The sequence below is a fragment of the Gemmata algarum genome (assembly GCF_034097035.1).
Classification (GTDB): Bacteria; Planctomycetota; Planctomycetia; order Gemmatales; family Gemmataceae; genus Gemmata; species Gemmata algarum.
On record NZ_JAXBLV010000217.1, the window covers coordinates 1 to 42340 of the forward strand.

Genomic DNA, 42340 nt, shown 5'->3' on the forward strand with positions numbered 1-42340 from the left:
TCAGCCTACTCGTATTGCATGGCGTCCGGGATGCGCGTCTGAATCGCACGCCACGCCGGGAGCAGTCCCGCGAGCGTCGCGAGCGTAATTGATGCGCTCGCGATGCCCAAGGTCGCCTTCCACGGGATCAGCATGTCGAGGTTGAAGCCGGACTCGTCCACGAACATCACTTTTAGAACGTACCATTCCATCGGCAGCCCGATGAGGACGCCGAGGACCGTGCCGAACGCGCCCATCAGGAACGCTTCGGCCAGCACGGACAGCAGCACTTGGCCCGGAGTGGCACCCACCGCGAGCAGCAGCCCGAGTTCGCGCTTGCGTTGGAGCACCGAGATGAGCAGCGCGGTAACCACGCCCAGCGCCGCCACGACGCCCACCAGAAGCTGCTGCATGTACGCCAGGACGTACACACGGTTCAGCAGCTCGGAGAGGAACTTGCGGAGCGAGAACCGGTCGGTCACGAACAGCCCCTTGTCCGCGGCGTACCGATCCAGGGCGGGCTCCGCGCCCCCGGTCTCACCGGGCTTCACGAACACGTGACAGATGTCGATCAGGTTGTCCCCGAACAGCTTCGCGTACCGGGCGCGGTCGAGGAAAATGGTGCCGCGGCTCCACGAGTAGTCCCGTACCGCCCCGACGATGACGAGCGGCACCGGCCCCCGCGGACCGGGGACAAGAACGGTGTCGCCCACCTTGACCTTGTGCCGCTCCACGAAGTTGTGGCTCACCAGCACCTTGTTCGCGCCGCTGTGGTCGGGGTGGGTGTCGTCCAGTTCGGGGAACACCTCCAGGTCCGACGCCAGTTCCGGGGCGCGGTGCCGCATCGTGCCCGCGTAGGTCTTCACGTCGAGCGCCACGAGGTACACGACGGTCCCGTTGTACTCGGGCCGGTAGTACCGGATGCTCATCACGTCCTCGACCCCGGGCAGCCCTTTCAGGTCGCGGGCGACGTTCGCCGACATCGGGCTGTTCGAGCTGTTCGCGGAGGTCATGTTCCCGTTGAACACGAAGTGGTCCGCCTGAACCACCTGCTCGATCCACGACAGAATCGGCTCCTCGTTGCTGCGGCCCACGCCGGCGGTCTGGAACATCAGCGCGACCCCGGCCCCCAGCGCGCCGATCACCACGCCCGTGCGGCCCGGCGCCCGCGACAGGTTGTCAAACGCGAGCCGCAGGGTGAACGGGGCCGTCGCGCGCACGACCGGCCGCGCCAGCCGCACCATCACCGCGACCAGAATCGGCGACGCCAGCAGCAGCCCGACCAGAACGAGGGTGAGCCCACCGACCGACCCCACGCGAGAGGGGAGGTTGAACCGGAGGAGAATCATGGCCGCCCCGGTCACGATCAGCGCGAGGCACGCGGAGCGGTGGAGCACGTTCCAGATGCCCTTTGCGCGCCCCGCGGAGCGGCGGACGACGTGCGCCGGGTCGTCGCCGGCGGCCTGAAGGGCCGGCACCAGTGCGGCGAACACGGCGGTCCCGGTCCCGACCGCCACGGCCGCAACCGCGGTCGTCCACGAGAGGTGCGTGAGCCGCACCTCGGGGTTCAGGAACATCGACTCCAGTTCGCTGCGGAACTGCCGGACGGTGAGTTCCGCGAGGAGCATACCGAGCGGCACCCCGAGCACCGCGCCGACGAACCCCAGGGCCGCGGACGCGGCCGAGAACAGCACCACGATTTGCGTGCGCGTGGCCCCGATGGAGCGGAGGACGCCGATGTCCGCCCGGCGCTCCGCGACGGTGACCGACATCGCGTTGTACACGAGGAACAGCCCGATAATCATCGCCCCCAGCGAGCACATCAGCACGCCCACCTGAATCCCGGTGACGATCTCCTGCGTGCTGCGGCGCTGGGCGTCGGGGGTGCGGACCTCCGCGCGGCGGCCGACCACCTGCGACGCGGCGGCGAGGACCGTTTCCGGGTCCGCGCCCGGCTCCAAAAAGAGGTCGATGCGGTTCACCTTCGGGGGGTACGGCGATTCCGCCGCGCCCGCGCCCGCGCCGCCGCCGACCGCGGCGTAGGGCGGCGCGGGGCGCACCACGCCGAGCGCCTGGCCGACGCTCATGCCGATGAAGCTCTTGCCCATTGGGGCGAGCGGGGAGTCCGCTTCGAAGTCCACGACGCCGATCGGCAGGCACACGGCGTCGCGGTTGGCGTGGCGCACCACGAACGGCGGCGCCGGCTGGCCCGCGGCGAGCGCGGCCTGGCACCGCCCGTTCCAGTCCTCGTAGATCGACCGGCTGACCATCGCCAGTCGCGCCGGGATGCGGTCCCACAAATCGCCGGCCTTGGTGAGGTCGCCGTCCTTTACCGCGGCGAGCACCGGCAGGAGCTGCCACTTCGGGATGTCGCCGACCGGGGTCACCTTCACCTTGAGGGAGTTGTTGTCGGTGAGGAGTTGGGACGACACTTCCGCGCCCACCAGAACCGCGACCCGCCCGTCGAGGTCGGGGAGCGAGACCCGTTCGACCACCAGCGGCTGAACGGACTTCACCCCCGGCACCTTGGCCGCGCGGAGTTCGTCCGCGAGCGCGCGGGCGACGCCGGCCTCGCCGTTGGTGACGTACAGCTCGGCGCTGCCGGCGGGCGTGGTGGTGCCCTGGGCCGCGATCTCGAAGCACTGGTTGAGGATGCGCGCGGACACGAGCGTGGCGACGCCCAGGGCGATGCTCGAAATGATGAGCACGGCCCGGTCCCACCGCTGGAACAGGTAGCGCACGGCCAGCAGACGGTACACCGACATGCGGCGGCCCTTGAATGGATGTCACGGGCACCGGCGCGCGGCGGCCCAGTGTGGACCAGTGTTGCTGTCTTCACAGGCGCCGGCCGCACGGCCGGCGGGCCGGGTCACTTACGGACGGTCTCGTCCGACTCGAGCAGCCCGTCCCGGATGCGCACGAGGCGGGTGCCGTAAGACGCCCCGTTGGGGTCGTGGGTGACCATGATGACCGCCCGCTTGCCCGGCTCCGGGAGCTTCGAGAGCAGCGTCAGAATTTCGCGGCTCGCGGCGGTGTCGAGGTTACCGGTGGGTTCGTCGCACAGCACCGCTTCGGGGTCGGCCACGAGCGCGCGAGCCACGGCGACGCGCTGCATCTCTCCGCCGGACATCTCGTCGGGGAAGTGCTCGGCCCGGTGCGCGAGCAGCACGCGCTCCAGGCACTCGGCCGCACGGTGGAGCGCCTGCCGGCGGTTCGTTCCGGCGAGCAGCAGGGGTAGCGCGACGTTCTCGGCGGCGGTGAGCGTGGGCAGCAGGTTGAACGCCTGGAACACGAACCCGATGCGGTCGCGGCGCAGGAGCGACCGCTGCCGGTCGGACATGGTTTGCAGGTCCTGCCCGTGGAACACGGCCCGGCCGCCGGAGGGCGTGTCGAGCGCGCCCATGAGGTGCATGAGGGTCGATTTGCCGGACCCGGACGGTCCCATGATGGTCACGAACTCGCCGCTGTTGACGCGGAGCGTGACCCCGCGGACGGCGTTCACCGTGCGCCGCCCCTGCGTGTAGGTCTTCACGGCGTCGAGAAGTTCGATCATTTCGGCTCGTGTGACTGAGGTGTTTCGCCTGCCGCGTCCGCTTCCCACCGGTCGATCATGGCCCAGGCTTCGTCGCGCAGGCCTTCCCAAGCTTCAAACTCGGCGCGTTCTTCGGGCGTAAAAACGTGCCGGGTGACGACGAACTCGACCTCAGTTCCGTCCGGCAACGGCCACGGCGCCTCGAATACGATGACGCCGTTGCGGACAACGCCTTTCAGGACCGGCGCTTTGTCCGACATACCGTTCCTCCGCCGAACAGTCAGTCCAAGAATCTGGTGGTAACCCCACCCCACACCGTAAGGCTGCACCAGATCGCAAACAATCCGAGGTCCGCCGCCGAGTGGGCCGGTCGGTTGTTCTGCCGCAACACCCACGCCACAGTTCCGCTAGACAGAAGGAACAGCGTGGCGCAGAACAGTGAAGTTACCGCGACGAAGGTCAGCAACTCTGCTCGCCCGGGTCCGGTCTCTTTGACTCCCCAAAGCAGATGAGCCGGAATCCCGGCCGCGCAGATGACCGCGGCGAGAATCGCTTCGCGAATAATCGATTCGCGCACCATTGGCAAGGCAATGCTCCGCGGGCTGAAGGCAGTACCCGCAACTCAGTTCGTGAGTTTCCGGTATTTGATCCGGGTCGGCAGTTCGGCGGCAGCGCCGAGCCGGGCCTTGCGCTGCTCCTCGTACACCTGGAAGTTCCCGTCGCACCAGACCACCTTGCTGTCGCCCTCGAACGCCAGGATGTGGGTCGCGATGCGGTCCAGGAACCAGCGGTCGTGCGAGATCACCACCGCGCACCCGCCGAAGTTCAGGAGCGCCTCCTCCAGCGCGCGGAGCGTGTCCACGTCGAGGTCGTTGGTCGGCTCGTCTAATAACAGCAGGTTGCCGTTGCTGCGCAACAGCTTCGCGAGGTGAATCCGGTTCCGCTCGCCGCCCGAGCAGTTGCCCACCAGCTTCTGCTGGTCCGGCCCCTTGAAGTTGAACCGGGCGCAGTACCCGCGGGACGCGACCCGCTGCTTGCCCAGCATGATGTAGTCGGTGCCGCCGGTGATCTCCTCGAAGATCGTATTGGTCGCCACCAGCGCGTCGCGGTTCTGGTCCACGTAGGCCGTCTTCACCGTCGTGCCGACGGTCAGCTTGCCGCCGTCCGGCTGCTCCTGGCCGACGATCATCTTGAACAGCGTGGTCTTACCGGCGCCGTTCGGGCCGATCACGCCCACGATGCCGCCCTTCGGAAGGTCGAACGTGAGGTCGTCGTACAGGAGCACGTCGCCGAAGCCCTTCTTCAGCCCCTCGGCGCGCACGACGAGGTCGCCGAGCGGCGGGCCGCTCGGGATCTGGATCAGCAGCTCCTTGTCGTCCTCCTCGATGATCGAGTCCTGCAGCTTGTCAATGGCCGCGAGGCGGGCCTTGCTCTTGCTCATGCGCGCCTTGGGCGAGCTGCGCGCCCACTCCAGCTCGCGCTCGAGCTGCTTCTTCTTGGCAGACTCCTGCTTCTCCTCGACCGCCATCCGCTTCTGCTTCATCTCCATCCAGCCCGAGTAGTTGCCCGAGAACGGGTACCCGCGGCCGGCGTGCAGTTCCAGAATCCACTTGGCGACGTTGTCCAGGAAGTACCGGTCGTGGGTGACTGCCACGACGGCCCCGGGGAACGCCGCGAGGTGGTGCTCAAGCCACTCCACGCTCTCGGCGTCGAGGTGGTTGGTCGGCTCGTCCAGGATCAGCAGGTCGTTCTGCTGGAGCAGCGTCTTACAGAGCGCGACGCGGCGGCGCTCGCCGCCCGAGAGGCGCTCGACCGCCGCGTCGGGCGGGGGGAGCCGCATGGCGTCCATCGCCATCTCGAGGGTGCGGTCCAGTTCGTAGGCGTTGGTCGCGTCGATCCGGGCCTGCAGCCGCTCCATTTCGTTGGAGAGCTTCTCGAACTTCTTCTCGTCCGCGGTCCCCATCTCGTCGCCGATCTCTTCCTGGCGGCGCAGCAGGGCGCGGATCGGCGCGACGGCCTCTTCGACGTTCTCGATGACCGTCTTGCCGGGCGTGAGGTGCGGCTCCTGCGGGACGTAGCCGATGGTCGCGCCCTGGTGCGGCCACGCCTCGCCCATGAACTCCTTGTCCACGCCGGCCATGATGCGGAGCAGCGTGGTCTTGCCGGACCCGTTGGACCCGATCACCCCGATCTTGGCGCCGGGGTAGAAGTTCAGGTTGATGTCCTTGAGGATTTCCCGCTTCCCGTAATGCTTGGTCAGGTTGCGGATGTTGTAGATGTAATGGTCGCTCATGCAGTCCTCGCGCGGTTCCGGCCCGTTTGGGTGGTGGAATCTTATCAGGCGGGCGCGATATGGGGTAACGCGAGTTCGCGTCACTCGGGCGGCCCGCCCGTCGGTTCCGTCAATTCTTTGGCGTCAAACAGACGAACGCGGGGAAAACGAAATGCTCTGGAGCCGCAGCGACGCGGCGTCGGTGAGGTTGACGCTGGGCATCCCGGCGGCAACGGGCGCGGCGTCCGACGCCACAAGCGCCAAGCCTCCGAGAAACCCCGCTCGCGTTCGGCGCATCGAATCGCTCGTAATGAAAGGGCCGGGCCACCGAATCGACGCGAGCCGCGGCACCGCGTTTCACACCTACCCGCTGGCGTCTGTCGTGACCGTCACTTCTTGAGCAGCGCGTTGCTCTCGGTCGTCGGGCACCAGTGCTGCTCGATGAACGCGATGATGAGTTGGGTACCCCGGTCGTGGTCCACGAACGGCTTCATCTTCGGGTTGTACATCGCGTCCGTCAGGTCGCGCACCAGAACCGTTCGCACGTCCCACTTCACCAGTTGCTTGATGGCAAACGTGCGGTTCAGCACGCACATGTTGGTGTGAACGCCGAGCACAAGGACGGTGTCGAGGCCCTTCTCTTTGAGAACGTTGTACACCTCGGCGCCGCTGTCGGTGATGTAGTCCTTCGCCTCGTGGATGGTGATGGCGGCGTGCTGCCGGCTCCAGGCCTTGAACGACTTCGCGGGCCTCTCGTCGTCGCACCCGCCGTCGGAGTCGTCCACCGGCAGCGGCGGGTTCGGCAGCTCCTTCGCCTTCGGCGGGGTAGCCTTCTTGGCCTCCAGGGCGCGCGTGCGCGCCGGGTGGTCCTTGTAAAAGCTCATCGTGTCCGACGGGCAGTGAATGATCGTCATCCCCCGATCGCGGTACGCCTTCAGGACCGGTTCGGTTCGCTTGGCGAGTTCGCCGCACCGTTTCGAGGCGCTTTTACACCAGTGGTCGTCCCACATGTCGCAGACCACGACCGCGCACTTCTTCGGATCGACCTCGTAAGTCGTGAACACCGGTGCCACCCGCGAGGCACCTCCTTGCTTCTCCTTGGCACCCGGGTCGGGCCGTGTTGTGATTCCGCCGGTAAGCATTCGGACCGGAAGTTTCAGCACCTCCGGCTCGGCCGCGGGCGCACCCGCAACGGTCAAGACAAGAGCGGCGAGGACGGGAACGGCCAAGCGGCGGGTCATTGCGGTACTCCGTCGGGTGTTCGCCCCGATGATACCCGGCTCGTGGGCGGAGAAAAACGAAAAGGCCCCCGGCACACGCCGAGGGGCTTGGGGACTTCAAACGCGGGTCACTTGCAACCGCACAGCTTGCCCTTGAACAGCCCGCCCTTGGCCGGAGCCGCGCTGCCGCAGCCGACGGTCATGGCCGGGGCGCACGGGGTTTCGCACGGCGAAGCGCACGGGGCCGGAGCCGGGGCCGGGACGAAGGTGCTGACCGCGACCTTCACCACCTTCTCCGTCGGAACGCACTTCTTCACGTCGCGGGTGCCGGTCTTCTCGACCTGCTTGTAGGTGGTGACGTCCACTTCCTTGGTCACGTCCACCCAGTGGCACACCTTGCGGGTACCGGTCTTCTCGACCGGCACGCACTTGGTCACGTTCACTTCCTTGGCCACGTCGACCCAGTGGCACACCTTGCGGGTACCGGTCTTCTCAACCGGCACGCACTTGGTCACGTTCACTTCCTTGGCCACGTCGACCCAGTGGCACACCTTGCGGGTACCGGTCTTCTCGACCGGCACGCACTTCTTGACGTCCACTTCCTTCTCGGTCCAGACGGTCTCGTAGGTGGTGACCGGCTTCTTTTCCTTCTTCTCGACCTTGGTGTACGTGGTCACGTCCACCTCGACCTCGCGGGTCACCGGCTGGCGCTGCATGACCGTCTTGGTGACCACCTGCGGGCACGGAGCGTCGCACGGGGCCGGGCACGGCGGGGCGCAGTCGCTCTTCTTCTTGCCGCACAGGCGGCCGAAGAGCCCGACCTTGCCGGTGTCGCACGGGGCGGGGGTCGGGACCGGGGCGGCGCAGGTCACGGTGACCGGCACGCACACCCACTCGCACACCGTCTTCTTTTGCTTCGTCACGACCGGCGTGTAGCTGTAGCTCGTGTACTCGACATCCTTGGTCACGGCCTTGCACTCGGCGACCTTCACCTTTTCCTTGCTCGTCACCCACTCGTTGGCGGTGTACTTGAAGCTCTCGTCCTTCCAGGCCGCTTCCTTAACCGTCACCTTCTCCTTGCTGGTGACCAGCTCGTTGACGGTGTACTTGAAGCTCTCGTCCTTCCAGGCCGCTTCCTTAACCGTCACCTTCTCCTTGCTGGTGACCAACTCGTTGACGGTGTACTTGAAGCTCTCGTCCTTCCAGGCCGCTTCCTTAACCGTCACCTTCTCCTTCTTGGTGACCGGCTCGTTAACCCAGTACTTGTACTCTTCCTTAACGGTGACCCACTCGTTGACCGTCACCTTCTGGTCAACGTAGTTGGTGACGTAGCTGCCGCAGCCGGCGCCGCAGCCGGCGGTCGGGGCCGGGGCGCACGGGGCCTCGCAGTCGCTCTTCTTCTTGCGACCGCCGAAGCCCTGAGCTTCTCCGGCCACGAACAGCACCGCGGCCCCCAGCAGGGCGACACCCAACAAACGCCTTTTCATTGCGAAGCCTCCACTAACGGGATGGGGAGTGGGGCGACCGCTACGTCCCTGCTGCGACCCTGCCCGGTGAATCGTCGGCGCGAACCAGAGGCAATCAGATTGCCCAAACTACCCAATCCGGCCCGACGACAAACAACGTACTGGCGATCCAAATGGTAGGCAACGAAATCTGCACACTCTGGGTGATTTTTTCGGGGTGTGATGGTGGCGTCGTAGCGATTGATTGCTCCGAACGCTGGAACCACACCGCGCCTACCGGTAGGATTGGCTCCGGAATCGCGCGCGTCGCGATTTAGCCAACTTTCACTGGAGCCCGCATATGCAATCTCGATGCCTCTCCCGCCCGGCCGCGCTGGTTGCGCTGGTCGCGGCGGTTGCCCTGGCTTCCGCCGCCCCCCGGTCCGCTCGCGCCGCGGACGACGAATGGGTCCAACTGTTCAACGGCAAGGACCTCACCGGCTGGAAGATCCCGAACCCGCCGACCGGGCAGTTCAAGGGCGTGAAGGAAGTGAAGAACGACGCCGGGAAGGTGACCGCCTTCGTCGGCATCCAGAAGGACGGTAAGGAAGTGACCCTGTGGCAGGTGAAGGACGGTATGATCGTCGGCGGCGGCCCGGCGAGCCACATCTTCACCGAGATCGAGGCCGACAACTTCCACTACAAAGTGGAGGCGAAGATCAACGACAAGGGCAACAGCGGTCAGTACTTCCGCACGAAGTTCGAGGGCGGGTTCCCGGCCGGCTACGAGGCGCAGATCAACGCCACCCACACCGACCAGATCCGCACCGGGAGCCTGTACCCGGACGGGCGCACCAAGCTCGGCATGTTCCGGAAGGACATCTGCGTGATGAAGGACGCGCCGCACAAGGCCGACGAGTTCTTCACCCAAGAGGTGATCGCCGAGGGGAACCACATCCAGATCATCGTGAACGGCAAGAAGACGGTGGACTTCAAGGACCCGAACGAGACCTACAAGAAGGGCCACTTCGCGCTCCAGGGGCACGACCCGGGCAGCGTGATGACCTTCAAGAAGGTCGAATACAAGCCGATCAAAAAGTGATGTGAGTCACGAAAGCACACGCGCCCGGGGTAAACCCGGGCGCGTGCTGTTTAGCGCCCGGGCAGTGCGAACGTGAGCGCGGCGGCGGCCCAACCGCTCGCGGCGATCGAGATGAACTGATCCTTCTCGTGCGGGAAGCCGCTCTCGTAATACGGCTGGAACGGCTTGCTCCGGGACTTCACGAACCACGTCCCGTCCGCCCGCTGCGTTTTCAACAGGTAGGCGATCCCTGCACGATACGCGGGCGCGTCCACCTTCAGTTCGCCGCCAATGTGCAGGGCTACCAGCGCCAGCCCCGTCGCGTAAGCGTCCCCGCGCCCGCCGTCGAGTTGTGCCCAGCTACCGTCCGGGCGCTGCCCGCGGAGCAGTTCCCACGCGGCGGTTGCCAGTTCCTTCCGGTCGGCCCCGGTCTCTTTCAGCCCCAGCAGCCGGAACGCCCGGTCCTCGGTGTCCTTCGCGTCCGCTTTTGCGAGCCACCCCCGGGCACTCGCGGTGCGCGCCTTGACCTTCTCCGCGTCAAGTTTCGCGGCCGGCCCCCACACCCGCAGCGCCCGCATAGCGAAATAGGTCGTTGTGAAATCGCTCGCCTCTGTGGGCGGCCGGTTCGAGGTGGTGCGCCAGTGGTCGCGCTCGGCCTGGGTGTTCAGGAGATAGCCCGCGACGGCGGCGGTGTCCTCGTCCGGTTTGTGACCGGCCAGTTCGAGGGTGAACAGGGCGTAGCCCGCGGTGGCCGCCGCGCCGCCGGTGCCGGTGCCGTTCTTGAACCGCGTGCGGTTCGTTTCGAGGAACCCGAGCACGTGCGTGGCCTGAGAGGTGAACAGCGACGCGGGCAACTCAAACCCGCGCCCTTTCGCGGTCGCGAATGCGAACATCGGCGGAGCCTGGTTGTGACACGCGAAGCACGTTTTCTGCTCGGCGTGACCAACGGCTCCGAGGCGCAGCGGCCCTAGAGCCGCGGTCACCGCGTCGCGAAGGGCTTTCGTGCCCGGCCCGGACGGCACCGGCGCGGGAACCGCCAGAGCGGCGGCGAGAAGGGCGGAGAACATTTGGGGTACTCCGGAAGGTGCCGTTCGTTATACTCGATCCAGCGACACCCTCTCCACCTGAGCCGGCCATGTCGAAGCAGCCCACGTTCGCCTGTCAGTTCGAATTCACCCCGGACAACCGCGCGGTCGTGATTGCGCTACTGGGGAAGTTGGACCCGGAGGCGGTTGAAGAGTTGCACCCGCAGGTTCAGGAAGTGTACCGCGCCGGGGTGCGGCGATTCGTGTTCGATCTGACCCACCTCGAGTACGCCGGGAGTCTCGGCCTCCGGCTCCTGGTGGGGCTGGCGAATCAGGTGCGGGGCGAAGGCGCGATTGCGGTGTACCGCCCGACCGAGGCCGTACTCTCGATGCTGACAATGACCAAGCTCACCCAACTGCTGCCGGTTTATCTCACGCGGGAAGAGGCGCTGGCGGCCGTCTGAAGGTGAACGTGCCGCGGGATCTCGGTAACGGGTGCGAGCGTGCGTACATACCGGCATTCGTCGCGCGTGCAGTCCGTCGCCTACGGGCCGGACGGGACGCTGTTCGCGCTGACCGGCGGTGAACTATGGGCGTACCCGGCCGGCGGTACCGGCCGCGTGCTTGTCGCCCGTGAGACCGCGGAGGATCGGTTCGACGGCTGGCTCGATGTTTCGCCCGACGGTCACTGGCTCGCGGTCACCGGTTTTGAAGCCCCAACTCTTTTTAAGGTCGGCTCGTTCGCACCGCCGGACGCGCCGAATGCCGAGAGCCGTTGCCTGCTCCGCGGCTGGAACGAATACCGCTTCCCCGACCGCGTCTTTTATTCTCGGATGTGCTTCACAGGCGATTCGACCTTCTGGTTCGGCCGGACGGAGCGCCGCGTCACCCGTTACGATTTCCGCTACTGGCGCTTGCCTGACCTCACGGAGTTCGAGTACAGCGGCTTCTCGGATACCGATTGTCAGCACGTGACCACCGTTCCTGGAACGAGCCAAATCGTGATTGATTGCTGGTCACGCGAGCGCGGCGGGGTTACTTACTGGAGTGGCGACCTCGCGCAGCCGGAAGCGAAGGTAACGAAACCGGTGGGTACGACAGAACATTGTAACGGGTTCCTGATCGCCTCCGACGGCCGCTACTACGTCTCGGACCACCAGCGCGTGCTGATCTACTCGGTCGGGCAGAACGGCTTCCACCTCGATTTGACGGTGGAGCTGCCGCACTGCGAGTCCACGCCCAAACTCTCGCTTTGCGCAGACGCCCGACGGTTCATCGCTCACTGTTTCGAGAGTAAATTGGTGTGTGCCATCGAGAGCGGCACCGGGCAGATGCGCGGACCGTGGGACTGGGGAGTTGGGAAGGTGAACGACGCGGCTATCGCACCAGATGGCCTAACCGCGACCGTCGGCGGCTCGTCGAAGAAGCTCGCCGTCTGGGATTTGGATGACTGATATCAAGTCCGATTGAAAGGCGCTGGTGACGGTGAGCGTTACCTGCCGGCGTTGATCGGTGGGGCAGCATTTTTGACGGGATCGACAGGATGAACAGGATTTGAAAGGCAGAAGCCACTTTCTGCTGCCTTTCAAATCCTGTTCATCTTGTCAAAAGCTATCTCCTCAAACTCACTTCCCGACCTGTTCCTTCGCGGCCTTCACGACGGCTTCGACCGTGAACCCGAAGTGCTTGAGCAGGTCCTTCAGCGGGGCCGACGCGCCGAACGACTGCATCGCGATGATGGCGCCCGTGGTCCCCGCGTACCGCTCCCACCCGAACGCCGCGCCCATCTCCACACACACGCGGGCCTTCACGTCCGGCGGGATGATGCTGTCGCGGTAGGACTTGTCCTGCTTCTCGAACAGCTCCCAGCTCGGCAGGCTCACCACGCGGGCCTTGATGCCCTCGGCCGCGAGCTTGTCCGACGCGTCCAGCGCCAGCGACAGCTCGCTGCCGGTGGCGATGAGGACCACGTCCGGGCTCGGCACGTTGTTGACCGCGTACCCGCCCTTCGCCAGCCCGGACGCGGCGTTGTACTTCGAGCGGTCCAGCGTCGGCAGCGCCTGCCGGGTCATCGCCAGCACGACCGGGTGGTGCTTCTCCTGCACCGCCACCTTGTACGCCTCGGCCACCTCGTTCGCGTCGCCCGGGCGGATGACGATCAGGTTCGGCATCGCCCGCAGCGACATCAGTTGTTCGATGGGCTGGTGCGTCGGGCCGTCCTCGCCGACCCCGATCGAGTCGTGGGTGAACACGTACAGCACCGGCAGGCCCATGATCGCGGCCAGGCGGATCGGCGGGCGGCCGTAGTCCGAGAAGATGAGGAAGCCCGAGCCGTAGCTGCGGAGCTTCGACAGCGCCATGCCGTTCATGATGGCGCCCATGCCGTGCTCGCGGACCCCGAAGTGGACGTTGCGGCCGGCCCAGTTCTTGGGCGAGAACACGCCCTTGTCCTTCAGGAACGTCTTGGTGGACGGGTTCAGGTCCGCGGACCCGCCCACGATCCACGGGACGGTCTTCGCGAGCGCGTTCAGCACCGTGCCGGAGCTTTCGCGGGTGGCGAGGCCCTTCGGGTCGGCCGGGAACACCGGGATGTCCTTGTCCCAGCCCGCGGGCAGGTCGCGCTTCTCCATCGCGGCCAGTTCCGCGGCCTCGGTCGGGTACTTCGCGGTGTACTCTTCGAACAGCTTCTGCCACGCGGCCCGGGCGGCGGCGCCGCGGGCGCCGATGCCGCTCTTGAACAGGTCGTAGACCCCGTCCGGGACCAGGAACGACGAGTCCTCCGGCCAGCCGTACGCCTTCTTCGTGAGCTTGATCTCGTCAGCGCCGAGCGGCTCGCCGTGGGCGCCGTGCGTGTCGGCCTTGTTCGGCGACCCGTACCCGATCACCGTCTTTAGCACGATCAGCGTCGGGCGGTCGGCGGTCTTGGACGCCGCGATCGCGTTCGCCATGCCCTCCAGGTCGTTGCCGTCGGTGACGCGCTGGATGCTCCAGCCGTAGGCCTCGAACCGCTTCGCCACGTCCTCCGAGAACGCGAGGTGCGTGTGCCCGTCGATGGTGATGCCGTTGTCGTCGTAGATCAGCGTGAGGTTGTTGAGCTTCAGGTGCCCGGCGAGCGACGCGGCCTCGCTCGCCACGCCCTCCATCATGCACCCGTCGCCGCAGATCGCGTACACGCGGTGGTCGAACAGGGCCTCGAACCCCGGGCGCCCGTAGTACCCGGCCCGCCACTTCTGCGCGATCGCCATGCCGACCGCGTTGCCCACCCCGGTGCCCAGCGGGCCGGTCGTGGTCTCGACGCCGGCGGTGTACTCGTTCTCGGGGTGCCCCGGGGTCTTGCTGTTGAGCTGGCGGAACTGCTGCAACTGCTCGATCGGCAGCGACGGCTCGTCGTGCACCTTGCCGTCGTGGTCGACGTTCTTGATCTGCGCCAGATGGATCAGGGAGTAGATCAGCATCGACGCGTGGCCGTTCGACAGCACGAACCGGTCGCGGTTCGGCCACATCGGGTCGGTGGGGTCGTAGTTGAGGAACTTGTTCCACAGCGTGTACGCGACCGGCGCCAGGCCCATCGGCGCGCCCGGGTGCCCGGAGTTGGCCTTCTGCACCGCGTCCATGGCGAGCGTACGAATGGTGTTGATCGCGGTGGTGTCGAGCGCGGTGAAGGTGCTCATCTCGTCGGCCTCATCAGAGTGAGTGTGGGGAGCGCTGTAGAGGATATGACCCCGCGCATCGGTTGAAAACAGAAATACTTACTGCAAAAGATGAACAACCTGATAGTTCCGCCCGCACCAAAAGCGGACAAGAAAATCCTTTATCTCACAGTGGAGTAAACTGAGTTGGCTCAAGCGCGGGTCGATCTGCCAAACACAGCCCCGCGTAACCGAACGGCCACGGGTCCGACCGCAGCCCAGTCCGCGCCGCCGGGAATGACGAGTGTTCGCGTTCGATCTTTCGTTGTGTACCAGTCGATTTCGAGACGACGAGTGCGAATCCCCCGGTGGTCCTCGTGTTCGGCAGTCCGAACATCCACAACGGCCTCGAACGGGAGCCGAAACGTGTGTTTGAGAAGCCGGCCCGAGCGCCACCGCAGCTCTCGCTTTTCGACATCCACGTCCAGCCGCGCCCTCCAGCGTTGCACCCAAGCACACCCGAACGCGGCGAACACAAACATCAATGAGGACACCAACAAAACTTGGACGGCCTCACTAGTAGTCGGGAATGGTCCTGAGACTGCCGCCAGGAGTGGGCCGCCAAAAAGCAGAGCAAGCACAAAAAGCGAACTACTGGGCACGGGAAACGGGCCTGCCGCAAGAACGATTTGCCAGCCGAACTTGGTGAAACGAATCGTGTGCTTGACGTAATCATCCGGCGGCGACTCGCGCATGGCTTGTTTGATGCCCCAGGGGCACAAGTTTAGCGCAATCAACGACAATAATCCAAAGACGTGCGCCCCTTGAAGCCCTGGAAGCAGCACAGCATCGGCCGGGTCCGCCGGATTGTAGGACACCGACACCCGGGCGCCGATCGGGAAGCGAGCCGTTAACTCACGCTCGCGCGGCGGCATAATGAACGCGGCATCGTACCAACAGCAATCCGAAGCGCGCTGAATTCCGTCGACTTCGTACTCGTAGACGATCACCGGCCTCGTGGTCTTCCCTGACGGTACTCGGTGGTGCCCCACTACTACACCAGGGGTCGTGGGAAACGAGGCCGATCGGATCTGGTGAACCCAAGCAGAAGCAACCCACCCGTCGAATGCAAGTATGCACGGAACAAGAACAGCAAGCGCTTGCCTGCGTTCTCGCTGGTTCTGCTGCTGTTGCTTGGCTTCTAATTCGGTCGGCATCGGGTTGCACATTTGGGCGGGCGACAGTTCCGGCAGCATAGCACGCCCAGCCTCATCAGTTTTCCAGAATCGTGTGGCGTCGTCACGCGAGCCGCGGGCGCCCGTCGGCGGTAAACCCGATCGCCACCGGTGGAGCCCCGCGCTTAGGCGGCCAGGCGCGGACCAATTTACCGGTCGCGACCTCCCACATCTTCACGGAGCCGTCCGCGCCGCCGGACAGCGCCTTCGCGCCGTCGGGCGAAAACGCGACGCAAACGACCCAGCCCGTGTGGCCCGCCAGTCGGCGCAGTTCCTTGCCGGTCCGTGCGTCAAACAGCCGAAGCTTCCCGTCGTACTTCGACCCGCCGAGGACACGGGTGCCGTCCGGCGACGCCGCGACCACGCCGTTGGTTTGTTCGCGGAACCGATCCGCGACCGACGGCTCCGGTACGTCCACGACCTCGTCCGCAAACGGCAACTCCTGATCCCGTAGCGTCTCGTGGAGCGCGTCCAGTCGGGCGGCGACACCCGCGAGCGCGGTCGCGGCGTTCTCCTGCGTGCGGCTGATCACTTCGAGTTGCGAGAACGCGAAGCCCTGGAACAGCCGCGGGTCCTCCTCGACCGCGCGGCGGAAGTAGTACCGCACCGTGACCGCCAGCAGCGGGTCGGCGTTGGCGTCACCGACCGGGCGCAGCGTCAGCAGTGCGGCCAACGTGCCGAACCCGCGGGCGCGCAGCTCGACGGCGATTTCGTCGGCCAGCGCCCACTGCTCGCGGACAACCGCGGCCGGGTCGCTGAAGTGCGCGAGGTCGCCGAGCCGGTTCGCGAGCGCCGCCGGGTCGGCCGCACCGTCCAGCACCCCCAACACCCGAGCGGACCGCAATTCGGCCAGGCACCGCAGCGCGAAATCGGCGTCGGCACCGAGCTCACCGTTCAATTGGGCGTTCAGAACGAACAACCGGATCTGCTCACGCAGCGCCTTGTCGTCCGCCCGGTCCGCCAGCGTGACCACGGATTCACCGCTGAGTGCGCCTTCAATCGCAGCCCCGGCCCGGTCGGACGCGTGCGCGAGCGCTTCGGTTGTGCGGAGGCTGCGGTCGGTGAACCGCTCGGCAATGGCCCGGCAGACGCTTGCGGCCCCTCACTGAGCGCGGCGGTGTCGACGGCCCGGCATACCGCGGCGGCCAGCGGGCCGAGGGCCATCAGTGACACGCGCGAAACCAGGTTCATCGGATCGGCCCTCGCGACACGCGCAACCCCACCGGTTCTTCTCGTCACTGCCGTGAGCGTGAACGCACGAAGCCCCTTCCGGGCTCATGCCATAGCGGCTCGCGTCGGTTGCGCGCGTAGGGCGCGTACCGTGTGTAGGGCCGCGAAAGGCTGAAAAACACGTACAAACCGCGTTACAAGAGGGGTTGAGGGGAGAAAATGCCAGATATTTCAGGTGATTTCGCGTTGTCGTGTTGACAACCCGCTGCGAAAACCCTTAGTTTTCAAGCAGATTCCTGTTTTACCCCTCTCTAAATGGAGGACGTGCTATGGCAAAGGCAGCCAAGTCGGCGGCCAAGTCCGCCGCAGCCAAGCCGGCGGCGAAGGCGGCGAAGAAAGCCGTGAGCAAGAAGGCGCTGACCAAGTCGCAACTGGTGGCGCACCTGTCCGAGAAGACCGAGCTGAGCAAAAAGCAGGTAGAGGGCGTGCTCGACGCGATCGTCGATGCCGTGACCGCTCAACTCGGGCCGAACGGTCCGGGCAAGTTCGTGTTCCCGGGGCTGGCTCGCATGTCGTTGTCCCAGGTCGCGGCCCGGGCGGGCGGGCAGAAGAAGATCAACCCGCTCAACGGCAAGGAGTACACCACCGAAGCACGCCCGGCGTACAACAAGGTCAACATCCGCCCGATCAAGGCGATCAAGGCCGCCCTCGCGTGAGCGGGCGGTTCACGCGCGGCCGGGGCGGAACCCGCGGGTTCCGCCCCGGCCGCGTTTCGTGGCACGTCAGCGCGACTCAACACCTCTCAACAACGCGACCGCGCTCGCGCCGAGCGCCCCGAGGTTGTACCCGCCCTCCTGAACGATCACCGCCGGCAGTCCCAAGCCACGAACCGCGGCCCCCATTTCGCCGAAGAAGTCGGTCGGCAATTTGAGCCCGCCGATCGGGTCCGCCTCGTGCGCGTCCGCGCCGAACGCGAACACCAGGAACGCCGGGCGGAACCGCGCGACCGCGTCGAGCGCGTGTGCGAGGGCCGGCCGGTACCCGTCCGGATCGGTGCCCGGCGGCAGCGGAACGTTCATGTTCGCGCCGAGGCCGGGGCCGGTGCCCGTTTCGTCGGCGAACCCGCTGAAGAACGGGTACAGCCCCGCCGGGTCGCCGTGGACCGACACGGTGAGCACGTCGGCGCGGTCGTAGAAGATGTGCTGGGTCCCGTTTCCGTGGTGAACGTCGAGGTCAAGCACCGCCACTTTGCCCAGGCGCGAGAGGTGCTGGGCCGCGACCGCCGCGTTGTTGAAGTAGCAGTACCCGCCGCAGCGGTCGTGTTCGGCGTGGTGCCCCGGCGGGCGGCTCAGAACGTACACGCTCTTTTCGGTTCCCGCAGCGACCAGTTCAGCCGCCCGGAACGCGGCGCTGGCGCCGCCGAGGGCCGCGCCGAAGGTCCCGGGCAGAATCGGGGTGTAGACGTCGAAACAGTACGCGCCGCGGAGGGCGTGCGCGCCGCGGGCGCGGGGGTTCGGCCCGAACGGGAAAACGGTGGGCCAGAACGAGTTCAACCCGCCGCCGTTCGCGCGCTTCGCCTCGGCACTCGCGCCACGCAGGTACGCGACGTACGCGGGGTGGTGGACCGCCGCAACGCACTCTTCGTTCGGCGCGGCGTTCTCGAAGGTGAAGCCACCGGCCGCCTCAAGTGCGCCACGAATCGCACCGAATCGCCCCGGCGCCTCGTGGCACGGGACCACCGCCCCGGCCTCGAACTCACCGGGCGCCGCGTGGTCCGCGTGGCGCGAGTTCAGGATCACTCTCATGGCTCGTCCCGCGCGGCGCTTATAATGTTCCCTGGTGGAAGGATACAGGGGAACAAGATGCCGCGCATTCTGATCGCCGACGACAACCCGTCCAACGCGGACCTGCTCGACGCGCACCTGGACGGCTCCGGGTTCGAGACGAAATTGGTCCACAACGGGGCCGACGCGCTGGCCGCGGCGCGGGAGTGGAACCCGGACCTGATCCTGCTCGACGTGATGATGCCGAAAATGAGCGGGTTCGAGGTGTGCCGGCGCCTCCGCGCGGACCCGGCCACGGCGGGCGTTGCGGTGCTGATGGTTACCGCGCTGGACCAGCCCAACGATGTCGAGACGGCGGTGGACGCGGGTACCGACGACTTCATCACGAAGCCGATCAACAAGACCGAGCTGCTGCTTCGGGTGCGGGCCATGCTCGACAGCCGCGCCGAGCCGACCCAGATCGGTCGCGCGCTGGCGTACCTCGGGCGGGTCCAACAGGGGCTTTAGGCGGCGAGCGGGGGGCGTGAGCCCCCGAGTTCAACCGACGCGTCTCCGCACACCGAAGTTCGGCCGATGCGTCTCCGCACACCGACGGAAGCTCGGGGGGCTCACGCCCCCCGCTCGCCTTTTTGGGGGAATCATGTCCGCGAAAGTGATCTTGAAGGCCAAGCGTGCGCAGCCGTTCTTCGGGCGACACCCGTGGGTGTTCGCCGGGGCGATCGAGCGCGTCGAGGGCGAGCCCGCCGACGGCGCCGAGGTCGATCTGGTGTCGCACGGCGGCAACTTCGTCGCCCGCGGGCTGTTCAACTCGCAGTCGAAGATCCACGTGCGGCTGTACTCGTGGGAGGAGAACGTTCCGCTCGACGAGACGTTCTTCCGCAACCGCCTCGCGACGGCCCTACGCCTGCGGCACGATGTACTGAAGCTGAACGGGCCGGACGCGGGCTACCGCGTCTGCTTCAGCGAGTCGGACTACCTCTCGGGCATGGTGGTGGACCGCTACGGCGACTGGCTCACCGTGCAGTTCACGGCCCTCGGGATCGCGAGCCGCCGCGAGCTGATCGTGTCCGCGCTCCGCGAGCTGCTGAACCCGAAGGGCATCTACCTGCGCACCGAGAAGGGCGTCGGGAAGCTCGAAGGGGTCGAACTGCACGACCAGTTGCTCTGGGGCGAGCCGCCCCCGCCCGACCTCAGCATCGCCGAGAACGGGATGCGGTTCCTGGTGAACCTCGCCGAGGGGCAGAAGACCGGCTACTACCTCGACCAGCGCGACAACCGCGCCGCGGTCGCGCGCCTGGCGACCGGGAAGCGGTTCCTGGACGCGTTCTGTTACTCGGGCGGGTTCGGGCTGTACGCGGCCCGCGCCGGCGCCGCCGAGGTGCTGTGCCTCGACGGCTCCGAGCCCGCGCTGGAGCTGGGCCGCCGGAACGCGGCGCTCAACGGCCTCGACAACGTGGCGTTCGAGCGCGTGAACGTGTTCAACCACCTCGGCACGCTCGCCACGTCGGGCCGGAAGTTCGACGTGGTGGTGCTGGACCCGCCGAAGTTCGCCCGGAACCGGGGGGCGATTCCGGAGGCGCTCAAGGGCTACCGACGGCTGCACCAGCTCGCGCTGAAGCTGCTCGCGCCCGATGGCGTGCTGGTGTCGTGCTGCTGCACCGGCCTGATCACCATGCTGGACCTCGAAGAGGTGCTCGCGCAGGTCGCCGTCGAGGCGAAGCGGGACGTGCAGATCGTCGAGCGCCGCGGCCCCGCCCCGGACCACCCGGTCGCGGTGACGTGCCGCGAGTCCGGCTACCTCAAGTGCCTCGTCAGTCGTGTGCTGTGAATGAGGGCAGAAGAGGATTGGCCACAAAGGGAAGCAGCAGCCAAGAAGAAGAGGATTGGCCGCAAAAAAGCACAAAGGGCACAAAAGGAAACCAAAGCAGATAGAGAAGAGTTTTGAACTTGCCCTTTCGTCTTCGTACTCGGTTTTCTTTTGTGCCCTTTGTGCTTTTTTGCGGCCAATCCTCTTCTGCCTTCCTCCCTTGTGGCCAATCCTCTTCTGCTACTTGTTCCGCTGGCGGAACACCTCGGCCATGAGGTTGTCGATCGGGCAGAACTGGTCGGTCAGGACGACGCCCGGTTCGCGGTCGGTGTACGGCTTGAGCCGGTCGGCCGGGACCACCGTGGTGAACACCCGAAGCCGGCGCAGGTACTCGGCGCGCTCCGCCAGCATCGCCCGGGCGGTGTAGGGAACTGGTCCGCCGCCCGGCAGTTCAACAAACCCCATATCGAAACCAAGTGCGCCACCGATCTTCCGCAACCGCACGTCCGACGGGAGCTGCGCGGCAACCACGTTGCTGAGGGCGGTGAAGTTGAACGGCTTGTCGGAGGCGTAGATCACCAGCACCCGCCGGCTCTTATCCCACGCGTCGAGCGACTCGCCCGGGGCGGGGCCTTCCGCGGTGAGCAGCACCACGTTCTCGGGCGGGAACGACTGGCACAGGGTCGCCATCGCGGCCTTCCACAGCTTCCCGTACCCGACCGAGTCGATGATGGTGAGCAGGTACACGCCGTCCTTCTTCAGCGCCGCTTTAACCGCGTCGTTGTACTCCTTGGTCATCAGGTGCGCGGGCACCGACAGGTCGTTCACCGCGTCCTGGATGACGAGATCGTAGGTGCCGGCCGGCACCCGCTCCGCCACGAACTGCCGGCCGTCCATGTGGATCGCCCGCATGTTCGGGTAGTGTTGCAGCCCGAGGTGCTCGCGCGCGACCTCCGTGACCTTCGGGTCGATCTCCACCACGTCGATCTTCGATTCGGGCATGAGCTCTTGCGCGTACCGCGGGAACGTGTACCCGCCGCCGCCGATCACCAGCGCCTTCGGCTCCGGCGTGGCGGTCCGGGCCACGCGCAGGAACTCCATCTGGATGTGCTCGTGTTCGTAGTACAGGTACGACGGGTCGAACAGCTTCACGCTGGAGTGGATCAGGTGGTCCAGGGTGAGCTTCCGGATCGGCTCGTCGCCTTCCACCTCGGTCACCTTGATCGTGTAGTAGTTCGACTCGACCCGCGCCACCAGCCCCTCTTCGTTGGCGCTGCGGATGCCCAGGATGAACCCGCCGACCACGCCCCCGAGCACGATGCTGAACAGGTACAGGAGCGAGTTGTTCTCCCACACCCGCGCGACGATCATGCTGGTAGCGATCAGGATCAGGCCGGCGAGGAGCAGCGTGTTCCGCATCCCGAGCGTGGACAGCAGGACGTAGCCGGTCGCGAACGTCCCGACGATGGCCCCGGCGGTGCTCCACGCGTACACGCGCCCGGCGACCCGGCCCGCGTGCGCGACATCGGGGACCGCGAGCCGGATCACCTGCGGCGACACCAGCCCCAACAGGAACATGGGCAGGAAGAACAGGCTGAAGGTCCACGCGAGCACCTGAGTGATCGCGTCCAGGTCCGTGTACATCTCGGTGCGCGAGAGGACCGCGTAGACGAGCAGCGCGAGGACCACCGACCCCGCGGCACCGCACAGGGTCCAGCCGAGCGCGAGGCGCGGGTTCAGCCCCCGCGCGGGCCGGTTCACCCCGTCGGCGAGTTGCCCGCCGGTGAAGTTCCCCAACGCGGTGCCGGCGAGCATGACGCCAATAACACCGGTCCAGGTGAACAGCGAAACCCCCAGTTGTTGCGCCAGCATCCGCGTGGCGGTGAGTTCGAGCGTCATCCCGCAGAAGCTCGCGAGGAACACGACGAGGTACGCCTGGGCGATGCTCGGGAACGCGTGCGGGTTGATCCGCGGCGCACCCGCCACCGACGAATCGGATTCCCCCTTCTCTCCCTCCGGGGCGGCCGACGCAGCGCGCCCCATCGCCAGTGCCACGCCGGCGAGGGCGAACAGCCCCCCGGCCGCCGCCAGCACCAGCGCGTTGATCGTGAGTACCGGGATCAGGTAGAACCCGGTGACGTAGTTCCCGATGAGGCACCCGAGCGTGCTGAGCGCGAAGATGACGCCCGCGACGCGACCGGTGTGCCCCACGTCCGGCAGCCCGAGCTTGATCGCGAGCGGCGTGAGCAGGCTCAGCACGAATCCCGCGGGCAGGCACAGGGCCGCGGCCAGGATCAGGATGCGCGGCCCCAGCGGGAGCGACTTGTGCAGCCCTGTTGAGCCGAGCAGTTGCGGGAACAGCATCATCCACAGGGCCGTCAGCCCGCCGACGGCGAGCAGCACCGCGAGCGTCTTCGGGGCGGGGTAGCGGTCGGCCAGTTTCCCGCCGAAGGCGTTCCCCAGCGCGATCCCGGCGAGGAACACGCCGATGACCGCGGTCCACGTTTCGAGGCTGGAGCCGATGTACGGGCTCAACAACCGCCCCGCCACCAGTTGCAGCACGAGGAGGGCCGCGTTCGCGAAGAAAATGACGGCCCCGACCCCGACGAGCCGGCCCACGGGAAGGGGGGTCGAGGTGCCGGCCGGTGCGGGTGCGATACTCATAAGGTGTTAATCGAAAGTCCGGTGGTACGGGGGCACGGTTGAACGCAAGCTACGTTTGGAACCGGCCGACGGCCATCCGGTTCCGCCGGGCGGGTAGAATTGGTGTAATTCGTACTCGGAGCACCCCGTCATGAGCTCGCGCTTCGTCGTCGGCCTCGACCTCGGCACGACCAACAGTGCCCTCGCCTACGTGGACACCGGCGCCGGCAAGGACGCGAAGGTCGTCACCCTCCCCATCGCGCAGGTGGTGGCGCAGGGCGCGGTCGAGGAGCGCCCGCTGCTGCCGTCGTTCCTGTACCTGCCGGGCGAGGGCGAGCAACCGGCCGGGGCGCTCAAGCTGCCCTGGGACGCCAAGCGCGACTACACGGTGGGCGAGTTCGCACGGGCGTTCGGCTCGCAGGTGCCCACCCGGCTCGTTTCGAGCGCCAAGTCGTGGCTGTGCCACCCCGGCGTGGACCGCCGCGCCCCGATCCTGCCGACCCGCGCGCCCGACGCCGGCGCGCGAAAGGTGTCCCCGCTCGAAGCCAGCACCCGCTACCTGAAGCACATCGCGGAGGCGTGGAACGACTCGATCGCGAAGGACGTGGCCGACAACCGGCTCGAGGTGCAGGACATTGTGCTCACGGTGCCCGCGTCGTTCGATGCAGCGGCCCGCGAGCTGACGGTCGAGGCCGCCCGGGCCGCCGGGTTCGAGAACCTGACCCTCCTGGAAGAGCCGCAGGCGGCGTTCTACGCGTGGCTCGACCGCACCGGCGACGAGTGGCGCAAGCAGGTGAGCGTCGGCGAACTGGTGCTGGTGGCGGACGTGGGCGGCGGCACCACGGACTTCACACTCATTGAGGTGGGCGAAGAGGACGGGAGCCTGGCGCTGACGCGGCTGGCGGTGGGCGACCACCTGCTGCTCGGCGGCGACAACATGGACCTGACCCTCGCGTACCACGCGTCGCAGGCGCTGGCCGCGAAGGGGGCGCGGCTCGACGCCGGGCAGATGGTTCAGCTCACCTACGCCTGCCGCGGCGCGAAGGAGGAGCTGTTCGCGCGGCCCGACCTGCAAAGCGCGCCGGTCACGGTTCTGGGCAAGGGCCGGAGCCTCGTCGGCGGGAGCATCAAGCACGAGCTGACGCGCGCGGACGTCGTGCGGGTGCTGGTGGACGGCTTCTTCCCGGAGTGCCCGCGGGACGCGCTCCCCGCCCTGAACCGCACCTCGGGTCTGGCCGAGGTCGGGCTGCCATACGTGGCGGACGCGGGCATCACGCGGCACCTCGCGTCGTTCCTCTCGCGCCAGGCCGAGGCGCTGGCGAATCGCGAGGCGCCGAGCGCCGGAAAGAAGAAAAAGGCCGGCGCGTCGGCCCCGCCCCCGGCCGCAGGGGCCGCGACCGGCACGCCCGCGGCGGTGCTGTTCAACGGCGGGGTGTTCAAAGGCGACCCGCTCCGCGCCCGGCTGCTGAGCGTCCTCGGGGACTGGGCGCGGGCGGCCGGCGCCGAGCCGACGCGCGAGCTGCCCGGTGCGGACCTGGATTTGGCGGTGGCCCGCGGGGCTGCGTACTACGGCCTAGTGAAGCGCGGGAAGGGGGTTCGCATCCGGGGCGGGACGGCCCGCTCCTACTACATCGGCGTGGAAACAAACATGCCCGCGGTCCCGGGGTTCGCCCCGCCGGTCAAGGCGATTTGTGTCGCCCCGTTCGGCATGGAAGAGGGCACCGAGGCCGACGTGCCCAGCTACGAGGTGGGCGTGCGCGTCGGGACGGAGGCGGAGTTCCGGTTCCTGGGCTCGACGGTCCGCCGCGAGGACCCGCCCGGCGCAGTAGTCGAGGAATGGGAGGGGCAGATCGACGAACTGGCGCCGGTGAAGACCACCCTGGAAGTGACGGGACCCGCGCCGGGTGGCACAGTGGTGCCGGTCCACCTGTACAGCAAGGTGACGACAGTGGGACAGTTGGAGCTGTGGCTCCAATCCCGCGACGGCAAGCAGAAGTGGAAGCTGGAGTTCAACGCCCGCGAGGGGAAGTAGAATGGCGCCACCCGGAGGAGGTGCGGTATGGGCGTGCTAGCGGAATACCTGCGAGCAGAAGCGGAGCAACTCAAAAAAGAGAAGCTCCGGCGCGGTGAGATCCTACAAGAGTGGCTCGACGCGCTTAACGACTTGTACCGGCAGCTCCAAGAATGGCTGACAGTATGCGATCCGGAAAACCTCATTGACCGCACGATCGAGAAGATCCCCGGCGAGGAACTCGCGTTCGGAGATTACCAAGTACCGGTTCTCAAGCTCGCCTTGGTGGATCGAATCGTGCGATTCCTGCCGATGGCCCGGTTCGTGGCCGCGACGATCCGTCTGCCGGGACAAGCCACACCAGTGCGCGCGCAGGGAGGGGTTCAGCTCCGCGGGCTCGGCATGCGCACGTGCTATTTGTTCCGGGCGCCGGGCGGGAAGTGGTTCATTCAGAAAGAGTTCGAGCCGCTGAATGTCAACGGAAACGATGTCGTCCCACTGGACGCGGAGCGGTTTGAGGCGGTTGTTCGGGAGTCGTTCTGATGCGCACCCTCGATGACGCCTGGCGCTGGTATCAGGCGGTGGCCGAGGGGATGAAACGCTTGACACACCTCGCCAAATTCTGGGGCGAGTTCCCGTGGGAGCAATCCGACGAGTGGGTGGCCCGCGTCAAGCAGAATAATGTGCTCCGGCACGTGGAAGCCGTGCAAATGTCGGCAGAAGCCAAGGTCGTGAGCGATGAGCACGACGACTTGGCGGTACTCGTACTGTTCTCGGTGTTCGAGGCCGTCGTTCGCGATCGACTCCGATCCCAACTGGAGCCAGAAATCAGCCGGTTGAAGCACCCGAGTTTGGTACGAGCGGGGAAAGAGGTAGAAGAGACCATCGCGCACGGGAGCTTTGGCAAGTTACTCCAGGCATTCAAACTGAACGAACAAGAGAAAAACCTCGTCGAGCAGGTTAATCAGATACGAGCTTGGCGCAACTGGGTGGCTCATGGGCGAAGAGCGGAAATGCGGCCGGCGACCGAGGTACGTCCACGGGACGCGTATGAGCGGTTAAACGAGTTCCTTCAGCTCATCCAGAACTTCACGCCAGCGGATAGCACACCACCCGTAACACAACCGTAGCCGCAACGTAGCGATCCTATTCCCCTGACGGTATGATCGGGCTCCCGCCTTTGCTCTCGGAGCCCTACCATGCCCGCCCCACCTTCACTTCCGTCGCGCCGCGACCTCGTACGAACCGGCATCCTCTCGGCGCTCGGCCTTTCGCTCCCAAACTTGCTCCACGCAGAGCAGGCCCGTGCGAACCGGCGGCGCGAGAAGCACTGCATCTTCATCTACCAGTACGGTGGGCTGTCGCAGCTTGATTCCTGGGACCCGAAGCCCCACGCGCCCGCCGAGTTGCGCGGCCCGTACAAGCCCATTGCCACCGCGGTACCGGGGCTCAGGGTGGGCGAACTGATGCCGCAACTCGCGCGCAACGCGGACAAGTTCGCGGTGATCCGCTCGATGACACACCCGGTCCCGGTTCACGACCTCGCGAACAAGATGCTGCTCGCCGGGCGCCGCACGCCCGCCGGCGATGACCCGGCGTTCGGTTCGGTAATCGCGAAACTGAAGCCGTCCGTGGCCCGCGTCCCCGACTACGTCTGGCTTCAGAAGTTCGGCGGCGGTGCGGCCCCGCCCGATCCAACGTACCTGACCGGTGGCGCGCTGGGAGCGGCGCACGCCCCGTTGCTCGTCGGGAACAGCCACGACGACAACCTCGCAACCCCGGGGTATAAGGTGCGGGCGTTCGAGGGCGTCGGCGAAATGCCGCCGGCGCGAATCGCCGGCCGGCGCAAACTCCTGAATGAGCTCGACGGCAACAACCCGCTCACACCGCACCGCGCGAAGGCGTTCGACCTGATCACCGGCCCCGCCGCGCAAAAGGCGTTCGACATCGAGCAGGAGCCGCTGAAGGTGCGCGAGCGGTACGGCCTCAACCCGCTCGGGCAGAACCTGTTACTCGCCCGCCGTCTGGTTGAGGCCGGCGTGCGGCTCACGAGCGTGGTCGCGTGGACCGGCCTGAAGCCGCGCGAGAAGTTCATGAGCATCGAGACGTGGGACATGCACGGGAACGCGGGCGTTGACATCTTCGGCGACGGCTGGAACGGGCTCGGCTTCGCCCTCCCCCGGTGCGACCAAGCCGTTGCCGCGCTGATCGAGGACCTCTCCGACCGCGGACTGCTGGACGACACGCTGGTGATGCTGATCGGCGAGTTCGGGCGCACGCCGCGCATCTCGAAGGGCGCGACGGGCGTGAACGGCCGGGACCACTGGCCGAACTGCTACTCCGCGATGCTGGCTGGAGCCGGCGTACGCGGCGGTGCCGTGTACGGCGCATCTGACAGCACCGCGGCCTATGTGAAAGACGATCCGGTGTCGCTCGAAGACTTCAGCGCAACGCTCTACACCGCGTTGGGCGTCGATCCCGCGACCCGACTCTCGCCGGACGGCTTCACCCGCCCCGTGAGTACCGGTGAGCCCATCAGCGCGTTACTCGAATCGCGGGGGTGACACGCGAACCGTTCGCGCCGACACGTGTCAAATGAGAGTGATGGTGCCACGAGTTTGAGGCGCGAATGTCCGAATCGACCCCAGAAATGTTCGCCGCCGGTCCCATCGGTTGCTGGTCGACGGCGGAAGTACTGCCCTATGGAGAAGCTGTGTACTTCTACCCGAAAGGCATTGGGATTCACTTCGATTACAGCGGGTTAAGTTGTCAGGAAACTTACTTCGAGTGGGAAACGGCCAGCGATTCCTGTATTCGCATCCGCTGGCCCGAATCGTTCTGGGGTTGCGAGGGCGAAGAAGACGAGGAGCCAACAGGCGAGGGCTGGGAACTGGGCTCATACTCTGTTGCTAAAGGGGTGACACCTTACGGGGGAGTGCGGCGGCACCTGCGGACGATGTCTGGGGCACTGCTCGGATTAGACGAACTTTGGTACCAAGGACCTCTTCCGGACCGACCGGCAAGCGATTGGCCGCTCCGGGATCGGACGTATGTGGGGCATGAGCCCGAAAGCACCTGGATGCGTACCCTCGGGTGCCTCGTCGGCTTGTACCTCGCAATCGCCAGCTCCGCGTTCCTCGGCCTTCAGGCGCTTTTCGGCCACCGCTGACCCGTCGGCGGGTCAGCGGTCCTTCGTCCGCACGTCCACATCGACCTTGCGGTCCTTATCGTTGGCCCCCTTTCCGCGCCCCTGAATGTCAACGTCCGCGCCGGGCGTGCGAATTCGGATATCGGTTTCTTTTTCGCGTGCAGCAGGGGGCGTGCTCGGCGCCGGTCGCTCACACCCAACGAGCAGAGCGAGCGCAAAGGTGGCGGTAGTTAGAACCGTGGCGCGAACCGGCTTCATTTGTGGCTCCTGCATATCGATGCGTTCTCAAAACGATGGCCCCCGGCCACGCTTGCAACCGGCGCGCCGAACCAACTGGGGTTCACTTTCGCCCCGCCGGAACGCGATACTAAATGCGTCGCCTTCTGTGCCCGCAGGTTCTCAATGTCACGCATCCGCCAACTGCCGCCCGATGTCGTCAACAAGATCGCCGCGGGCGAGGTGATCGAGCGCCCCGCGTCCGTCGTTAAGGAACTGCTGGAAAACTCCATCGACGCCGGCGCCACCCGCATCGACATCGACCTCGACGCCGGCGGCACCGAACTCATTCGCGTCGTCGACGACGGGTGCGGGATCGACCCGGACGACCTCGCGCTGGCGTTCTCGCAGCACGCCACCAGCAAGCTCACCACCGCCGACGACCTGTTTCAGATCCGCACGATGGGGTTCCGCGGCGAGGCGCTCGCGTCGATCTCGGGCGTCGGCCAAATAACGCTCCAGTCGCGCACGCACACGGCCGCGAGCGGCTGCGAGGTGAAATGCGACGGCAACGGGATCTCCGACCCGCGCCCGTGGAACGGCGCCCCGGGGACGCGCATGGAGGTGCGGCACCTGTTCTACAACGTGCCGGTGCGGAAGAAGTTCCTCAAGAGCGTCGCCACCGAACTCGGGCACGTGTGCGAAACGGTCACACGCCTCGCGCTCGCGCACCCCGCGCTCCACATCACGCTGCGTCACAACAACCGCCTCGTGTACGACATCCCCGGCAGCGCCGGCCTCTTGGACCGCATCGCGCTGTTCTTCACCGGTGAGGTGCGCGACGCCCTCTACGAGATCGATTCCGGCGACGGCCCCATGCGGCTCCGGGGCTACATCGCGGACCCGAAGTGCGACCGCGGCAACTCGAAGCTCCAGTACCTGTTCGTGAACGGCCGCTGGTTCCGCGACCGGAGCCTGTCGCACGCCCTTCAAGAGTCGTACCGCGGGCTCCTGATGGCGGGCCGGTACACGATCGGCTTCTTGTTCCTCACGCTCCCGCCCGACAAGCTCGACGTGAACGTCCACCCGACGAAGTCCGAGGTGCGGTTCCAGGAGAACTCGCTGGTCTACTCGCTCGTGCGGGCCACCATCAAGCAGCGGCTGCTGAAAGAGAACCTCATCCCGCACCTGACGGTCCCGCAGGGCATCGAGGACGGCGCGCTCGCCGAGGAACCGGAGCCGAAGATCGAAACGCCGTCGCTGTTCACCTCGCCGCGGCGCGAGTTGGCGGAGCAGACCCTCGCGCCGTGGGAACTCGGGGCGGCTGCGGACCCGTTCTGGCGCACGCCCGCGGGCGTTCAGGTGCGCCAGGCACCCGCGGCACGAGAAGCGGAGCCGGTTCGCACCAGCACACCGGTCCGGCCGGCGTCATCGTCATCGTCATCGTTCGGGCCGTCACTGTTCACATCGCGCGTGACGGAGCCGCCATCACGCCCGGTTACGCCACCCTCACGCACAGCGGTTATCGACGCGCCAAGCGAAAGACCTGCGGCTCCCACTCTCTCTCCCTTTGAAGAGCAAGAGGAATCGGAGCCGTCTCCCGTTGACCGGACTGAAGAAGAGGAGAGCGCCGAAGTCGCGCCGAGCGAGTTCACCGCCCCAATCGCGCCCGAAGCGCCTCCGCCCCTCGCTCACCAGTTTGTGAGCGCTCCGCCGGTGGAGCAGATGAGCCCCGGGGAACCGCAAGAACGCGCACCGGCTCCCGCGCCACCGGCGCGAGCGAGCACCGCGCCACCCGTTGCGGGCGCGCCGGCCGGCTCCAGTTCCGCGATTCAGCTTCACGACTCGTATCTGGTGCTCGAAACGCCCGACGGAATGCTGGTCATCGACCAGCACGCGCTGCACGAGCGCATCCTGTTCGAGCAGCTCCGCCGGCGCATCCGCGCGGGCCAGCTCGAGGTGCAGCGGCTCCTGATCCCCGAGCCGGTCGACTTGCCCGCCGAGCAGGCCGCGCTCGTACTGGAGTGCGCCGACGCGCTCGCCGAACTGGGTCTGGACGTATCCGACTTCGGCGGCAACACGATCCTGCTATCGAGTTACCCCACGCTGCTGGGACGCAAGCCCCCGCACGTCATCTTGCGCGGGGTGATCGACCACATTGTGACGCAGGAGCGAGCCCCCACAAAGGAAGCGCTCCTCCACCTGCTGATGGCAACGATGGCGTGTAAGGCCGCGGTGAAGGCCGGTGACAAGCTCTCGTCGGAGGAGATCACGTACCTCCTCCACCTGCGTGAGATGGCCGAGGACAGTCACCACTGCCCGCACGGGCGCCCGACATCACTCCTCTTCAGCCGCGCCGAACTGGACAAGCAGTTCCGGCGCACGTGAGTTCCGGTGGCAGCGACGGTCACGGTCGCGGCCCGTGTAACGGGCGGGTGGGCTTCCGGGCGACGTTCGGTTACACTCAACCGGACGCCGCCCCGAGGAATCCACTCGCTATGCGCTTGTTGATCCCGCGCTTCGGCGCCCTCGCATTTCTCGCGCTGCCGGCGTGCGCGCCGGTGGCTACCGCGGCCACGACCACTTCTCCGCTCGCGTGCGCCGGCACAGAACCGTTGCTTACCGTCACCGAAGGGCTCGGTTCGCCCGCACTATTGGGTGTGATCCCTTCGTTCGTGCTGATTGGCCCGCTGGCGGTCGTCGCGGCACTATTCCCCGGAATGTTGGCGCGCCTGGCGATCGGGATGAGGCGCTGGCGCGCGTTTCTCGTCGTCGCGAGTCTGAACAGTACCCTCGCACTCGTGTACTTCGCGCTCGTCACGTACCGCCCGCACTGGCTCCCGCCGGGAAGCGGGTTCGGCCCCGCCGCAATCGCCGGTTACTTCACCCTTTTCGCTTTCGTCGGGCTCGTGTGGGCCGGGCGCCGCTACCGGCAGATGGCGGCCGACGCGCCTGAGGTCACCACATCGCCGGACCGCACAGAGATTCTTGCTCTGGCCGGCTTAACCGCCTTTGCGGCGCTCGGTACGGTCTTGACCGCTCTCTTCGCGGGCTGGGACAGCACCCTTCGCGTACCGATGCGAGAGTTCACGTTCATCGGGTTGGCGCTGCTCGCCGCCACGCTGTACGCCGGCTACCGCGCACTGACCCGCCGCGCCGATTTGGGCCCAGACGGTCGCGCGCCCGCCGTGCGGCTCAGCCTTCCCGGTGAGGCGGTCGCGCTCGGAACGCTCGTGCTGTGCGGGTTCGCAACCGTGTTACTCACGAGCGCTCCGAACAGCGGTCCGGTCGCGACCGGTACCGAAACCGGCGATGCCGAAACGGTTTTCGGGCCGCGCCTCGTTGGCGAGCCCGTTGCGATCGCGGCGTTCGAACTTGAGGGCGACAAAAGGGAACGGGTGTTCGGCCGGGTCATGTCGAACCTCGCCCTCGACGGCGAGCGCCTCGTGTTCGGGATCAGCGTGAGCACGGCCGACGGGCGCGTGCTCTGCGTGAACCGCGCAACTGGAAAAGTAGAATGGGCTCTCGACGACCCGGACTTAAAAGCGGTCTTCTGCACGCCTACCGTCGTAAACGGAAAGGTGTACTGCGGCGAGGGAATGCACGAGGACCGCGGCCGGCGCCTGTTCTGCGTCGGTGCCGGCACCGGCTCTCCCGTCTGGAAGGAGCCGTTCAAAACCGCGAGCCACACCGAAGGGGCGCCGGCGGTCGCGGGCGGTAAGGTGTATTTCCCGGCCGGCGACGACGGGCTTTACTGTGCCGACGCCGACACCGGCGCGCCGGTGTGGCAGTTCAAGGGCGGTCAAGAAAAGGGCATCCACATCGACGCGGCGCCCGTCGTGAGCAACGGAACCGTATTCGTCGGCAGCGGACTGTACTCCTACGTCGCGGTCGCGCTCGACGCCATGACGGGGGCAGAGAAGTGGCGTACCGACCTCGGGCTGCGCGTGTTCGGTCAGCCGCTTGTGAGCGACGGGAACGTGTTTTACGGCGTCGGCACCGGAAACATGGGCGCCGACGTGTGGCATTACGACGAAGAGGGTACGGTGCGTGACGCGGAGGCGGCAGGGGCCGTGTGCTGTCTCGATGCGAAGACCGGAAAAGAGAAGTGGCGGTACCCGCTACCGCGGTCGGTTCACACGGGGCTCGCCGCCGACGCGTTCTCGATCTACGCCGGTTGCCGCGACGGGTTCGTGTACGCACTCGACCGGCGCACCGGTAAGCTCCGCTGGAAGGCTGGTATCGGCAGTTCGGTAACGAGCGCGCCGGCGGTAGCCGCGGAGGGCGGATTCCCGGTAGCCGTCTATGCGGTGTCACGCGAAGGACGGATGTTCTGTTTGAACCCACAGACGGGAGCGGTGGTGTGGTGGCGCGGCGCATTACCCGGCTACGATTGGGCCGGACGTGACGAGAACAACATCATGTGTACGCCCCTGGTGCTCAGCACCGCGACGAGCGCCGGGAGCAAGCGAACGATCTACTTCGGGGCGCACCTAACAGACCCGAACCCGAACGTCCGCCACGTCGCGGTATTCAAGTTCGAGGATGTGATCGGAGAGTGACGGTCAGCCGGTTCCGCGGCCCGATGCCCGCGCGACGGTCGTTGGCCGGGTTCCGCGTTGAGGTTTTACCCATGCACAGGATTGTGTCCGTCCACTCGCCGGCCGGCGCCGACACGAGCAACCTGACCGCCCACCTTGCTGCGTCGATCGCGCGACGGGGCAAGCGCGTCGGGGTGATCGAGATCGGCGCCACCGCGACCAGATTGCGTACCCTTTTTGACCTCAATTCCGACCACATCATTCATACCTTGAGCGATCACCTGATCGGTCGATGCACCCTCCGGGACGCGGCTTATCACGTGCCCCTGGCCGAAATGCCCAACACCGGGAGCGTACACCTGATCCCGGCGGGACCGTTCACCGTTGAATACGACGCCGAATCACTCGGCGCAGCCTTCGGTACGATCGCCGACGCGCTGACCCTCGACGTCCTGTTTGTCGACGCACCAAGTGGGCTGGGCGAAGACGCGCTGTTAATCGCGGCCGCAGCCGACCGGGTGGTGCTCGTGCTGCGCCCGAATCGGCAGGATTACCAAACCACCGCAGTCGCGGTTGAGGTCGTTCGGCGGTTGGGCATTCCTGATACCGCGCTGGTGCTCAGCGAGGTACCCGGCTCTCTCGACCGCGCCGCGTTGCTTCGAGACTTGGAGCGGGCGTTCGGAGTCGCACGTGGGGCCGTACTGCCAATCGCGAGCGAGGCGCCCGAGCCGGCCGCAATGCATCTGCCAGGTCACCCGCTCGCCCGAGCCGTTGCTGCCGTGGCCACACAGTTCGGGCTGGCTTGAAGGTATCTACAGTGGTCGCGGTCGAAGCGGCCCGCGTTCCTTGCAGCCGAAGCAGCACGTAAGCCTCACCTGACGGCTCCGCCAAGCAGGCGGTCGCGGTTGCGCGGCGCGTTCCCAAACGTTACCGACGGCCCCGTCCACGTTCTCGCCTTTCCCAGACGGTATGCGGCGCATCGCGCGGCAAAAAACGAGACGCCTGCGACCGGCATAGGAAAGGCGGCCCTGGGCCGTTGTGCTCAGAGGCCGAACACGTTAAAATTGTCAACTTTAAACGCATCGGGGTGTCCCCGCCCGCGTGATCTGTCTGGAAATGCCGCGACGGACATTGCAACGTCTGCCGGGGCCAACGCGGTTAGCGTGGTAGCGACAACAGTGGAACTGGCCGCGACAACGGCCAAGGCCGACGGTAACCGTTAGCCCCGTGCAAGAACTCGCTCGTAATAAATGGCTCAGTCAAGCGCCTTCTTGGCAATCATGCTGCGGCCTTCCGCCGTGTCCCGATTTGCTGCCTCGTCGGTTAAGCCGTCGAGGCAGTCATCTGCCTGACAAAGGCCACGGCTTTGACTGTCAACACAGCGCACGTGCGTGAGCGGTTGTTAAAACGAGTCGCTCGGCTCGCCGGTTCGGGGGATTGCCCGCGTGGATGATCTGGCGTGGTACCTGTTGGTCTGGGGGGCGGTGACCGTCCCGGGCGTACTGATCGGCTGGCTGCGGGTGTTTCCGAAAGCCGGTCAGCCGGGATGGGCCGCGTTGGTGCCGTTCTACAACATCTACGTCCTCATCGTGGGCGTCGCGAAACTGAGCCTGCTCTGGTACGTTCTCATATTCGTGCCGGTGGTCCAGGTGATCGCGGCCATCCTCGTGAACCTTGAAGTCGCGAAACGGTTCGGCAAGAGCGAAGCGTTCGGGCTGGGGTTGACACTTCTCGGGTTCATCTTCTACCCGCTCCTCGGGTTCAGTTCGGACCGTTATCAGGAAACCGGAACGGCCCTTTCCGACCAACGGTAAGCGTCGGTTCGCGGTCGAATGGAAGCCACGCCCCGCGAGCCCGCGGCGCGGGAACCCCGATGTCGATGGAATCGCATGAGGCCCGAGCGGGGCCGCATTCCGCCGCCCGTAACGAAGTTACCTGTTCCGCGGGGCGCAACACCGGGGTAAACTGCGGGAAGGCAGAAGTTCCCCCCGCCGCGCTATTCCGGCCCGCCGTCCGCCGACTTAAGTAGGTATCTCGTTCCCCGCTCTCGCTTCTCGACACAGAACTAGCCCGGAGCCGTTCCGATGATCGATGTCGTGCTGAACCGCCAACCGCACGCGAACTGTACGGGCACCTCACGCCGGGACTTCCTACGGGTCGGGGCACTGGCCGGGCTGTCGCTCCCGTCGCTGCTCCAGGCGGAAGCGCGAGCTACGTCTCCGGGAACCGGGGCGCGGGCGAAGTCGGTGGTGCTGGTGTTCCTCGGCGGCGGCCTCTCGCACCACGACAGCTTCGACCCGAAACCGGACGCCCCCGACGACGTGCGCGGAAAGTACGCCACCATCCCGACCGCCGTTCCGGGGCTCCTGGTCAGTGAACGGTTGCCCCGAATGGCGCAGGTCATGAACCGGCTCGCGCTGGTCCGCTCGGGCGCCCACAACAACGATCACCACGAGACCGCGACCAACTGGGTGCTGTCCGGGCGGTTCGGCACGCCGTTCGGTGATTACCCTGCGGTCGGCGCGGTGGTCGCACACGAAACGGGGTTCAGCGGCACACTCCCCCCCTACGTGGCAGTGCCGCGGAACCCGTCGTTCACATGGGAACTGGGCAAGAGCGCGTTCCTGGGCGGCCGGTACGAGTCGTTCAAGGCCGGCGACCCGAACCAAGTGAACTACAAAGTACAAGACCTTTCTTCAGAAGCGGACGCCAAGAAAGCCGCGCGACGCGACACCCTGCTAAAAGCCGTCGACGGGCTCGCAAAGAGGGTCGAAGGCAACGACCAAATCGCAACTTACGATGAGTTCCACGCGCGGGCGCGCGAGATGGTGTTGTCGACCGAGGCACGCAGCGCGTTCGCGATCGAGCGCGAGCCCGAGAAGTTGCGCAACCGCTACGGGCGCAGCACCGCGGGCCAATCGATGCTGTTGGCCCGGCGCTTGGTGGAGAGCGGGGTGCGGTTCGTGACGGTGAACTACGGCGGCTGGGACCATCACGGGAAAATCTTCGAGGGGTTGGATAAAAAGCTCCCCGAGTTCGATCAAGCCGTTTCGGCACTCGTCGAGGACATGAGCGCCCGCGGGACGTTCGAGAACACGCTCCTGGTCGTGATGGGCGAGTTCGGTCGCACGCCGAAGATCAACAAGGACGCGGGCCGCGACCACTGGGGACAGGCGGCCTCGCTGCTGTTCGCCGGGGCCGGCGTGAAGCCGGGCCTGGTGCTCGGGAAAACCGACCGCCAAGGCGCCTACACGACCCAGCGGCCGGTGACCCCGGCGGACGTCGCGCACACGATCCTGGACGCGATGGGGATCGATCCGCGGAAGCAACTTACGACCCCGGACGGTCGGCCGCTTGAGGTGCTGGACCAGGGCGAGACCGTGAAGGAACTGTTCGAGTGACAGTTTCCGAAACGCGATCGCGTTGGAGCAACCCTCCTCTGCAACGGGGCCGGAACACCCGGTCCCAATAAGCCGACCGGTTCCGCGGGGTTACCCGGCGGCGCACGATTGCACTTTGCGGCGTGCGCGACCGGCGAGCCAGAACCCGCCGAGCAGCACGCCCGCGGTAACGGCCAAACCGGCCGCGACACCCTTGAACGGAACGGCCGATCCCTCTTTTTTCGGGTTGGTCTTCGGCTCCTCGTACCCCTCGCCCTCGACCTTCACTTTCATACCGGTTTTGGCGTCGATTGCGGCAACGGTGTGTGTCCACTTGACCGATTTGCCTTTAACCTGATTCGATACCGTGGCCGTGCTGGCAAAATTGAGCCGGTGCGCCCCTTTGACCTTGTTCGCCTTTAGCGCCTCGAACAGTTCGGCGTCGGTTTTGAACCCCTTGGCCACATCTTGTGGGACGGCGAACAGGGACACGAACGAGCGCTGCCCGCCCGCATCCACCGCTTTCGCCTGACCGGCAGTGAGTTCCAACTTCTCGTGGGCAAACTGCGGCGCACCGAAACCGCTACTCACCTGCTGAACGAACACGTGCCCGGTCACGTCTTTACCGAGCACGACCTCGTTGGTCACCGACACGTATTTCTTGCCCTTCGGCGGCGGCGGGGGCGGCACGTCGGCAGCGGCAGCGTTTGCGAGCAAAAGTGCGGCGACCAGCGCGGGGATCAGCTTCTTCATGGGAGTTCCTGGTTGTGACGCCGGGACCGTTACCCAACCAGACGGGGACCGGCCTCGTTCGGATTGGGCCGGTGGGTCGGTCGCAGGCGAAAGAGGAACCGCACGCACCAGAGTCCTCCGAGCACCATCGCGAGAGCAAACGCCGACGCGGCAACGTACCACTGCCAGAGAGGTGAGCGACTCGTGCGCACGATCTCCGGGGTGCCGGCCCCCGCCCGAACGCTGTAACTCAACGTCACGTCGCCCGGCCCCCAACTGGGCAAGGTCTCGCGCGAGTAGAACGTCCGACCGACGGCGCGGACCTTGCCGACCACGACCGCGTCGGCGAGCGCCTTGGCGTTCGGATAGGCCCCGGCGTCGGCCTTGGGCACGATCAGCAGTTCGGCCCGATCGTGGTAGCGCCCGGCGAACTCCAGTGTAGTTCCCGGCGCCAGCGGAACGAACTCGTACTCGTCCGCGAACTTCGGCAGGCCGTAGCTCCTGACGAACACCCCGATGTGGTCCGGCAGCGCGTCCGCAACTTCGATGCGCGTCGTTGTGACGTTCGCGTGTTTCGTCGCGGGCAGGAGCGGCCCCATGTCGGCGCGTGCCGGCGGCGCGGTCAGCAGCGCGGCGGCCAACGCCAGCGGTGCCAGCTTCATCGGTCGATCTCCCCCATGACCACGTCGATGCTCCCCACGATTGCGGGCACGTCGGCGACAAGGCAGCCTTTACACAGCTCACCCGCAACGCTCAGATTGGCAAAGCAACTCGACCGCGCCCGCACCCGGAGCGGCACGTTCTCCTTCGCCGGCCGCCCGACAATATGGAACCCCATTTGCCCGCGCGGGCACTCGGTTTCGACGTAGCACTCGCCTGGGCTGAGGTGCCGCGGCGGCTCCACCCGGTGCGCGTACCGGGTGCGCATCAACTCCGCGAGCTTGGCGTCGTCGGCCTTTGCGTCGTCGGCGGAGAGCGTCGGCTTACGGGCCGCGAACTCGGCCTTCGTCTTCTCGCCCTCGGTGTGCAGGGCGTCGTACCGGGCCGCGGCCTGCTCCACGATTTTGATCGCCTCCACGACTTCGAGCATCCGGACGTAGAACCGGTGCCAGCAGTCGCCCACGACCGCGCCCGGCGGCGCGCGGTCGAACGGCGGCAGCGGCACGTCGAAGGTGTACCGCTCGTAGCCGGAGTACGGCTCGGTTTTGCGCAGGTCCCAGCCCGGGTCGCCCTTGGTGCGGTCGAGCGACGCGCGGAGCATCGGGCCGGTGCAGCCATAGTCGAGCGCCATTTCTTTCGTGAGAACTCCGATGCCGGCGGTGCGCTTCACGAAAATGTGGTTGTCGGTCAGAAGCGCGTGGTACTCCGGGATGCGGGGTTTGAAGTAGCTGACGAAGGCGCGCACCCGGGCGGTGAAGTCCGGCGGCAGGTCGTCGTGCGCGCCGCCAATCGTGAGGTAGCTGTATGTGAGCCGGGCGCCGCACACGTCCTCGAAGAGGTCAAGGATGTGCTCCCGCTCGCGGAAGGCGTACAGGAACGGGCTGAACGTGCCCAGATCGAGGCCGTAAGCCCCCATCCCGACGAGGTGCGAGGCGATCCGGTTCAGCTCCCCGATCAGGACGCGGATGACCTGCGCCTTCTCGGGCACCTTGAGCCCGCACAGCTTCTCGACCGCCAGCGAGAACCCGAGGTTCATGTTCATCGCGGCGAGGTAGTCCATCCGGTCCGTGTACGGGATGAACTGGATCGGCGTCACGTTCTCGCCGACCTTCTCGGCGCACCGGTGCAGGTACCCGAGGTGCGGCGTCACCTCCGTGACCACCTCGCCGTCGGTGCGGAGCACCAGCCGCAGCACCCCGTGCGTGCTCGGGTGCTGCGGCCCCATGTTGACGAGCATCTCGTCGGTGCGGACGTCGAACTCGACGACGGTCTGGTCTTCGGGTGGCACGGGAGAGGCCCTTTCGGCTCGGCGTCACGCCTTGTTCAGTACCCGCTTGTCCATGAAGAGCGCGTTGGGGAACGTCAGCCCGCGCAACTCGTACCCCTTTTCGGCGAACAACTGGCTCAGCTCGGGCCGGTGGGCCAGCGTACCGGTGACCAGCGTTTCGACGCAAACCACCTTCGGGCGGAACCGGCCGAAGTCGAGCGTCCTCAGCACCGCGAGGTCGAGCCCCTCGATGTCCACCGAGAGGAAGTCCGGGGCCACCCCGCCGAAGTGGTCCGCGATCACCCGGTTGATGTTCAGCAGCGGCGTCTTCACCACCCGGACCAGCCGGTGCTCGGTGGTGCGCTCCAGGTGCTCGACCTGGGCTTTGTCGAACGTGTTCAACTGGTCCGCGGTCAGCACGTAGTAATCGGCCTCGGTCGCGTCCGTGACGCCGATGCCGGCCGCCAGCACCGTGTCACCGGGGCGCACGCTTTTGAGACGATCGGTGTAAGCCACGTTCGGTTCCACGAGCACGCCCCGCGCGCCGCGGGTGTAGAACAGGTACGTGTTGTTCGACGCCACCGGGTCGTACGCGCCGACGTCCAGGTAGGTCGGCTTCTCGACCCGCACCGACGCCAGCAGCCCGGCCGCAACGATGTCTTCGCCAAACTGGGCGTAAGACGGTTTCGCTTCGTTCGGCATCGCCGGCGCGGGCTCGGCCGGCAGCACCGGCTTCGGGCTCCACGCCCACCCGGGCGGCTTGGCGGCGGCGAGCCCACCGGCACCGCCGACCAGCCCGGCCGCGCCGCCGAGCAACCCGCCGAACAGAAACGAACGCCGCGGCGGGGGCGGCGCAACGGGATCAGAGGGCGAGATCGGTTCCATGTGGCACCGCCTGGGGTCGGTTGGTGGTGGCGATTGTAGCGGCAGCGGACGCGGTGCGATATGCTGTACCCACTCCTCCCGTACCGGAACCCGAACCGATGCTCGCTCTTGTGCTCGCTTCGACCCTCGCCGCCGACCTGCCGGTCGCGCCCCCGCCGCGCCCCGTGGACCCGTTCGCCAAGTGGGAGAAGAACATTCTCGCGCACGAGAAGCGGCTGGCCGCGGCCCCTCCCAAACCCGGGAGCGTGTTCTTCGCGGGCAGTTCCAGCATCGTGGGCTGGGACGTGAAAAAGTTTTTTCCGGGAGCCGGATACGTCAACGTCGGGTTCGGCGGCTCGGTGATCGCGGACAGCACTCATTTCGCGCACCGCATTCTGACCCCGTACAAGCCCGGCACGGTCGTGTTCTACGCCGGCGACAACGACATCGGCCGCGGGATCAAACCCGAGCAGGTGGCGGCCGATTTCAAAGCCTTCGTCGCGACGGTCCGCAAGGACAACCCGTCGTGCCGAATACTGTTCGTGGCCGTGAAACCGAGCCTCGCACGGTGGAAACTCTTTGAGGCACAAAAGAAGGCGAACGCCCTGGTCCGCGCCTACTGCGAGAGCGAGACGGGGCTGGTGTTCGTGGACGTCGTTCCGCTGATGCTCGGTTCCGACGGCAAACCGGTCCCGGAACTGTTCGTGAAGGACGGGCTGCACATGACACCCAAGGGTTACGAGTTGTGGACCGAGGCGATCAACAAAGCGTTACGCTGAGCCAGTTTTCGTGCGCTTCGCGGGCCACGCCGCCTTGTTCGCGCCGGCGTTTTTTGAGAGCCCTCGCGGCTCGGAGCACCCGATTCGCATGGTAGCAGCACCCCAGCGGACCGCCAGCGAGTTGCCAGTCCAGCGGTAGCAGATGTCCCGTCCGCACCCCACCGAGCGCCCTCTCGCTCGGTGCCGTAACCCCCGTTACAGTGCCCGGTGCGAGTTGAGAGCAGCTCTCCACCCGCCACAATTCAACCGCTTCGCTGACTTCGAGCCCCCGGCCTGCTGGCGTGGGCGGTTCGACCAATTGCCGTCGAACCGTCCACGGCCGCAGGCGGGTATAGCCTCAGCGTGGTTGTTTTCGGACCTCTGCGCGGGGCCGGCGGGTTCGAGTGAATCGGCAGTCGCTCCGCTCTAACGGCTGATGGCAGTGGCCGCCGGAACCACTTTGCACCGTGCGACAGGCATGGTTCCGGCGGTACAATTCGCATTTACTCACCTTTCGTCACGGCACCACGGAGACGGTGACATGAGCACCTGCCAACGGGTCGGCTTCGCCCTGACGTTGTTGGTCACCGTCGGCAGTTACGGCACCGCCGCCGAAGTGTACGTCTCCCCAACCGGACGCGACGACGCCAACGGCACCCTGGAACGGCCGTTCGCCACCATCCAGCGCGCGCAGGCGGCGGTCGGCCCGGGCGATACCGTCTTCGTCCGCGGCGGCACCTACAAGCTGACCGAATCCGGCATCGCCCGGAAGCACCGGATCTGGGCGTATGTCACCGAGTTGAGCAAGAGCGGCGAGCGGGGCAAACCGATCCGCTACTTCGCCTACAAGGACGAGCGCCCGGTGTTCGATCTGTCCGCGGTCAAGCCGGACGGGTTACGGGTGAACGCATTCTTTGTTAGCGGGTCCTGGGTTCACCTCCGGGGCTTCGAGGTGGTCGGAGTCCAGGTAACGGCCAAGGGGCACACCCAGTCCATCGGGTTCGAGAACGCCGGCAGCCACAACGTGTACGAGCGGCTCACGGTCCGCGACGGGCAAGCGATCGGCTTCTACGTCACCCGCGGGTCGGACAATCTGGTACTCAACTGCGACGCGCACAACAACCACGACGCCACCTCCGAGGACGGCAAGGGAGGGAACGTGGACGGGTTCGGGTGCCACCCGACGAAGGGCGGCACCGGGAACGTGTTCCGCGGGTGCCGCGCGTGGCTCAACAGCGACGACGGGTTCGACTGCATTAACGCCCACGAACCGGTGGTGTTCGAGCACTGCTGGGCGTTCCGCAACGGGTACTCGGCTAAAGGGGACCGGTTGGCGGACGGGAACGGGTTCAAGGCCGGCGGCTATGGGAGCACCCCGGCGGCCCGGCTCCCGGACCCGGTTCCCCGACACGTGGTCCGGTTCTGTCTGGCGGTCGGCAACAAGAACAGCGGGTTCTACGCCAACCACCACCCCGGCGGGTGCGACTGGGTGAACAACACCGCGTCCCGCAACGGCGCCGACTTCAACATGCTCGGCCGGAAGGCCGACAACACGACGGACGTGGACGGGTACGGACACAAGCTGGTCAACAACCTGATCTACCCGCCGCGGCGTGGCGTGGTGCGGATGGACGCGACGAAGTGCGAACGGGCCGGCAACTCGTTCGACCTCGACCTGAAACTGGCAGACAAGCACTTCTTGAATCTGGATGAAGCGGAGTTGACCCGCGCACGCCAAGCGAATGGCGGTTTGCCCGAAATCGATCTCCTACGGCCGGTCGCGGGCAGCCCACTGGTCGGGGCGGGAACGGATGCTCCCGCGAAAGGGGGCGAGAAGCCAAACGTCGGTGCGCTTGGGCCGAAGCCCTGACGACGGCAGCAATCGCAAAGGGTGCCACTGCCGGATCGATCCTGGGACACGTACCCGGTAATACCGCCGCT

Annotated in this window: 36 protein-coding genes; 18 read left to right on the top strand and 18 right to left on the bottom strand. The window is 66.5% G+C overall.

Annotation, left to right across the window (positions count from 1 at the left end):
• Nucleotides 1–5: 5 nt before the first annotated feature.
• From R5W23_RS25945 to R5W23_RS25975, 7 genes are all read right to left on the bottom strand, one after another.
• On the bottom strand, nucleotides 6–2744 hold the full coding sequence (locus R5W23_RS25945) for an ABC transporter permease (RefSeq protein ID WP_320688869.1): 2739 nt from the start codon (nucleotides 2742–2744) through the stop codon (nucleotides 6–8).
• A 104-nt stretch (nucleotides 2745–2848) separates the two neighbouring features.
• Entirely contained in the window at nucleotides 2849–3532 is a 684-nt protein-coding gene (locus R5W23_RS25950) for an ABC transporter ATP-binding protein (protein WP_320688870.1), read from the bottom strand.
• Nucleotides 3529–3771, bottom strand: coding sequence for a hypothetical protein (locus R5W23_RS25955; protein WP_320688871.1), 243 nt, complete (start codon nucleotides 3769–3771; stop codon nucleotides 3529–3531). Before R5W23_RS25955 ends, R5W23_RS25950 begins: the two co-directional genes overlap by 4 nt.
• 20 nt (nucleotides 3772–3791) lie before the next feature.
• A complete protein-coding gene (locus R5W23_RS25960) occupies nucleotides 3792–4097 on the bottom strand; it encodes a hypothetical protein (RefSeq protein WP_320688872.1) in 306 nt (101 codons plus the stop codon).
• Nucleotides 4098–4133: 36 nt separating this feature from the next.
• Entirely contained in the window at nucleotides 4134–5804 is a 1671-nt protein-coding gene (ettA, locus tag R5W23_RS25965; RefSeq protein WP_261189943.1) for an energy-dependent translational throttle protein EttA, read from the bottom strand.
• A 368-nt stretch (nucleotides 5805–6172) separates the two neighbouring features.
• On the bottom strand, nucleotides 6173–7024 hold the full coding sequence (locus R5W23_RS25970) for an isochorismatase family protein (protein ID WP_320688873.1): 852 nt from the start codon (nucleotides 7022–7024) through the stop codon (nucleotides 6173–6175).
• Nucleotides 7025–7131: 107 nt separating this feature from the next.
• Entirely contained in the window at nucleotides 7132–8490 is a 1359-nt protein-coding gene (locus tag R5W23_RS25975) for a hypothetical protein (RefSeq protein WP_320688874.1), read from the bottom strand.
• Between the two features lie 319 nt (nucleotides 8491–8809).
• On the opposite strand from R5W23_RS25975, the gene R5W23_RS25980 reads away from it, so the two are divergent.
• Entirely contained in the window at nucleotides 8810–9550 is a 741-nt protein-coding gene (locus tag R5W23_RS25980; protein ID WP_320688875.1) for a 3-keto-disaccharide hydrolase, read from the top strand.
• A gap of 50 nt (nucleotides 9551–9600) precedes the next feature.
• Here R5W23_RS25980 and R5W23_RS25985 read toward each other — a convergent pair whose 3' ends face one another.
• A complete protein-coding gene (locus tag R5W23_RS25985) occupies nucleotides 9601–10596 on the bottom strand; it encodes a prenyltransferase/squalene oxidase repeat-containing protein (RefSeq protein WP_320688876.1) in 996 nt (331 codons plus the stop codon).
• Between the two features lie 68 nt (nucleotides 10597–10664).
• Between R5W23_RS25985 and R5W23_RS25990 the strand changes: the two genes are divergently transcribed.
• The gene (locus R5W23_RS25990) at nucleotides 10665–11018 is read left to right on the top strand and encodes an STAS domain-containing protein (protein ID WP_320688877.1); all 354 of its coding nucleotides are present in this window, start codon (nucleotides 10665–10667) and stop codon (nucleotides 11016–11018) included.
• Between the two features lie 39 nt (nucleotides 11019–11057).
• Nucleotides 11058–12008 (top strand): hypothetical protein, encoded by a 951-nt coding sequence (locus R5W23_RS25995; RefSeq protein ID WP_261189951.1) that lies wholly within the window; start codon nucleotides 11058–11060, stop codon nucleotides 12006–12008.
• 171 nt (nucleotides 12009–12179) lie between these two features.
• On the opposite strand, the gene tkt is transcribed toward R5W23_RS25995, so the two are convergent.
• From tkt to R5W23_RS26010, 3 genes are all read right to left on the bottom strand, one after another.
• Complete coding sequence (gene tkt, locus R5W23_RS26000) at nucleotides 12180–14225, bottom strand: transketolase (RefSeq protein ID WP_320688878.1); 2046 nt, start codon at nucleotides 14223–14225, stop codon at nucleotides 12180–12182.
• A gap of 170 nt (nucleotides 14226–14395) precedes the next feature.
• Nucleotides 14396–15439, bottom strand: a complete 1044-nt coding sequence (locus tag R5W23_RS26005; RefSeq protein ID WP_320688879.1) for a DUF3592 domain-containing protein — start codon at nucleotides 15437–15439, stop codon at nucleotides 14396–14398.
• Between the two features lie 43 nt (nucleotides 15440–15482).
• Nucleotides 15483–16391, bottom strand: a complete 909-nt coding sequence (locus tag R5W23_RS26010; RefSeq protein ID WP_320688880.1) for a WD40 repeat domain-containing protein — start codon at nucleotides 16389–16391, stop codon at nucleotides 15483–15485.
• 526 nt (nucleotides 16392–16917) lie between these two features.
• Here R5W23_RS26010 and R5W23_RS26015 point away from each other — a divergent pair.
• Nucleotides 16918–17304 (top strand): HU family DNA-binding protein, encoded by a 387-nt coding sequence (locus tag R5W23_RS26015; RefSeq protein WP_320688881.1) that lies wholly within the window; start codon nucleotides 16918–16920, stop codon nucleotides 17302–17304.
• Between the two features lie 66 nt (nucleotides 17305–17370).
• Here the strand turns inward: R5W23_RS26015 and R5W23_RS26020 are convergent, their stop codons facing one another.
• A complete protein-coding gene (locus tag R5W23_RS26020; protein ID WP_320688882.1) occupies nucleotides 17371–18393 on the bottom strand; it encodes a histone deacetylase family protein in 1023 nt (340 codons plus the stop codon).
• Nucleotides 18394–18450: 57 nt separating this feature from the next.
• Between R5W23_RS26020 and R5W23_RS26025 the strand changes: the two genes are divergently transcribed.
• Both R5W23_RS26025 and R5W23_RS26030 read left to right on the top strand, forming a co-directional pair.
• Nucleotides 18451–18879, top strand: coding sequence for a response regulator transcription factor (locus R5W23_RS26025; protein WP_261190665.1), 429 nt, complete (start codon nucleotides 18451–18453; stop codon nucleotides 18877–18879).
• Nucleotides 18880–19012: 133 nt separating this feature from the next.
• The gene (locus tag R5W23_RS26030) at nucleotides 19013–20200 is read left to right on the top strand and encodes a class I SAM-dependent rRNA methyltransferase (RefSeq protein ID WP_320688883.1); all 1188 of its coding nucleotides are present in this window, start codon (nucleotides 19013–19015) and stop codon (nucleotides 20198–20200) included.
• A 219-nt stretch (nucleotides 20201–20419) separates the two neighbouring features.
• On the opposite strand, the gene R5W23_RS26035 is transcribed toward R5W23_RS26030, so the two are convergent.
• Nucleotides 20420–22843: a fused MFS/spermidine synthase gene (locus R5W23_RS26035; protein WP_320688884.1), complete on the bottom strand. Its 2424-nt coding sequence runs from the start codon at nucleotides 22841–22843 to the stop codon at nucleotides 20420–20422.
• 130 nt (nucleotides 22844–22973) lie between these two features.
• On the opposite strand from R5W23_RS26035, the gene R5W23_RS26040 reads away from it, so the two are divergent.
• The 5 genes from R5W23_RS26040 to R5W23_RS26060 all read left to right on the top strand — a co-directional run bounded on the left by R5W23_RS26040 (nucleotide 22974) and on the right by R5W23_RS26060 (nucleotide 28002).
• A complete protein-coding gene (locus R5W23_RS26040; protein WP_261190668.1) occupies nucleotides 22974–24854 on the top strand; it encodes an Hsp70 family protein in 1881 nt (626 codons plus the stop codon).
• Between the two features lie 27 nt (nucleotides 24855–24881).
• A complete protein-coding gene (locus tag R5W23_RS26045; RefSeq protein ID WP_320688885.1) occupies nucleotides 24882–25376 on the top strand; it encodes a hypothetical protein in 495 nt (164 codons plus the stop codon).
• Nucleotides 25376–25963, top strand: coding sequence for a hypothetical protein (locus tag R5W23_RS26050; RefSeq protein ID WP_320688886.1), 588 nt, complete (start codon nucleotides 25376–25378; stop codon nucleotides 25961–25963). Before R5W23_RS26045 ends, R5W23_RS26050 begins: the two co-directional genes overlap by 1 nt.
• Before the next feature lie 69 nt (nucleotides 25964–26032).
• Nucleotides 26033–27397, top strand: coding sequence for a DUF1501 domain-containing protein (locus tag R5W23_RS26055; protein WP_320688887.1), 1365 nt, complete (start codon nucleotides 26033–26035; stop codon nucleotides 27395–27397).
• Between the two features lie 65 nt (nucleotides 27398–27462).
• Nucleotides 27463–28002: a hypothetical protein gene (locus R5W23_RS26060; RefSeq protein WP_320688889.1), complete on the top strand. Its 540-nt coding sequence runs from the start codon at nucleotides 27463–27465 to the stop codon at nucleotides 28000–28002.
• A gap of 12 nt (nucleotides 28003–28014) precedes the next feature.
• Here the strand turns inward: R5W23_RS26060 and R5W23_RS26065 are convergent, their stop codons facing one another.
• Entirely contained in the window at nucleotides 28015–28239 is a 225-nt protein-coding gene (locus R5W23_RS26065) for a hypothetical protein (RefSeq protein ID WP_320688890.1), read from the bottom strand.
• 144 nt (nucleotides 28240–28383) lie between these two features.
• Here R5W23_RS26065 and mutL point away from each other — a divergent pair, with 144 nt between their 5' ends.
• From mutL to R5W23_RS26090, 5 genes are all read left to right on the top strand, one after another.
• Nucleotides 28384–30585, top strand: coding sequence for a DNA mismatch repair endonuclease MutL (gene mutL, locus R5W23_RS26070; protein ID WP_320688891.1), 2202 nt, complete (start codon nucleotides 28384–28386; stop codon nucleotides 30583–30585).
• Nucleotides 30586–30695: 110 nt separating this feature from the next.
• Nucleotides 30696–32759, top strand: a complete 2064-nt coding sequence (locus R5W23_RS26075) for a PQQ-binding-like beta-propeller repeat protein (RefSeq protein ID WP_320688892.1) — start codon at nucleotides 30696–30698, stop codon at nucleotides 32757–32759.
• 71 nt (nucleotides 32760–32830) lie between these two features.
• Nucleotides 32831–33544 carry a MinD/ParA family ATP-binding protein gene (locus R5W23_RS26080; RefSeq protein WP_320688893.1) on the top strand — a complete coding sequence of 238 codons (714 nt, stop codon included), beginning with the start codon at nucleotides 32831–32833 and terminating at the stop codon, nucleotides 33542–33544.
• A gap of 639 nt (nucleotides 33545–34183) precedes the next feature.
• Nucleotides 34184–34552, top strand: coding sequence for a DUF5684 domain-containing protein (locus R5W23_RS26085; protein ID WP_261190359.1), 369 nt, complete (start codon nucleotides 34184–34186; stop codon nucleotides 34550–34552).
• A gap of 270 nt (nucleotides 34553–34822) precedes the next feature.
• Nucleotides 34823–36139, top strand: a complete 1317-nt coding sequence (locus R5W23_RS26090) for a DUF1501 domain-containing protein (RefSeq protein ID WP_261190358.1) — start codon at nucleotides 34823–34825, stop codon at nucleotides 36137–36139.
• A 90-nt stretch (nucleotides 36140–36229) separates the two neighbouring features.
• Here R5W23_RS26090 and R5W23_RS26095 read toward each other — a convergent pair whose 3' ends face one another.
• Genes R5W23_RS26095 through R5W23_RS26110 form a run of 4 tightly spaced genes read right to left on the bottom strand, consistent with a single transcriptional unit; the run spans nucleotide 36230 to nucleotide 39662 of the window.
• Complete coding sequence (locus R5W23_RS26095; protein ID WP_320688894.1) at nucleotides 36230–36871, bottom strand: hypothetical protein; 642 nt, start codon at nucleotides 36869–36871, stop codon at nucleotides 36230–36232.
• Between the two features lie 29 nt (nucleotides 36872–36900).
• On the bottom strand, nucleotides 36901–37512 hold the full coding sequence (locus R5W23_RS26100) for a hypothetical protein (RefSeq protein ID WP_320688895.1): 612 nt from the start codon (nucleotides 37510–37512) through the stop codon (nucleotides 36901–36903).
• Nucleotides 37509–38798 carry an NADH-quinone oxidoreductase subunit D gene (locus R5W23_RS26105; RefSeq protein WP_320688896.1) on the bottom strand — a complete coding sequence of 430 codons (1290 nt, stop codon included), beginning with the start codon at nucleotides 38796–38798 and terminating at the stop codon, nucleotides 37509–37511. The genes R5W23_RS26100 and R5W23_RS26105 overlap by 4 nt, the downstream gene beginning before the upstream one ends.
• A 24-nt stretch (nucleotides 38799–38822) precedes the next feature.
• Complete coding sequence (locus R5W23_RS26110) at nucleotides 38823–39662, bottom strand: FkbM family methyltransferase (RefSeq protein WP_320688897.1); 840 nt, start codon at nucleotides 39660–39662, stop codon at nucleotides 38823–38825.
• A 98-nt stretch (nucleotides 39663–39760) separates the two neighbouring features.
• On the opposite strand from R5W23_RS26110, the gene R5W23_RS26115 reads away from it, so the two are divergent.
• Complete coding sequence (locus R5W23_RS26115) at nucleotides 39761–40420, top strand: GDSL-type esterase/lipase family protein (RefSeq protein WP_320688898.1); 660 nt, start codon at nucleotides 39761–39763, stop codon at nucleotides 40418–40420.
• A 520-nt stretch (nucleotides 40421–40940) separates the two neighbouring features.
• Nucleotides 40941–42269, top strand: a complete 1329-nt coding sequence (locus R5W23_RS26120) for a right-handed parallel beta-helix repeat-containing protein (RefSeq protein ID WP_320688899.1) — start codon at nucleotides 40941–40943, stop codon at nucleotides 42267–42269.
• Nucleotides 42270–42340 lie beyond the last annotated feature (71 nt).

Coding starts and splice junctions, on each gene's coding strand:
- R5W23_RS25945 (WP_320688869.1), bottom strand. CDS start 2,744: ATGTCGGTGTACCGTCTGCTGGCCGTGCGCTACCTGTTCCAGCGGTGG.
- R5W23_RS25950 (WP_320688870.1), bottom strand. CDS start 3,532: ATGATCGAACTTCTCGACGCCGTGAAGACCTACACGCAGGGGCGGCGC.
- R5W23_RS25955 (WP_320688871.1), bottom strand. CDS start 3,771: ATGTCGGACAAAGCGCCGGTCCTGAAAGGCGTTGTCCGCAACGGCGTC.
- ettA (WP_261189943.1), bottom strand. CDS start 5,804: ATGAGCGACCATTACATCTACAACATCCGCAACCTGACCAAGCATTAC.
- R5W23_RS25970 (WP_320688873.1), bottom strand. CDS start 7,024: ATGACCCGCCGCTTGGCCGTTCCCGTCCTCGCCGCTCTTGTCTTGACC.
- R5W23_RS25975 (WP_320688874.1), bottom strand. CDS start 8,490: ATGAAAAGGCGTTTGTTGGGTGTCGCCCTGCTGGGGGCCGCGGTGCTG.
- R5W23_RS25980 (WP_320688875.1), top strand. CDS start 8,810: ATGCAATCTCGATGCCTCTCCCGCCCGGCCGCGCTGGTTGCGCTGGTC.
- R5W23_RS25985 (WP_320688876.1), bottom strand. CDS start 10,596: ATGTTCTCCGCCCTTCTCGCCGCCGCTCTGGCGGTTCCCGCGCCGGTG.
- R5W23_RS25990 (WP_320688877.1), top strand. CDS start 10,665: ATGTCGAAGCAGCCCACGTTCGCCTGTCAGTTCGAATTCACCCCGGAC.
- tkt (WP_320688878.1), bottom strand. CDS start 14,225: ATGAGCACCTTCACCGCGCTCGACACCACCGCGATCAACACCATTCGT.
- R5W23_RS26005 (WP_320688879.1), bottom strand. CDS start 15,439: ATGCTGCCGGAACTGTCGCCCGCCCAAATGTGCAACCCGATGCCGACC.
- R5W23_RS26015 (WP_320688881.1), top strand. CDS start 16,918: ATGGCAAAGGCAGCCAAGTCGGCGGCCAAGTCCGCCGCAGCCAAGCCG.
- R5W23_RS26020 (WP_320688882.1), bottom strand. CDS start 18,393: ATGAGAGTGATCCTGAACTCGCGCCACGCGGACCACGCGGCGCCCGGT.
- R5W23_RS26025 (WP_261190665.1), top strand. CDS start 18,451: ATGCCGCGCATTCTGATCGCCGACGACAACCCGTCCAACGCGGACCTG.
- R5W23_RS26030 (WP_320688883.1), top strand. CDS start 19,013: ATGTCCGCGAAAGTGATCTTGAAGGCCAAGCGTGCGCAGCCGTTCTTC.
- R5W23_RS26035 (WP_320688884.1), bottom strand. CDS start 22,843: ATGAGTATCGCACCCGCACCGGCCGGCACCTCGACCCCCCTTCCCGTG.
- R5W23_RS26040 (WP_261190668.1), top strand. CDS start 22,974: ATGAGCTCGCGCTTCGTCGTCGGCCTCGACCTCGGCACGACCAACAGT.
- R5W23_RS26045 (WP_320688885.1), top strand. CDS start 24,882: ATGGGCGTGCTAGCGGAATACCTGCGAGCAGAAGCGGAGCAACTCAAA.
- R5W23_RS26050 (WP_320688886.1), top strand. CDS start 25,376: ATGCGCACCCTCGATGACGCCTGGCGCTGGTATCAGGCGGTGGCCGAG.
- R5W23_RS26055 (WP_320688887.1), top strand. CDS start 26,033: ATGCCCGCCCCACCTTCACTTCCGTCGCGCCGCGACCTCGTACGAACC.
- R5W23_RS26060 (WP_320688889.1), top strand. CDS start 27,463: ATGTCCGAATCGACCCCAGAAATGTTCGCCGCCGGTCCCATCGGTTGC.
- R5W23_RS26065 (WP_320688890.1), bottom strand. CDS start 28,239: ATGAAGCCGGTTCGCGCCACGGTTCTAACTACCGCCACCTTTGCGCTC.
- mutL (WP_320688891.1), top strand. CDS start 28,384: ATGTCACGCATCCGCCAACTGCCGCCCGATGTCGTCAACAAGATCGCC.
- R5W23_RS26075 (WP_320688892.1), top strand. CDS start 30,696: ATGCGCTTGTTGATCCCGCGCTTCGGCGCCCTCGCATTTCTCGCGCTG.
- R5W23_RS26080 (WP_320688893.1), top strand. CDS start 32,831: ATGCACAGGATTGTGTCCGTCCACTCGCCGGCCGGCGCCGACACGAGC.
- R5W23_RS26090 (WP_261190358.1), top strand. CDS start 34,823: ATGATCGATGTCGTGCTGAACCGCCAACCGCACGCGAACTGTACGGGC.
- R5W23_RS26095 (WP_320688894.1), bottom strand. CDS start 36,871: ATGAAGAAGCTGATCCCCGCGCTGGTCGCCGCACTTTTGCTCGCAAAC.
- R5W23_RS26100 (WP_320688895.1), bottom strand. CDS start 37,512: ATGAAGCTGGCACCGCTGGCGTTGGCCGCCGCGCTGCTGACCGCGCCG.
- R5W23_RS26110 (WP_320688897.1), bottom strand. CDS start 39,662: ATGGAACCGATCTCGCCCTCTGATCCCGTTGCGCCGCCCCCGCCGCGG.
- R5W23_RS26115 (WP_320688898.1), top strand. CDS start 39,761: ATGCTCGCTCTTGTGCTCGCTTCGACCCTCGCCGCCGACCTGCCGGTC.
- R5W23_RS26120 (WP_320688899.1), top strand. CDS start 40,941: ATGAGCACCTGCCAACGGGTCGGCTTCGCCCTGACGTTGTTGGTCACC.